Below are 56558 nucleotides of genomic sequence, written 5' to 3'. Positions count from 1 at the left end.
GCGAGGAGCAGCGCCGCGACGGCGGCGATCAGACGACGTCTCACGGGAGCGCCCCTATCGGATGAGTCGGAGGATCGATGCCCCGAGCTGCGGGGCGTCCGGGCTGTACGAGAAGGCGTCGTCGAGGTCGACGAACTCGGTGAAGTAGCCGCTCACGCACCGGTCGTCGCCCTTGCACGGCTTGGCGTCGGTGGAGAACTGGCCGCCGAAGTGGAACCCGGTGATGTGGAAGGCGGCGTAGCCGAACACGTGGTACCAGGCGTTGGTGCCGGAGTCGCCGGAGGAGTCGAACAGCGGCAGCAGCACCGTGTGCCCGACCCAGGAGTTCAGGTAGGCCGGCGTGCAGGTCGACGGCGGGGTGTTGCCCGTCGACGAGTACGACCGCTCGTTCCGGGCGCTGGCCGCCTCGCACTCCGCCGGCGGCGTGTCGAGGTACGCGAAGCCGCCGGGGACGACGAGGTTCGACGGGCCGGTGCAGCCCACGGTGTTCGAGCTCTTGGTGAAGTGGATGGTGTGCTCGATCTCGCTGGAGGGTTCTCCCCCGCCGGTCTGCTGGAGGAACTCGCACCACGAGAAGGTCAGCGGGAGCACCGCCGTCCCGCGGTCAGGAGCGCCCCACGCCACGGTGGCCGTCGCCGCCACCTCGGTGGCGTCGTGGCCGATCACCGGCGCGAACCAGTGCTCCTTGGGGGTGCTGCCCGCGACGGTGACGCTGGTCGGGTTGCTGGAGAGCACCGGCTGGCCCGCCGTGGCCTCACCGGCGTTGGCGACCACCAGGCTCTGCGCCGTCGTGAGCATGTCGCCGCAGTTCCCGCGGGCGCAGTCCTGGGCCACGGCCAGGGCTGCGGCGTCCGCTGCCACCTGGAGCCGGGCGCGCTCGGCGTACAGCGCACCGACGTCGACGGCGATCGCGGCGAAGCCGAGCATCGGCACGAGGAGGAGGGCCAGCAGGACCGCAGAGGCACCGTGCTCGTCGCGCCGGAGCCGGCGGCGGAAGGTCAGCCGTTGCACCGCATGACCCCCGTTCCGGTGAGGTCGACGCCCGCGCCGAAGAAGCCGGTGAGGAAGGGCATCGGGTAGGTGATCGTGACCCGCACGTTCGTGCTGCTGCCGCCGGTCGCCGGGCAGGACACCGGCGTGACGACGATCTGGTGCGGGGCGATGGCGGGCGTGAGGGCTGAGGTGGCATCGAGGACGGCGGCCCGGGCGAGGGTCGGGTCGTTCTGCAGCGCCATGGCGCGTGCGCCCTCGCGGGCGGCGGCCGACAGGGTGCCCTGGACCTGGAAGGCCCGCCCGAACTCGGCGATGCCGAGGACGAGCACGATCAGCAGCGGGACGATGAACGCGAACTCCACCGCCGAGGCGCCTCGTTCGTCGCGCAGTCGCTGGGTCATCCGTGCTCACCGCCTCTCCTGGTCTAGGGCTCCTGCCCCACGGCGCAGCGGCCGGGTGTCGGCCGCTGCGCCGTGAGGGCAGGGAGGGAACCGCAATCGGTCAGGCGACCGTGCCGCCGAGAGCGGTGACGATGGAGGTGAAGAGGGTGTTGAGGCGGCCGCCGAGCGCGATGACGGCGGTGATGATCACGACGGCGATCAGGCCGACCATGAGGCCGTACTCGACGGCGGTGGCGCCCTTCTCGTCGCGGTTGAGGCGGCCCTCGACGAAGGAGGTCAGGGTGGCGATGGCGGCGTAGACGTTGAGCACGGGAACTCCCTGGGGTGCGAGGCCAGCGGGTCCGGATCGGATGACCCGGCTTCGTGGCGACAGGGGTCCCATCGGGCCGGCACGGCGGTGGCTTGAGCGTCAGTCACCCGATCGGACGACAGGCCTCCCCCCATCGGGGGCGCGGCCGCCGTTCAGCTCACGGAGAGCGACGGGATCCGCACCGGTGCCGTCACCGGAAGACGTCGGCCCGACCGGTCGGCCTCTTGAGCGTCAGGCCGTGGCTGTGCTCCACAGCACGATGAGGGCGGCGCCGGCCAGCATCGCCGGGCCGAACGGCAGCTCGCTGCGCAGTCCGATCCGTCGCACGGCCAGCAGGGGCAGCACGACCAGGGCCTGCACCACGAACCCCAGGGCTCCCCCGAGCACGACCGCGGTCCAGCCCAGCCAGCCGAGGTAGAGGCCGAGCAAGGCGGCGAGCTTGACGTCGCCCATGCCCAGACCGCTCGGCGCGATCAAGGCGAGGACTAGGAAGGCCGCGAAGAGCACCCCCGAGCCCATGACCGCGCGCAGCAACGCGGGCCAGTTCCCCTCCACCGCCGCCGGGATGACCAGGAGCGCGACGCCGACGACGACGGAGGGGACGACGACGCGGTTGGGCAGCAGCCGGTGCTGCAGATCGACGAGGGCGAGCAGCAGACCGGCACCGGCCAGGAAGAGGAAGGCCGGCAGCTCGGCCACCGCGCCGAAGCGCAGGCCCACCAGGCCGAACAGGACCGCACCGACGAGCTCGAGCACCGGGGGCCGGACCGCGACAGGTCCGGGGCCGACCAGGTCCCGCACCCGGACCTCCGCCGGCCACGGGAAGCGGCCGGCGGCCCGGTTCACCAGGTGGCCGACCGGGATCCCGGCGATGGCCGCCACGAGGGCGACGGCGGTACCGCTCACCGGCGCACTGCTCCCATGCCGGCCACGATGACACGGCGCCGGCGCGGCGCCCTGCACCGCCGCGCCACTCCGGGCTCCTCCCCACCCCTTAGGGTCGCCGGCGTGCGCTGCGATCGCGGGCTCCGGTGAGCACCGGCCCCGGGCTCGCCCGCCGGCTGGGCACCACCGACGCCGTCGTCATCGGGCTGGGCTCGATGATCGGCGCCGGGATCTTCGCCGCCTTCACCCCGGCGGCCCGCGCCGCCGGAGCCGGGCTGCTGATCGGCCTGGCCCTGGCGGCGGTGGTGGCCTACTGCAACGCGACCGCCTCCGCGCAGCTGGCCGCGCAGTACCCGCAGGCCGGCGGCAGCTACCTCTACGGCCGGGAGCGGCTGGGGCCGTGGTGGGGGTTCCTCGCCGGCTGGGCGTTCGTCGTGGGCAAGACCGCCAGTTGCGCGGCCATGGCGCTGACCTTCGCCGCGTACGCCGTTCCGCAGCCCTGGGAGCGCCCGGTGGCGGTCGCCGCCGTCGTCGCGCTCGTGGCGGTCAACTACCACGGGGTGACGCGGACGGCCAGGCTCACCCGCGTCGTGGTCGCCGTCGTGCTGGCCGCGCTCGCCGTGGCGGTCCTCGCCGCGCTGGCCGCCGGCACCGCGGACCCGGCCCGGCTCACCGGCTGGGCCGACGGACCGTACGGCTGGTACGGGGTCCTGCAGTCCGCCGGGCTGCTCTTCTTCGCCTTCGCCGGCTACGCCCGGATCGCCACGATGGGCGAGGAGGTCCGGGAGCCGGCCCGCACCATCCCCCGCGCCATCCCCGTCGCGCTGGGCATCGCCGTCGCCGTCTACGCCTCCGTCGCGGTCACGCTGCTGTTCGTCCTCGGGCCCGCCGGGATCGCCGGCACGGCGACCCCGCTCGCCGACGCCGTCGCCGCCGGGAGCTGGGACTGGGCCTCGCCGGTCGTCCCGATCGGGGCGGCCGCCGCCGCGCTCGGGGCGCTGCTGGGGCTGGTCGCCGGGGTGGGCCGGACGACCCTGGCGATGGCGCGGACCGGAGACCTCCCCCGCCCGCTGGCCGCGGTGCACCCGCGGCACCGGGTGCCGCACCGGGCGGAGGTGGCGCTCGGGGCGGTGGTCTGCGTGCTCGTGCTGACGGTCGACCTGCGCGCGGTGATCGGGTTCTCGTCGTTCGGCGTGCTGCTGTACTACGTCGTCGCCAACCTCGCGGCCTTCACCCAGCCGGCCGAGCACCGGCGCTGGCCCCGGGCGCTCCAGGCAGCCGGGGTCGCCGGGTGCCTGGTGCTGGCGGCCACCCTGCCGTGGCCGTCGGTGGTGGCCGGCGCGGTGACCCTCGCCGTGGGGGCCGGGCTGCGCGCCCTCCGGCTCCGCCGCTCGCCTGCCGAGGGCGCGGCCGACCACCGTGCGTAGTGGCCGCCGGTGGCCCACACTGCCGAAGGTGACCGTCGACGAGCACACCGCCTCCCGCACCGCTGCGACGGGGTCCTACCAGGGGCACGGGGTGCACGCCGCCCCGGGGGTGCACGAGTACGCCGTCGAACTGGCCCGGCGCGTGCTGCCCGAGGGCGGCCGGATCCTCGAGGTCGGTGCCGGGTGCGGCGCGCTGGCCTGCCGGCTGCGGGACGCCGGCTTCGACGTCGTGCCGACCGACCTCGACCCGCCGCACGACTGGATCCACCGGCTCGACCTGGACCACCCGGAGTGGACCGACGAGACCCGGGGCCCCTTCGACCTCGTCGTGTGCGTGGAGACGCTGGAGCACGTGGAGAACCCCCGGCAGGTGCTGCGCTCGATCAGGTCGCTGCTCCGGCCCGGCGACCGGCTGCTGCTGAGCACGCCGAACATCACGCACCCGCACTCGCGGCTGAAGATGTTCCTGCGGGGGGCGCCGTTCATCTTCGGACCGGGGCACTACCACCAGCCCGGCCACATCTCGATCCTCCCCGACTGGATGCTGACCGAGCACGTCCGGCTGGCGGGGTTCGGGGACATCCGGGTGACGACCGGGGGCAGCACCTGGTTCGCGGGGCCGCGCCGCCTGGTCCACCGGGTCGAGATGGCGCTGCTGTGGGTGCTCGGGGTGCGGCTGCGGGCCGATTCGGGCGAGGGCATCTGCACCTTCGTCACCGCTGTCGCCGTCTGACCGCCGGCCAGCCCCGCGGAGACGGCTGAGCGCCCCCTGCCCGGACCCGGGCAGGGGGCGCTCGCCGTCAGCGGTGGGCTCGGTGGTCGGTCACCCGGCCGGCGCGAAGGCGACGTGCGGGTGGTCCATGTGGTTGGCCGTGGCCGAGCCGCGGTCCTCCATGGCCTGCCACGTCCAGCCCGTCCACGGACCGGCGATCCGCTGCTGCCAGATCACGTAGTCGACGCCGAACCGGCCCGCGTTGTCGATCGCGTACTGGGCAACGGCGTCGCCCTTGGCCGCGTCGGCGTAGACCATGAAGTCGGCCGCGCGGCCCGCCGTGGGGCTGTGGCCGGGGCGGGTGAGCACCGTCGAGACGCCGAACTGCTCGGCGACCTCCTGGACGGCGGGGCGGACGTGCGCGTCCCACTGCGCGTAGGCCTCCGAGGTCGGAGCCGGGACGGGCCGGTCCGATCGGCTGGCGCGCTCGGGAGCCGCCGCGCCGGCGCCGCCGATGGTGAGCACCTGACCGACGCGCAGGACGTTCGGGTCGGCGCCGATCGTGTCGAGGTTGGCCTCGTGGATGCTGCGCCACGTGGTGCCGTGGTCGGCCGCGAGCCGGCTGAGGGTGTCACCGGAGCGAACGGTGTGCTCGCCGGTGTGGGCCGCCGCGGGCCCGATGGCCCCCAGGGTGACGGCCGAGGCCGCCGCGAGGACGACGGCCGGGTAGGCCACGGCCCTCACGGCGCGGTTGCGGGTGGAGCGGGATCGACCCGTGGTGCGGGAGCTGATGCGCATGGCGTGGTGAGCCTCTCGCCGCCTGCGGAGTTAGCTGTCGGGTTCGGGCGAGAGCTGCCCGGCCGCAGGACGCGGCTTCACCCCGAGGTCCCGGAGGGCCGTCGAACGGTGGGTCCCCCGCGCCTGCCCGTCGTGTCGACGCCTCCGGTGGCCGTGGGCAGGTTCGGCGGGCGGCCATCCGGGCCCGCCGATCGGCGGACGGGAGGAACGGTATGCAGGCCGGACGCCCCCCAGGAGATCGTTCCCGACCTTTCTGCGGACCCTCCGCGCGGACGCACGCGGAGTCACGAACCGAAAGCACAGCGCCCGGTTTGACCCGATCGGGTGAGCGTGCCGCCGCACCACCGGCCGGCATCCGCGCCGCGAGCCTGCCCGGGGGACGACGGACGAGTCGGCCTGTACGCCGGGTTCTGTCCACGGGCGCCTTGCGGCCTCCCGATGGGCGGTCATCCATCTAGGCCTGCCGTTGCCGGCAGGCTCCAGCGGTCTACCCGCAGGCTCGGGCGGGCCGCCCTCGAACGCCTGCGCGAAACGGCGGCGGACCGCCGTTCCTTCTTGACCTAGCTCCGGGTGGGGTTTACCGAGCCACGCCGGTCACCCGGCGTGCTGGTGGTCTCTTACACCACCGTTTCACCCTTACCAGCGCACGCGCTGGCGGTCTGTTTTCTGTGGCACTGTCCCGCGGGTCACCCCGGGTCGCCGTTAACGACCACCCTGCCCTGTGGAGCCCGGACGTTCCTCGGCGACGGGATCTCCCCCGCCGACGCGACCGCCCAGCCGACTCGTCCGTCGTGCCCGCGAGTCTAGGGGGTGGTCATCCCCAGTAGAGCGTGAAGCCCACCCGGCGGCCGCCGTCCTCGGTCAGCGTCGCCATGTCGATCTGCTGCCGCGCCTGCTCCTCGACCGGCTCGTCCGACAGCGCCTCGAGGTACCGCCGGTGCTCGGTGAGCGAGGCGACCGCGGCCGCCACTCCCCCGCTGACGTCCATCGCGTGCGGGGGCTCGCCGCCCATGTGCTGGACCGCCACGTACTGCACGCCGGTCCACCGCTCCTCCGCGAGGTCCGGGAAGATCCACTCGTTCGCCGCGTCGGCGACCGCGTCGAGCACCGACCGGGTCAGCGCCCGGTGGTCGGGTGAGTTCAACGCGATCGGGCTGACGCCGGGCGCCGTCCAGCTGTCCCCGCCGTGCAGGGTGACCACCAGCTCGGGGCGGTGCCGCCGGATGCCGGCCGCCAGCTCGCGGCGCAGCTCCGGGCCGGCCACGAGCACGCCGTCGCGCTGGTCCAGGAACTCCACCTCGGTCACCCCGACGACGGCGGCCGACGCGCGCTCCTCCTCCTCGCGCAGCGGGCCGGCCTCGGCCGGCGGCATGCCGGCGATCCCCGCCTCGCCCCGGGTGGCCAGCAGGTAGTGCACCTCCTTGCCCGCCGACGTCCACACGGCGACGGCGGCGGCGAGGCCGTACTCGATGTCGTCGGGGTGGGCGGCGACGACCAGGGCGCGCTGCCAGTCGTCGGGCATCGGAGCTGTCGGCATGGCCCGAGTCTGCCGCGACCGCGGACCGCACGCTGCGGTCGCGGACCTCGCGACGCAGCGGGAGGCCGGCGACTCTCCGGCGAGGACGGCGGGTCAGCCGCCCCGGGCCACCCGGAGCGCGGCCCGCAGCATCGGCAACTGGAAGGGGATCCGCGCCGCCGCCACCGTCAGCCCGACGGGCGAGCGCCGGGTGGCCCGAAGGGTCTGCAGGTGCGCCGGCAGCACCCCGACCAGCAGCCCCACCGCCGCCCAGCCACCGGCACGCCGGGTCGCGGGCACCGCGAGCAGCGCCGCGGTCGCCAGCTCGACGACCCCGCTGCCGATCACCCACGGCCGGGCCGGTCCCAGCTCCGGCGGGATCATCCAGTCGTAGACCTGCGGCCGCACCAGGTGGAACACCCCGGCCCCGGTCATCCCGGCGGCCATTCCCAGTGCTCGCGCCTCTGCCCGCATGGGCTCACCGTAGGGTCACCCGTCGTGTCCGGTGCCGACCTGTTCATCGCGGCCGGCGTCGCGTTCCTGGCCGGCGTCGTGAACTCCATCGCCGGCGGTGGATCGCTGATCCTCTTCCCGACCCTCGTGGCGCTGGGGCTGGGCTCGGTGGCGGCCAACGTCACGAACTCGCTGGCCCAGTGGCCGGGCTACCTCGGCGGCGTGGCCGGCTTCCGCCCGGAGTACGCCGGCCAGCGCCGGCGGCTGATCCGGTTCTCGGCGGTCGCGGTCGCCGGCGGGCTGGTGGGCAGCGTCCTGCTCCTCACCACGCCGTCTGAGGCCTTCGACCTCGTCGTCCCGGTGCTCGTGCTCATGGCCAGCCTGCTGCTCGCGCTCCAGCCGCTGGTGACCCGGCGGCTGGCCGGCCAGGTCCCCGGCGGCCCCGGCCGCGACCCCGCCTGGCTGTACGTGGCGCTGTTCCTCGCCACCGTGTACGGCGGCTACTTCGGCGGTGCGCTCGGGGTGATCCTCGTCGGCGTGCTCGGCATCGGGCTGCACCGGCTGAAGCTGGCCAACGCCCTGAAGTCGGCGCTGTCGGCGGTCACCGCCACGGTGACGCTGGTGGTGTTCGGCATCTTCGGACCGGTCGCCTGGACCGTCGTCGCCGTCGCCGCCCCGGCCAGCCTCGTCGGCGGCTTCCTCGGTGCCCGGATCGCCACTCGCATCCCCGCCACGCCCCTGCGCGTGCTCATCGTGACCTTCGGCGTGGTGGTCTCCGGTTACCTCTTCGCCCGCGTCTGACCTGGCGAGCCGGCGTCAGCGCAGGTGCGCGGTGTCGTTGACCAGCCGGACCGAGGCCGTGCCCTCGGAGGTCCAGGCGACGGTGCACAGCGACGCCGCCTCCAGGAACACCCGGTGGACGACGCCGTCGCCGACCCCGAGGCCGGCCGCGAGCAGCAGCTTGATCGGCGTGACGTGGCTGACCACGAGGACGGTCCGGCCCGCGTGCCGGGTGAGGATGCGCCCGCGGGCACCGGCCAGCCGGGTGCTGACGTCGGCGATCGACTCCCCACCGGGCGCGGCCACCGTCACGTCGGCCATGAAGCGGCGCACCGCCAGCGGGTGCCGGGCGCGCGCCTCGTCGAAGGTCAGCCCCTCCAGGTCGCCGAAGTCCAGTTCGCGGAGGTCGTCGTCGAACTCGACGGGCAGCCCGAGCCGGGCGGCGACGATCTCGGCGGTCTCGCGGGTGCGGGCCAGTGGCGAGGCGACGACGACGTCGATGCCCAGCTGCGCGGCGCGCTCCGCCGCCGCCTCGGCCTCGGCCCGGCCGGTGCGCGACAGCGGCAGCTCGTTGCGGCCGCTGAAGCGGCGCTCGGGCGTGTGCTCGGTCTGGCCGTGGCGCAGCAGGTGCGTGACGGTGGTGACCAACGGCGCCGGCTCGCGCACCGGCTGGACGTCGTCCTCGGCGGCCGAGGGCTCGGCGACGGCGTCGCGGTGCACCGGCCGGCCGTCCATCGCGCTGTTGGCCAGCGCGTCGGCGGCGCCGTTCTGCGCCCGCGGCACCCAGGTGTAGCGGACCGCGCCGAGCTTCCGGGCGATCTGCTGCGCCTGGCGCGCCAGCTGCTGCATGTCGGGGTGCTTGATCTTCCAGCGGCCCGACATCTGCTCGACGACGAGCTTGGAGTCCATCCGCACCTCGACGGCGGCGGACGCGTCGAGATCGAGCGCCGCCTGCAGCCCGGCGACCAGCCCGCCGTACTCGGCGACGTTGTTGGTGGCTCGCCCGACGGATGCGGCCCGCTCGGCCAGCACCCGCCCGGTCTGCGCGTCCCGCACCAGCGCGCCGTAGCCGGCCGGCCCCGGGTTGCCCCGCGACCCGCCGTCCGCCTCGACGATGAAGCGCCGCGTCACAGCCCGGACTCGGCGGTGCGCACCAGGATCCGCCCGCAGTTCTCGCACCGGACGACCTCGTGCGGGTCGGCGTTGCGGACCGCGGCCAGCTCCCGGCCGTTCAGCTCGATCCGGCAGCCCTGGCACTGGCGGGCCCGGAGCATCGCCGCCCCGGTGGTGCCGGTCTGGGTGCGGATCCGGTCGTACAGGGTCAGCAGCGGCGCGGAGATCGCGCCGGCGACCGCGGCCCGGGCCGTCTCGTGCCGGGTGGTGCTCTCGGCGATGTCGGCGAGCGCGTCGTCGCGCTGCTGCTCGGCCCGCTCCAGCGCGGCGCGCGCCTCGTCGAGGCCGTCCTGGGCGGTGCGCAGGGTCGACTCGGCGGTCTCCAGGCGCTCCATGAGCTCGAGCTCCTGGTCCTCCAGGGTCGACTGCCGGCGGGCCAACGACTCCAGCTCCTGCTGCAGGCTGACGGCCTCCTTGGCACCCACCCCGCCGGCGTCCAGCCGCTGCTGGTCGCGGGCGGCGCGCTGCCGGACCGTGTCCACGTCGTTCTCGAGCCGCTTGACCTCGCGCTGCAGGTCCCGCGCCTCGGTCTCGGCGCGGACGACGTCGTCGGCCAGCGCCCGCTCCGCCTCCGCGGCGGCCTCGACGGCGGCGGTCTCCGGCAGCGTCCGCAGACGGTGCGCGAGCTGGGTCAGCGCGACGTCCTCCGCCGCGAGCTCCAGGAGCTTCTGCTGCTCGAAATGGTCGACCTTCACGCCGCTCAACCTACCTGCGGCTCCTCCGCCCGCCCCGCCGGTGAGCCGGCGGGCGGGCGAGCGCGCCCCAGGGCCAGCTCCGACTCCACCGCGGCCACCGCCGCAGCCGGGGCGGGCAGCCGGCCCGACGCCAGCACCGCCCCGTCCACGATCAGCGACTCCACGGCCATCCCCGCGCGGACCGAGCGCCGCAGGGCCGCACCGCGCAGGCCCCGGCGGCGGCCGTCGGTGACGAGCGCCGGCACCAGCCAGAGCCAGTTCGACGGCGAGACCACCTCCACCGCCACCCCTGTCGGCAGGGCGGCGCGCAGCGCCCGGTACACCGCCCCCACCGCGTCGTCGGGCGCGGCGTGCCGGTGCGAGCCGCCCTCGTCGAACGGCCGGACGTCCGCGCTGCAGCACCCGGCGGAGGCGCCGCCGGCGGTCCGCGTGCCCCGCACCAGCACGACCCGCGGGCTCACCGCCGGTCGTTCCCGGAGGGACCGCCGAGCGGCCGGTCGGAGGTGTCGGTCTCCGGGTTGGCCAGCGCCACCGCGTCGGGCTCCACGCCCTCGGTGGGCCCGACCGTGCCGCGGTCCCGGAAGGCCGCGCGCAGCGCCAGCGCCGCCTCGACCATCAGCCAGAGCGCCAGGACGAAGATCAGCGCGTCGAGCGGTGCCAGCACCCACTGCTCGTCCTCGACGAAGTTCCGCAGGTTGAGGATCAGCGCCCACGTCGTCATCACCAGCAGGAAGACCAGCGGGATCAGGACGGCGACCGGGTTGCGGCCGCGACGGGTGACCCAGACCGCGATGACCGAGAGGGCGAGACCCGCGGTGAGCTGGTTGGTGGTGCCGAACAGCTGCCACAGGACGCCGAACGTGTAGCCGGCCTCCCCGCCGCCGGGGAGCAGCGCCATGGCGAGCGGGATGAGCACCGCCAGCGTGGTGGCGACCGTCAGGTTGCGGGCCAGCACCCGCACCTTGATCAGCTCACCGATCTCCTGGATCACGTAGCGCTGCAGCCGGACGCCGGTGTCCATCGTCGTCGCCGCGAAGCTGATGACGACGACGGCGGCGAAGACGGCGGCGAGGTCCAGCGGGATGCCGATGTTGTTGGCGAACTGGGCGGTGCCGGCCACGAAGTTGCCGACCGCGCCCCCCGACGCCGTGGCGAAGTCGGGGTAGAGCGCCTCCCAGTCCGCCTGCGAGGCGGCCACCCCGGCCGTCGCGGCGAGCACCGCGCCGGTGGCCAACGATCCTTCGCCCACGGCGCCCATGTAGCCGACGTAGCGGGCGTCGGTCTCCTTGTCGAGCTGCTTGGAGGTCGTGCCCGACGACACCAGCGAGTGGAACCCGGAGATGGCCCCGCAGGCGATGGTGATGAACAGGAAGGGGAAGAAGCTCGGCGAGCCCTCCGGCACGTCGTTGATCACCGGCGCCTGGATCTGGTTGAGCCCGATGATCAGGCCCAGGCCGATGACGCCGAGGGCGATGAACAGCTGGTGGCTGTTGATGTAGTCGCGCGGCTGCAGCAGCACCCACACCGGGATGCGTGAGGCGATCCAGGTGTAGATGAACAGCAGCACCACCCAGACGTTGCGGGTCTGCTCGACCCCGAGCGCGTCGGCCAGCCCGTCCAGGGTGATCGGGTAGGCGTTGCCGACCAGGATCAGCGCGTACAGCACGATCACGCCGACGATCGACGGGATCAGCGCCGACGAACGGGTCCGGTAGATGTAGACGCCGATCGCGATGGCCAGCGGGATCTCGGCGACGATCGGGATCACCGCGCCCGGCTGGGCCACGAACAGGTTGCCGATGACGACGGCGAAGACCGCGTTCACCAGGGTCAGCAGGAAGAAGATGATCGCCAGGAACAGCATCCGCGCCCGGCCGTTGATGACGTCGCCGGCCAGCGTGCCGATGCTCCTGGCCTTGTGCCGGACCGAGACCGCCAGCGCCCCGAAGTCGTGCACGCCGGCGGCGAAGATGGTGCCGAGGACGATCCAGGTCAGCGCCGGCCCCCACCCCCAGAACACCGCGATCGCCGGGCCGACGATGGGCGCCGCCCCGGCCACCGAGGTGAAGTGGTGGCCGAAGAGCACGTGCTTGTTGGTCGGCACGAAGTCGACGCCGTCGTTGAACTCGTGCGCCGGGGTCCGGTAGGCGCCGTCGAGCGCGTAGACCTTCGTCGCGAGGTACGTGGAGTAGTAGCGGTAGCCGAGGAAGAAGAGCGCTCCCACCACGGCGGCCACGACGAACGCGGGCACGGCGACTCCCAGGTTCCGGGGCGGCAACGTCGCCGCCGTCCGCGAGGAGTAGACAGCGCATGTGATGGATGCCACAAGTACGCAGGCCGCGGTGCGTGCGGCCGGGGTGGCCGAGCTGCTGTGGCGCACCCCGGGCGGATCACCGGGCGCGGTCGGCGTCGTCCCGCTCCTGCTGGACGGCCGCCCGGCGGTCGCCCTGCCCTGGGCGCACGCCGCCACCGCCCGCGCCGCCGCGGCCGGCGACCGCGCGGCGCTGGTCCTCTCCGATCCGCGGCTGACCGGCTCGCGCTGGGTCCCGCTGGTGGCCACCGGCCGGCTCACCCTGATCGAGGACGGCACGGGCGAGCTGTTCACCGAGCACCTGCTGGATCAGGAGCTGCGCAAGCACCCGCCGGCGCGGGCCCTGGCGGACTCCCCGATGCTCCGCCGGGAGCACTGGTGGTACCTGCCGCGGCTCGTCCTCGCGCTGGACGCCGCCGACGTCGTCCCCGGCGAGCGCCGCGACGGCCCGCTGGACGCCGTGCTCGGCGTCGACGACGGCGACCTGCACGTGGCCACCGTCCGGGTGAGCGACTGGGCCGCCGATCCGCTGGCGCTGCGGGGCGCGCCCCCGGGGGTCTCCGGCGCCGCCGTCCTGGTCGGCCAGGAGGTGTCCGTGCCCGACGTCGAGCGCTGGACGGTGCACACGACCACCGGCCGGTACGCCGACGGCCGGATGACCGGGGTGCGCCCGGCCGCCACCCGCGAGCTGGAGCCGGTGCCGGGGCTGCTGGCCCGGATCCGGCGCCAGCGCGGCCTCGAGCGCGCGTGCGTCCGGGAGCTGCGGGCCGCCGGGCACGGCTGACGCGGCCGGGTCAGCCGGCGGCGCCCCGCGGGGCGTCGGCCCGGCAGCTCCACGGATCGGTCCGCACGGTGGAGACCGCGACCTCCACCCGGCCGCCCAGGTCGCGGCGCAGCGCGTCGGCGGCCACCGGGAGCCACGGCCACTCGGAGGCATAGTGCGCCACGTCGACCAGCGCCGGCCCGGGCACCTCGAGGGCGTCGGACACGGGGTGGTGCTTGAGGTCGCTGGTGACCAGCACGTCGGCCCCGGCCGCGGCGGCCGCCGCGAGCAGCGAGCCCCCGCTGCCGCCGCACACCGCCACCCTGCGGATCTCCCGGTCGGGGTCGCCGGCCGCCCGGGCGCCGGCGGCCGTGGCCGGCAGCACCGCGGCGACGTGCCGGGTGAAATCCCGCAGGGTCATCGGCCCGGGCAGCGTGCCCACGCGGCCCAGCCCGGCACGGGGATCGGGGCCGGCCGGCTCCAGCGGCACGGCGTCGGCCAGCCCCAGGACGGCGGCCAGCGCGGCGTTCACCCCTGAGCCGGGCGCCCGGTCGGCGTTGGTGTGCGCGACGAACAGCGCGGCACCGGCCCGGATCAGCCGGTGCACCAGCCGGCCCTTGGCGTCGTCGGCCGGCACGCCGTGCACCGGGGTCAGCAGCAGCGGGTGGTGGGTGACCAGCAGCTGCGCGCCGGTGGCGAGCACCTCGTCGACGACGGCGGCGGTGGGGTCGACGGCGAACAGCACCGACCGCACCTCCTCGGCCGGGTCGCCGCACACCAGGCCGACGGCGTCCCAGCTCTCGGCGAGCGCGGGGTCGTAGCGGGCATCCAGGGCGGCGAGCACCTCGCCGAGCTGCACGGTCACGGCTCCGCAGCGTAGGCGCCGGACACGCACGGCCGGACCGGCGGAATGACAAGCTCCTCCCGTGGCACGGGAGCGGGCGCTGCGCGCACCGGCGTGGCTCGAGGAGCTGGTGCGCACCACGCCGCCCCCGGTGCCGTGGCGCGACGTCGCCCGGTTCGCCGTCGCGATCCCCGCGCCACTGGCACTGGCCGTCACGGTCGGCGGCGGGCTGGACTCCGCCGCCGCGCTCGGCGCCGGGGTGTTCGGCACCATGGGGGCGCTGGCGGCCGCCCTGGCGCCCCAGCCGGGCCCGCTCCGGGACCGGCTCCGCCGGATCGGGGCGGCCACGCTGTTCGGCATGCTGGGGCTGCTCGCCGGCCAGCACGCCACGGGCGGCGGGTGGGAGCCGGTGGTGGTCATCGCCCTCCTGTCGGCGGTCGCCGCCTTCGTCAGCGCGGTCAACGCCGCGCTCTCCCTCGGCGCGCTGCAGCTGCTCGTCTACACGGCGCTCGCCTCGGGGCTGATGACCCCGCTGCCGGCCGCCGCGGAGGTCGGGTTCTTCCTCTGCGGCGCGGCCTGGGCGACGCTGACCACCCTCGTCCAGGCCCGCACCGAGCATGCCGATCCCGACCGCGCCGCCGTGGCCGCGGTGTTCACCCGGATCGGCGAGCTGCTCGCGGCGATCGGCAGCGAGAAGGCCCCCGACGCCCGGCGGGCCCTCACCACCGCCCTCAACGCCGGCTACGACCGGGTGATCCGCAGCCGCAGCCGGTCGGCCGGCCGCAGCCAGGAGCTCTCCGAGCTCGCCGGCGTCCTCAACGCGGCCGCGCCGCTGGTGGAGGGGGCGGTCGCCGCCGCGCGGGCCGGCGTCCCGGCCGATCCGCAGGACGTGACCGCGGTGCACGGACTGGCCGCGGCCGTCATCGGCAGCGGGGAGCTGACCGACCAGCGCCCGGCCCCGCTCGAGGCGGGCCACCCGGCGGTGCGGGCGGTGCGGCACGGTGTCCGGCTGGTGTGGAACGTGGTCGGCGACCCCGAGGAGCGGGCCGGCGCCGCGGCGGCGCGCGCCACGCCCGGCCTGGGGGTGCGGGCGCGGGAGCTGGTCGACCGGACCGTGGCCAGCGCCGACACCCGCGCCTTCGCCGTCCGCCTGTCGTTGTGCATGACCGTGGCCGAGATCGCCCGCCAGTACCTGCCGATCGAGCGCCCCTACTGGGTGCTGCTCACCGTCGCCATCGTGCTCAAGCCCGACTTCGGGTCGGTCTTCACCCGGGCCGTGCAGCGGGGCGCCGGCACGGTGCTGGGCGTCCTGCTCGGCTCCGCGCTGCTGGCGGCCCTCCCCCGCGACGGCTGGGTGCTGGTCGCGATCGCCTGCTCGGCGGCCGTGCTGCCGTGGGCCCGCAACGCCAACTTCGGGCTGTTCTCCGTCTTCCAGACGCCGCTGATCATCCTGCTGCTCGACCTCGCCGTCCCCGGGGGCCCGGGGCTGGTCGGCGCCCGGCTGCTGGACACGCTGGTCGGCTGCGCCATCGTGCTGGTCTTCGGCTACCTGCTGTGGCCGCAGACGTGGCGGGCTCCGCTGGACGCGGCCCTGCGGGACGCCGCCGTCGCCCTGGACGCCTTCGTCGAGGCCGCCTTCACCGGCAGCCCGGCCGAGCGCCGCCGCGCCCGCCGGCGCAACTACCGCGCGCTCACCGAGCTGCAGACCCAGCTCCAGCGGCGGCTCGCCGAGCCGCCGCCGATCAGCACGCGGGCGGCCGCCTGGTGGCCGGTGATCGTGCAGCTGGAGCGCACCTCCGACGCGGTCACCGAGGCGGTCATCGCCACCCGCGGTGGCGAGCCGGCGCCCGACCTCGCCCAGGTGGCGGTGCTGCGCCGGGCGATCCGCTCCCTGGAGGACGACGTCCGGGCGCCCCGCACCACCGACGACGCCGAGCTGCACGCCGAGGGCGTGCTGGCCCCGGTGGCCCGCGAGGTGGACGCCGCCCGCCGGCTGGTGCGGGAGGCCGCGCCGGGCCGGCGCACCGGGCACTGACCACCGGGGCGTCCGCCCCCGGTTGCGGGACCGGCCGCCGGGCCCTGGGATGGCCCCGTGCCCAGCGACCCGCCGCTGCTGTCCCTCCCCCCGCTCGACGGCCCTCCGCCGCCGGGCTCCCGGACGGTGACCACCGACGACGGCGTGGACCTGCACGTGGAGGTGGACGAGCCGGCCGGCGGCACCGGCGCACCGGTCACCGTCGTCCTCTCGCACGGCTTCACCGCCCGGCTGGCCGAGTGGCAGCTCCAGCGCGAGGCGCTGCGCGGCCGGGTCCGGCTGGTGCTGTGGGACCAGCGCGGGCACGGCCGGTCCGGCTGGACGCCGCTGACGAAGGCCACCATCGACCGCACCGGCCGCGACCTCGGCCAGGTGCTCGACGCCGTCGCCCCGACGGGCCCGGTGGTGCTGGCCGGTCACTCGATGGGCGGGATGAGCATCCTCGCGCTGGCCCGGCAGCGGCCGGACCTGTTCGGCACCCGCGTCGTCGGGGCGTTCCTGCTGGCCACCTCGGCGGGCGGGCTGGTCGACACCGGCCCGCTCGGGTTCCTCGTCAAGATGGGCCGCCGGCTGGGCCTGCTGCCGCTGTACCTGTGGCTGCTCCAGCGGCTGGCCCCGCTGCTGGACCGGCTGCCGTGGCGGGGGCGGTTCGTCGGCCGCCGGGCGATCCGCCGGCTGCTGTTCGGCCGGGACGACGCCGACCGGCGCTCGGTGCGACTGGTCCAGCAACTGCTGGAGGCGACCCCGCTGACGGTGACCCTGGCCTTCTACGCCACGTTCCTCGACCACGACGAGACCGCCGCGCTGGCGGTGCTACGGCGGATGCCGGTGACCGTGGTGGCCGCGACCCACGACCGGCTCACCCCTGCGGCGCACGGCCGGCGGATCGCCGAGGAGATCGGCCCCGGCGCCGAGCTGGTCGTCGTCCCGGGTGCCGGGCACAGCGTCAACCTCACCCGCACGGCGGTGGTCGACCGCGCGTTCGCCGACCTGCTCGACCGCGTCGAGGCCGACCTGCGACAGGCCGGTTGACCGGGCGCATACCGGGCACCCCAGGATGTGGCCGCCACCACAAGATCAGGTTGCGTCTACCGGGGGACACACATAACTTCGGCGGCCATCCGGGACGTGCGATGGCCCGGTCCTAGCAGCGGGGCCGGGCGGCGAGGAGTCAAGACGTGGACCGCATGAGCGCCCTCGACAGCGGGTTCTACTTCGCGGAGAGCGAGAACACCCCGATGCACGTGGGCTCGGTGGCCGTGTTCGACGGCCCGGCGCCCAGCTACGGCGACGTGGTGCGCCTGCTGCTCAGCAAGCTCCCGCTCGTGCCGCGCTACCGCCAGCGGGTCCGGGAGGTGCCGCTGCAGCTGGGCCGGCCGATGTGGGTCGACGACCCGCACTTCCAGATCCTGTACCACGTGCGGCACACCGCGGTGCCCGCCCCGGGCAACGACGAGCAGCTGCGCAACCTGGCCGGCCGGGTGCTGGGGCACCGGCTGGACATGGCCAAGCCGCTGTGGGAGCTGTGGCTCGTGGAAGGCCTCGCCGACGGCCGCTGGGCGCTCATCTCGAAGGTCCACCACTGCATGGTCGACGGCGTCGCCGGCACCGACCTCATGCAGCTGATGTTCGACCTCGACCCCGACGCCACGCACGACGACCCGCGGGACTGGACGCCGCGCCGCGACCCCTCGTCCCTGGCGCTCGTGGCGGGCGCCGTCACCGAGGCGGCGACCCAGCCGCTGCGCACGCTCACCAGCCTGCCGAGCGTGGGCAACGCCGTCCGCAGCGCGCGCAGCCTGACCGAGGCCGGGCGCACCCTCGCCACCACCGTGCCCTCACTGGCCAAGCAGGCGGCGACCCCCACCGCGCGCTCGCTCAACGGGCACATCGGGCCGCACCGGCGCTGGGCCTGGACGGCGGGCAGGTTCGAGGAGTTCAAGGCCGTCCGGACCGCGCTGGGCGGCACGGTGAACGACGTCGTGCTGACCGCCATCACCCGGGGCTTCCGCGACCTGCTCCAGGGCCGTGGCGAGCTGTCCTCGGACAAGCTGGTGGTCCGCTCGATGGTGCCGGTGTCGGTGCGCTCGGAGAAGCAGCGCGGATCGCTGGACAACCAGGTGTCGGCCGTCTTCGTCGACCTGCCCGTCGGCGACCCCGACCCGGCCTCCCGGCTGGAGACCATCCGCGGCCAGATGGACGAGTACAAGCGGGCCATGCAGGCCGTCGACGTCCCGTCGATCATCTCGATGGGCGACTTCGTGGCCCCGAGCCTGCTCTCGCTGGGCGTGCGGGCCGCCATGCAGGCCGGCCAGATGTGGTGCCAGGCGGTGACCACCAACGTGCCGGGGCCGCGGGTGCCGCTCTACGTGCTCGGCAAGCGGATGTGCTCCGCGCACGCCTACGTGCCGATCGCCGGTGGCACGCGGTGCTCCATCGGGATCTTCAGCTACCTCAACACCATGACCTTCGGCATCAACGCCGACTTCGACGCCTTCCCCGACGTCGACGTCCTCTCCGGCGGCATCCGGCGGGGCATCGAGGAGCTGCTCGAGTACGCGCGGGCCGACGAGGCCACCCCGGAGGTCGCGCAGCCCACCGGCACGAAGCCCACCGCCCGGGCCGGCGCCCGGTGAGCCCTGCGAAGAAGCGCAGCTCCGGCACCCGGGCACCGGGCGGGGAACGCGGGCTCACCGTCGCGGTCACCGGCCCCACCGGCACCTTCGGCGCCGGGCTGGTGCCCCTGCTGCAGGCCGACGACCGCGTCGACCGGGTCATCGGCATCGCGCGCCGGCCGTTCGACCCGGCCGAGCGGGGCTGGACGAAGATGGAGTACCGGCAGGGCGACGTCCGCGATCCGGATGCGCTGCGGGAGGCCTTCCGCGCCGCCGACGTGGTCGTGCACCTGGCCTTCCTGATCACCGGGAACGCCTCCCGGGAGACGACCCGCGCCATCAACGTCGACGGCACGCTGAACGTCTTCCGCGCGGCCGCCGCCGTCGGCGCCCGGCGGTTCGTCTACTCCTCCTCGGTCGCCGCCTACGGCTTCCACCGCGACAACCCCGACCGGATCACGGAGGAGTGGCCGGTGCGCCCGGCGTCGCGGCTGTTCTACGCGCAGGAGAAGGCCGAGCTCGAGCACCTGCTGCAGGGCGAGGCCGCGACGGCGCCCGACCTGGCGCTGTACCTGCTCCGCCCGCCGGTGGTGCTCGGCCCGCAGGCCATCGGCGCCAAGGACGTGCTGCCCGGCCCGCTCGCCCCGCTCGGGCGACGGCTGTTCGGCCGGCCCCGGCGGCTGCTGTTCCCCGTGCCGCTGCTGGTGCCCGAGCACCCGGTGCAGTTCATCCACCAGGACGACGTCGGGCAGGCGCTGCTGCTGTGCGTCCTGGGCGCCGGCCCGCCCGGCGCCTACAACATCGCCGGCGACGGCGTGCTGACCGCGGCCGACGTCGCCCGGGAGTTCGGCGCGATCCCGATCCCGCTGCCCGCCGCCCCGGCGCAGGCGGCCGCGCGGGCGGTGGCCCGGCTGCCGTTCCTGCCGCCGGTGGCCGAGTGGATCGAGGCGGCCGGCCGGCCGGCGATCATGGACACCACCCGGGCGCGCGAGGACCTGGGGTGGCGGCCCCGCTACACCGGCCTGGAGGCGCTGCGGGACACCCTCCGCACCGGCTCCTGACCGCCGCGGGCCGCGGGGTCGTCGGTCCCCGCGGCCGCGCGGGTCAGGCCGGTGAGCTGGTGAGCGCGGTGTCGCGCATCCAGTCCAGCATCTCGGTGACCAACCGCGCCGGCTCCTGCAGCTGCGGGACGTGACCGACGTCGGACCACTCCGCGTAGCGCCAGGTGGGGTGGTGCTCGGCGATGTCGCGGGCGGCCTGCACCGGGACCAGCCGGTCGCGGTCGCCGTGCACCAGCAGCACGGGGACGTCGATGGAGGCCATCGCGGCGCGGTACCGGCGGGGGTCGGCCAGCACCCGCAACACCGAGCGGGCGGCGGCGAGGAAAGCCCGGTCCATCCCCTGGACGTCCCGGCGCTCCTCGATCAGCGTGACCGACCGGTCGATGACGTCGCCGGGCACCCGCTCCGGGTCGACGCCCACCAGTTCCAGCATGTCGTGCACGCGGACCAGCGCCGACGTGCGCTGCCGCCGCCACCACAGGAAGCGCTCCCCGACGAACGGGATCGCGTAGAGCGCGAACGTCACCGCCACCAGCGGGTCCATCGCGCGCCGCGGGCCGGGCACGGCCGGGTCCAGCAGCACCAGGCCGCGCACCGCCGCCGGGTGCTCACCCGTCTCGAGGATCGAGATCATGCCGCCCATCGAGTTCCCCACCAGGACGGCGGGCTCGCCGACGACCTCGGTGAGGAAGCGGTGCAGCACCGCGACGTTGGCCGGCACGCTGGCCGTGCGGCCACCGGGCTCGCTGCGGCCGAAGCCGGGCAGGTCGAGGGCCAGCACGCGCGCGTGCTCCGCCAGCCCCGGGGCGACCAGATCCCAGTTCAGGTGCGACCCGCCCAGGCCGTGCACGAGCACGACCACCGGCCCGTCGTCCGGGCCGCCGAAGTCCAGGTAGTGCACCGGGCCGTCCAGGTCCACGGTGCGGCTGCGGCCCGGTGTCTCGTCCTCGCTCATCGCTGCTCCTCTGCCCCGTCGAGTCGTCCGTACCGTGGCACGTACCGGCAGCGGGCGCAGCGGCGCCCCCCGTCCACGGGTGCGTGGAACACGAAGGTCCGCTATGACACAGGACACAATTCGGCAACATGCGCCCGCGCGTATGTGACCGGCAGGTGTGAGCCAGACCGCATCTTGGTAAAGCCCTTCCACCGATGGACGGCAGCCTGGAGGACGACGTGGCACGACAGCAGGGTGACGGTCCGGCACTCCCGCTCTACCTCAGCGAGCCCGGCCGGGCGGTCGCGGACTTCGGCCTCTACCTGGCCGCCCGCCCGCTCGCGCCGCGGCTGCCCAAAGGCGACGGGCACCCGGTGCTGGTCCTCCCCGGGCTGCTCGCCGACGACTCCTCCACCCGGGTGCTGCGCGCGACGCTCCGCCGGCTGGGCTACCGGGTGCACGGCTGGGGGCTCGGCCGCAACATCGGGCCGACCGCCACCTGCGTCAACGGCCTGCGCGACAAGCTCGACTACCTGCACGGCCGCTACCGGCGCGAGGTGACGGTCATCGGCTGGAGCCTGGGCGGCATCTTCGCCCGCGACCTCGCCCGGCAGAGCCCCGACCAGGTGCGCCAGGTGATCACCCTCGGCAGCCCGTTCCGCATCGAGCGGCACACCCAGACCCGGGCCACCAAGGCGTTCGACCGCTACGCGCACCTGCACGTGGAGCAGCGCCAGTTCCCGCTGGAGTCCGAGGGCTGCCCGCTGCCGGTGCCCGCGACGTCGATCTACTCGCACTACGACGGCATCGTGCACTGGCAGACCTGCCTGAACCTGCCCGGCGAGCGCTGCGAGAACATCGCGGTCACCGCCAGCCACCTCGGCATCGGCCACCACCCGGCCGCCCTCTGGGCGGTCGCCGACCGGCTGGCCCAGCCGGAGGGCGAGTGGGCGCCGTTCAAGGCACCGGCGTTCCTGCGCCCGGCCTTCCCGAAGCCCGCCGAGCCCCGCACCGCTGCCACCGCGGACGTCGCCGCCGCCTGACGCCGTCGCCCGCCTGACGCCGGGTCGCTTGACGCCGGGCCGCCGGCTCGCTGTCGCCTCGATCCACCGGGACGACGACAAGCCGGCGCTCGGCGTGCCCGCACCCGGTGGGCAGGCGGTGCCGCCCGGTTGCGCCGGGATGCGCATCATGGCGGTCGTGACGGCGCGGATGACCGCCGTCGTGCGCAGCAGCGTGCACACCGCGACGGGTGCAGGTGGGCGCGACAGGGTTCGAACCTGCGACCGCTCGCTTGTAAGGCGAGAGCTCTACCGCTGAGCTACGCGCCCCGCGCGTCCAGGGTATGGCCCCGGACGCCCGCGCTTCAGGAAGCCAGCGCGGCGACGGCGTCCTTCCAGCCGGACTGCTGACGGGCGTCGCCCGGCTGGTTGACCTCGGTGAAGGCGATGACGCCCTCGGCGTCGACCAGGAAGGTGCCGCGCACGGCCATGCCGGCCTTCTCGTTGAACACGCCGTAGGCCTGGGCGACCGTGCCGTGCGGCCAGAAGTCCGAGAGCAGCGGGAACTCGAGGTTCTCCTGCGCCTTGAACGCCTTGAGGCTGAAGACCGGGTCGGTGCTGATCGCCAGCACCTTCACCCCGGCGTCGGTGTAGGCGGCCAGCTCGTCGCGCAGCTGGCAGAGCTCACCGGTGCAGATGCCGGAGAAGGCGAAGGGGTAGAAGACCAGCAGCACGGGCGTGCCGCGCAGGTCCGCGAGGGAGACGACCTGCTTGTCCTGGTCGGGAAGGCTGAACTCGGGCGCGCGGTCACCGACGGAGAGGCTCATGCCCCGATGGTGCCTCAGCGGCGGCTGCGCGCTGCCTTGGGGGTGACCAGGCGGATGCCCGACCAGTCCTTGGCCGCGGAGATGCTGCTGGTCTGGGAGAGCCCGGCCGTCGGGGCCACCTCGGTGACGTCGCCCGGCTCGACGTGCCCGGGCCGGCCCGACTTCGGCACCAGCAGCCACACGACGCCCTCGTCGGCCAGCGAGGTGAGCGCGTCGGTGAGGGCGTCGAACAGGTCGCCGTCGTCCTCCCGCCACCACAGGACGACGACGTCGGCCACCTCGTCGGTGTCCTCGTCCACCATCTCGCTGCCCGAGGCCTCGATGATGGAGTCGCGCAGGTCCTCGTCGGCGTCCTCGCTCCAGCCGAGCTCCTGCACGACCATGCCCGGCTTGATGCCCAGCCGGGCCGCCATGCCGGCGCTGTCGACGCTCATCCCTGCTGATCCTCCATGTGTTGACCTTCTGCTGACCTGGGGTGGGGTGGATGCTGCCCTGTCGGGCCGGTGAGCGCGCGGGGAGGCGTCACAGGAGGACCGAGCGGGCGGCGGCTGCCGGGCGGGCGGAGGACGGGCACGAGGCGGCGATCGACACGACCAGCGGGAGAACCACCCGCAGCCTGGTCATGTCACCCCTCTCGCTGTCGCCGACACGCCCTCCGGCGGTCGCCCCCCGGAGCGGCGCCGTCCGTACGAGGCACCGCAGGCGGAAGCGTAGGGCATGACGGGCACGACGCAAGCCTGCGAGCGCCGACGCGGGGGCGCCGTCCCGGTGGACATGCGGACACGACTTGGCCCGGACATCGGACGGGGACGTGACGAGGGCTACGTCGGCGGTGGACGATGGGGGCATGAGCGCATCGCAGCAGCCGGACGGCGACCCCGCCCGGGTAGGACAGGCCCCCGCGGTCATCACCGACGGGCTCCCCAGCCAGCTGGTCGACACCGACCCCGACGAGACCCAGGAGTGGCTGGAGTCCCTCGACGCCGTCGTCGACCACGCCGGCCGCGGCCGGGCCCGCTACCTCATGCTCCGCATGCTGCAGCGCAGCCGCGAGCAGCAGGTCGGCGTGCCCGCCCTGCGCAGCACCGACTACATCAACACGATCCCGCCGGAGCGCGAGCCGTGGTTCCCCGGCGACGAGCACGCCGAGCGCCGGATCCGCGCCTACATCCGGTGGAACGCCGCGATCATGGTGCACCGCGCCCAGCGGCCCGGGATCGGCGTCGGCGGGCACATCTCCTCCTACGCCTCCTCGGCCTCCCTCTACGAGGTCGGCTTCAACCACTTCTTCCGCGGCAAGGACCACCCCGGGGGCGGCGACCAGCTCTACTTCCAGGGCCACGCCTCCCCGGGCATCTACGCCCGCGCCTTCCTCGAGGGCCGGCTGACCGAGGACCAGCTCGACGGCTTCCGCCAGGAGGTCAGCCACCCGGGCGGCGGGCTGTCGTCCTACCCGCACCCGCGGCTGATGCCGGACTTCTGGGAATTCCCCACCGTCTCCATGGGCCTCGGCCCGCTGAACGCGATCTACCAGGCGCGGTTCAACCGCTACCTGCACGCCCGCGGCGTCAAGGACACCTCCGACCAGCACGTGTGGGCGTTCCTCGGCGACGGCGAGATGGACGAACCCGAGTCGCTGGGCGTGATCGGGCTGGCGGCCCGCGAGGAGCTGGACAACCTCACCTTCGTCGTCAACTGCAACCTGCAGCGGCTGGACGGCCCGGTCCGCGGCAACGGCAAGGTGATCCAGGAGCTGGAGTCGTTCTTCCGCGGCGCCGGCTGGAACGTCATCAAGGTGATCTGGGGCCGCGGCTGGGACAAGCTGCTGGCCGCCGACCGCGACGGCGCGCTGGTCAACCTGATGAACACCACGCCCGACGGCGACTACCAGACCTACAAGTCCGAGGACGGCGCCTTCGTCCGCGAGCACTTCTTCGGCCGCGACCCGCGCACCCGCAAGCTGGTCGAGGGGATGAGCGACAAGGAGGTCTGGGACCTCGCCCGCGGTGGCCACGACTACCGCAAGGTCTACGCCGCCTACAAGGCCGCGATGGAGCACAAGGGCCAGCCGACGGTCATCCTCGCCAAGACCATCAAGGGCTGGACCCTGGGCAGCCACTTCGAGGGCCGCAACTCCACGCACCAGATGAAGAAGCTGACCGCCGAGGACCTCGCCGGTTTCCGCGACCGGCTCTACCTGGACATCCCCGACGAGGCGCTGGACAAGACCCTGCCGCCCTACTACAAGCCCGACCCGGACTCCGACGAGATGCAGTACATGCACGAGCGGCGCCGGGCGCTCGGCGGCGCGGTGCCGCGCCGGCGGTCGGAGTTCAAGACCCTCAAGGCGCCCGACGACAAGGCCCTCGACGTCCTGCGCCGCGGCTCGGGCAAGCAGGAGGTGGCGACGACGATGGCGTTCGTCCGCCTGCTCAAGGAGCTGCTCAAGGACTCCGAGCTCGGCCCCCGCTTCGTGCCCATCATCCCGGACGAGGCCCGCACGTTCGGGATGGACAGCCTCTTCCCGACGCAGAAGATCTACAACCCGGCGGGTCAGCGCTACACCTCGGTCGACCGCGAGCTGATGCTCACCTACAAGGAGTCCGAGCAGGGCGTGATCCTGCACGAGGGGATCAACGAGGCCGGGTCGGTGGCCTCGTTCACCGCCGTCGGCACCTCGTACGCCACGCACGGCGAGCCGATGATCCCCATCTACATCTTCTACTCGATGTTCGGCTTCCAGCGGACCGGCGACTCGATCTGGGCCGCCGGTGACCAGATGGCACGCGGCTTCCTGCTGGGTGCCACGGCCGGGCGGACGACGCTGAACGGCGAGGGGCTGCAGCACGAGGACGGGCACTCGCTGCTCCTGGCGCACACCAACCCGGCGGTGGTGTCCTACGACCCGGCGTTCTCCTACGAGGTCGCGCACATCACCCGGGACGCCCTGGTGCGCATGTACGGCGAGGACCCGGGCGCCCCGCTGGGTGGCTCCCGCTCCCCCGACGTCATGTACTACCTGACGGTCTACAACGAGCCGTTCACCCAGCCGGCCGAGCCCGAGGGCCTGGACGTGCAGGGGGTGCTGGCCGGCATGTACCGCTACGCCGAGGGCCCCCGGGCCGACGACGGCGAGCCCGGCGAGGTCAAGGCACAGCTGCTGGCCTCCGGCGTCGCGGTGCCGTGGGCGTTGCGCGCGCAGGAGCTGCTGGCCCAGGACTGGGGCGTCTCGGCCGACGTGTGGTCGGTGACGTCCTGGACCGAGCTGCGCCGCCAGGCCGACGCGTGCGATGAGTGGAACCTCCTGCACCCGGAGGAGGAGCCGCGCACGCCCTACGTCACCGCGCGGCTGCAGGAGACCACGGGCCCGGTCGTGGCGGTCTCGGACTGGATGCGCGCCGTCCCGGACCTGATCGCGCCGTACGTGCCCGGCGGCATGTCCACGCTCGGCACGGACGGGTTCGGCCTCTCCGACACCCGCCCGGCGCTGCGCCGGCACTTCCACGTCGACGCCGAGTCGATCGTGGTGCGCACGCTGGCGTCGCTGGCCGACGAGGGCCAGGTGGACCGCGCGAAGGTCCGGGAGGCCGTGGAGAAGTACCAGGTGCGCGACGTGCAGGCGGCACCCGCCGAGGACCGGTCGGACCCGAGCCCGGCGACCTGAGACACGGCGGCCGGCGGCGCAGACCCCCCTGCGCCGCCGGCCGCCGCTCAGCCCTCCGGAGCCTGCCGGTGGCGCCGGAGGAGCCCGACGTAGGCGCGCCCGCTGTCCTCCACGGTGCGCCGCTGCGTCTCGTGGTCCACGTGCACGCTCCCGAAGCGCTGGGCGTAGCCGCGGGCCCACTCGTAGTTGTCCAGCAGCGACCAGGCGAAGTAGCCGCGGACGTCGGCGCCGTCGTCCATGGCCGCCCGCACCGCGGCCAGGTGCCGGAGCCCCCGCGTCGGCCTGGGAACTCCTCAGCCGGTGAGCGCCTGCAGCGCCATCTGCGCGTAGAGGGCCACCCCGGCCGGCAGCGGCTCCTCGTCGAACACCACCAGGTTGGAGTGGTTGGGCGGGGCCGTGGCGGCGTCCACGCCCGGCGGGCGGGCGCCGAGCCAGGCCATGACGCCGGGCACCCGCTGGAGCACGTAGGAGAAGTCCTCGGCGCCCATGAGCGGCGCGGGCATGAGCACGCTGGCCTGCCGGCCCAGCAGCTCGGCGGCGGTCTCCAGCACCTGGGCGGCCACGTCCGGGTCGTTCATCGTGACCGGATAGCCCTCGATGTGCTCCCAGTGCAGCTCCAGCTCGTGCGCGGCGGCGACGTGGGTGGCCACCCGCTCCACCGAGGCGACGACGTCGGCGCGCCGCTGCGGCGACAGCGTCCGGATCGTGCCCTCCAGGTAGGCGGTGTCGGGGATGACGTTGTTGGTCGAGCCCGCCTCGATGTGCGCCACCGTCACCACGGCGGGGTCGAAGACGTCGACCCGCCGGGTGACCATCGCCTGCAGCGCGAGCACGATCTCCGCCGCCACCGGGATCGGGTCGGCGGCCGCGTGCGGCTCGGAGGCGTGCCCGCCGCGGCCGCGCAGGGTCATCCGCCACTGGTCGGCGGCGGCCATCATCGGCCCGGGCCGGACGTTGACGCTGCCGCTGGGCAGCGTCGAGGAGATGTGCAGGGCGAACGCCCCGCTCACCGGCGCCTCCGGGACGACCTCGAGCAGCCCCTCGTCCAGCATGTAGCGGGCGCCGTGGAAGCCCTCCTCCCCCGGTTGCACCATGAAGACCACCTGCCCGGCCAGCTGGTCCTGCCGGGCCGCGAGCAGCCGGGCGGCGCCGACCAGCATCGCGACGTGGGTGTCGTGCCCGCAGGCGTGCATCGCCCCCGGCACCTGGGAGGCGAACGGCAGGCCGCTGTCCTCGTGCACCGGCAGCGCGTCCATGTCGCCGCGCAGCAGGTAGGTCGGCCCCGGGCGGGCGCCGCGCAGCACCGCGACGACCGAGCTGGTCGTCGTGCCGGTGGTGACCTCCAGCGGCAGCTCGGCGAACGCCTCCAGCACCGCGGCCTGGGTGCGCGGCAGGTGCAGCCCGATCTCCGGGTGGCGGTGCAGCTGCCGGCGCAGGTCGATGGTGCGGTCGGCGTCGGAGTACGCGGCGGCGAGCAGGTCGGAGGGGCGGGTCGGCATGCCTCCACTCTCGCCCACCCGGTGGGCACCGCGCCCGTCGCGGGTCAGCCGGCCCAGCTGGGGCGCCCCGCGTCCACCTGCCACACCACGACGGTCGCGGCCTCGTCGGTGCGCACCGGACCGCCCTCGTGCCGGCGCGCGCCTGCGGCCCCGGCCACCAAAACCACGCCCGCCGGCGGGGCCAGCTCCTCCCCCGGCTCCGCGCGGCCCAGCCACAGCCGGGCGTCGGCGCGGCCGAGGTCGAGCCATCCGCCGGCCGCCCGGTGCACCTCGTGCGTCGCGGGGACGTCCGGCGTCGCGCTGCGGAGGTAGCACTGCAGCACCCGCGCACCCCGGTTCCCGGCCACCTCGTCGTGGGCCAGCCCCGCGCCGGCGCGCAGCACCGCCACGTCGCCGGCGGCCAGCGCGGCGCCGGCCTCCCAGCGGTGGGTCAGCGCCCCGGCCAGGACGACGGCGACGACGTCGACCGCCCGGTGCTCGTGCCGGCCGTAGCCGGCGCCCGGGGCCAGCCGGTCGTCGGCGACCCGCAGCAGCGGGCCCAAGGACCCGTCGTCGGGGGCGAGCACCACCCGGGAATCCGGCCCGGTCATCGGGGCAGGCGGGCGGAGGGGCAACCGACCGGGTGGACGTTCACGGCTCCACTCTCCCCGACCTCGGCCGACGTGACACGCTGACCGGGTGAGCCGGGTGACCAACCGCCCGCCGAGCGACGCGACGCTGCGGCGGCTGGAGCGTGCGTCCGGGTCGTTGGCCACCCAGGCCGTGGCCCGGATGGACGACGACCTGCCCTGGTTCCGGGCCATGCCGGCCGACCAGCGCTCCTGGGTCACCCTGGTCGCCCAGGCCGGCATCGCCTCCCTGGTCGAGTGGTGCCGCAACCCCGGCCGCCCCCCGCGGCTCACCGGCGAGGTGTTCGGCGCCGCACCGCGGGAGCTGGTGCGGGCCGTGGCCCTCAAGCAGACCGTGGACCTGATCAAGGTCACCGTCGAGGTGGTGGAGGAGCGCGTCGCCGCCGTGGCCGCGCCGGGCGACGAGGACACCCTGCGCCTGGCGGTCCTGCAGTACAGCCGCGAGGTCGCCTTCGCCACCGCCCACGTCTACGCCAGCTTCGCGGAGAACCGTGGGGCCTGGGACGCGCGGCTGGAGGCGCTCGTCGTCGACGCCCTGGTGCGCGGCGAGCGGTCCGAGGAGCTGTCCGGCCGCGCCGCGGCGCTGGGCTGGGCCGCCGGCACCCCGGCCGTCGTGGTCGTCGGCGGCGCCCCGACGGGCGTGGACGACCCGCACGGCGCCGTCCGCCGGGCCGCCCGGGGCCTGCGCTGCGACGTGCTGGTCGGCGTGCACGCCGACCAGCTGGTGGTCGTGCTGGGCGGCGCCGAGGACCTCGAGGGTGCGGCGGACCGGCTCAGCGACGAGTTCGGCGACGGGCCGGTGGTGACCGGCCCGGTGGTCGACGGCCTCGGGCGGGCGGCCGTCTCCGCGGCGGCGGCGCTCGCCGGGCTGCGGGCGGCGCGCGCCTGGCCGGAGGCGCCGCGCCCGGTGCCGGCCGACGCCCTCCTGGCCGAGCGGGCGCTCGACGGCGACCCGCTGGCCCGGGCCGCGCTGCAGGAGCAGGTCGCCGCCCCCCTGCGCGCCGCGGGCGGTGGCGTGCTCGAGACCGTCCGTGCGGTGCTCAGCAGCGGCGGCAACCTGGAGGCCAGCGCCCGGGCGATCTTCGTCCACCCCAACACCGTCCGGTACCGGCTCAAGCGGGCCGCGGAGCTCACCGGCATGTCCGCCACCGACCCGAGGGGCAGCTGGACGCTGCAGGTCGCCCTCGCCCTCGCCGAGCTGGACCGCGACCGGTCGCTCTGGCACTGAGCCGGGCCCGGCGGTCACCAGGCGTCCGGTTTCCACCACGAACCGGCCCCGGAACGCCTCTGGATCATGTAGGTGTTGGAGGTTTCCCACAAAGATCACCGGTGTGCTTTCGTTTGCCCGCGCCGCGCGCGCACCGATGATCACTGGCACGGTGGTGAGGTGCTCGCCGTCCTCGCCCCGGGTCAGGGTGCGCAGAAGCCCGGGATGCTGACCGACTGGCTCGACCTGCCCGGCGCGGAGCCCTTCTTCCGCTGGGCCGGTGCGATCGCCGGTGCCGACCTCCTCACGCTCGGCACGACCGGTGACGCGGAGGCCATCAAGGACACCGCCGTCACCCAGCCGCTCGTCGTCGCGATGAGCCTCTTCGTCGCCCGCGAGCTCGGCGGGCTGCCGGGGCCGGTCACCCACACCCCGCACACCGGCCGCGACGTCGTCATCACCGGGCACAGCGTCGGCGAGCTCACCGCCGCGGCGCTCGCCGGCGTCCTCTCCGTCGAGGCGGCGATCGCGCTCACCGCCGTCCGCGGCCGCGCCATGGCCGCCGCTTGCGCACAGACGCCCACCGGGATGTCCGCGGTGCTGGGCGGTGACCCCGACGAGGTGCTGGCCACCCTCGAGGCGCACGGCCTCAGCCCCGCCAACATGAACGGCGCCGGCCAGATCGTCGCCGCCGGGCCGCTCGACGGGCTGGCCGCACTCAAGGCCGAGCCGCCGGCCAAGGCCCGCGTGATGCCGCTGCCGGTGGCCGGCGCCTTCCACACCGCGTACATGGCGCCGGCCCGGGAGGAGCTCGAGGGCCTGGTGGGCGGGCTGCGGCCGGTCGACCCCAGCCGGCTGCTGCTGTCCAACGCCGACGGCGCCGCCGTCGACTCCGGCGCCGAGGCGCTCACCCGGCTGGTCAGCCAGGTCACCAGCCCGGTGCGCTTCGACTCCTGCCTGGCGACGATGCGCCAGCTCGGGGTCACCGCCGTCATCGAGCTGCCGCCGGCCGGTGCGCTGGCCGGGCTCGCCAAGCGCGAGTGGAAGGGCGCGGGCATCGAGGTGCTGGCCGTGAGCACCCCGGCCGACCTCGACCGCGCCCGTGCGCTCATCGCCGCCGAGCGCGGCCGCGCGGAGGCCGAGCACCTGCCCGACTGGCGCATGGTCGTGGCTCCCGCCCGGGGCACGGTCATCCCCGCGGAGGTCGCCGAGGGCACGCACCTGCCGGCCGGCACGCCGCTGGGCTGCATCCGCGGCCGGCGCGAGGAGGTCAACGTGTCCGCCGCCTACGACGGCGTGCTGGCCGAGTGGCTCGTGCACGAGGGCGACCTCGTCGACGCCGGCGACCCGATCGCCCGGCTCTACCCGGAGGTGTCCGCGTGACCCGGCTCCAGCTACCGTCCGGCGCCCCCGGCGCCCGCATCCTCGGGCTCGGCAGCTACCGCCCCCGCCGGCGGGTGACCAACGACGACCTCGCCCAGCGGATGGACACCAACGACGAGTGGGTCCAGAGCCGGGTCGGCATCGCCGAGCGCCGCTGGGCCGAGCCCGACGAGACCCTCGTCGAGATGTCGGTCGCGGCCGGCGGCAAGGCGCTCGCGGCCAGCGGCCTCGACGCCGGTGACATCGACCTGGTGCTGCTCGCGACCACCAGCCCGCCGAAGGCCATCCCCGGGCTCGCGCCGCGGATCGCCCACCAGCTCGGGGTGCCCCGCCCAGGCGCCTTCGACGTCAACGCCGGCTGCGCCGGCTGGTGCTACGCGCTCAGCGCCGCCGCCGACGCGATCCGCAGCGGGACCGCGCGCAACGCCCTCGTCATCGGCGGGGAGCGGCTCACCGACTACACGAACCTCGAGGACCGGGCGACGGCGGTGATCTTCGCCGACGGCGCGGGGGCCGCGGTCGTCAGCGCCTCCGACGAGCCGGCCATCGGGCCCGCGGTGTGGGGCAGCGACGGCGACCTGCACGAGGCCATCGCCATCCCCCCGGGCGAGGAGGGCATGAGCATGGCCGGCCAGGCCGTGTACCGGTGGGCGACGACCAAGCTCACCGACACCCTCGTCGAGGCCATGCACCGGGCCGGCGTCGGGCCCGACGACATCGACGTGTTCGCGCCGCACCAGGCGAACCTGCGGATCATCGAGCTGATGGCCAAGCGGCTGAAGCTGCCGGAGCGGACCGTCATCGCCCGCGACATCGTGCGCTCGGGCAACACGTCGTCGGCGTCGGTGCCCCTGGCGCTGTCCGCCCTGATGGAGAGCGGCGAGGCGAAGAGCGGCGACGTCGCCCTGCTGCTCGGGTACGGAGCCGGCCTGACGTTCGCCGGCCAGGTCGTCGTCCTGCCGTGACCGCCACCACCTCCGTGGGCGACCTTTCCCCGAACAGCCCCACCACGAATTGCCGGGACAGCGAGTCCCGGACGTCGGCGGGCACCGCCCGCCCCATCCGAGAGAGAGGACCCGCCGCGTGAGCAGCACCCAGGAGATCCAGACCGGTCTGGCCGAGATCCTGGAGGAGGTCGCCGGGGTGTCGCCCGCCGACGCCACCCCGGAGAAGTCCTTCACCGAGGACCTCGACGTCGACTCGCTGTCGATGGTCGAGATCGCCACCGCCGTCGAGGACAAGTTCGGCGTCGCCATCCCCGACGACCAGCTCGCCAACATCAAGACCGTCGGCGACGCGATCAGCTTCATCGAGAAGAACCAGGGCTGACCCCCGCGGGTCCCGCCGGCCGACCGCCGGCGGGACCCGGTCCCCCGATCCGGCCCACCCGGCCGTCGTCCGCACGAGGAGATCCCATGACCCCGTCCACCACCGACGTCGTCGTCACCGGCCTGGGTGCCACCACGCCGCTCGGCGGCGACGTGGCCAGCACCTGGGACGCCCTGCTCGCCGGGCGCTCGGGCGTCAGCCGGATCACCGACGAGTGGGTGCAGGAGTACCCCGCCCAGCTCGTCGCCCGCCTGGCGGCCGACCCCACCGAGCAGATCGACCGGGTCCGCGCCCGCCGGCTCGACCGCAGCCAGCAGGTAGCGGTCGTCGCCGCCGAGCAGGCCTGGGCCGAGTCCGGCGCCGCCGACGCCGGCGTCGCCCCCGAACGGATCGCGGTCGTGTTCGGCACCGGCATCGGTGGCGCGCTGACGCTGCTCGGGCAGGACGACGTGCTGGAGGCGAAGGGCCCCAAGCGGGTCTCGCCGTTCACCATCCCGATGCTCATGCCCAACGGCCCCGCCGCCGCCGTCGGCCTGGCCATCGGCGCCAAGGGCGGCGTGCACGCGCCGGTCAGCGCCTGCGCCTCCGGCGCCGAGGCGATCCGCTGGGGCCTGGACCTGCTGCGCTTCGACCGGGCCGACATCGTGCTGGTCGGCGGCGCGGAGGCCTGCGTCCACCCGCTGCCGATGGCCGGCTTCGCCGCCATGCGGGCCATGTCCACCCGCAACGACGAGCCCGAGCGCGCGTCCCGCCCGTTCGACAAGGCCCGGGACGGCTTCGTGCTCGGTGAGGGCGCGGCCGCACTGGTGCTCGAGCGGGCCGACTCCGCCGCCGCCCGCGGGGCCCGCGTCCACGCGAAGGTGGCCGGCGCCGGCGCCACCGCCGACGGATACGACCTCGTCGCCCCGCACCCGGAGGGCGAGGGCGCCGGCCGGGCGATCGCCGCCGCCCTGCGCGACGCCGGCCTCTCCCCCGGCGACATCGGGCACGTCAACGCGCACGCCACCTCCACCCCGGTCGGCGACACCGCCGAGGCGGCCGCGATCCGCTCGTCGCTGGGCGAGCACGTGCTGGTGAGCGCCACCAAGAGCCAGACCGGCCACCTGCTCGGCGCCGCCGGGGCGCTGGAGTCGGTGTTCACCATCCTCGCGCTGCGCGAGCAGATCGTCCCCGCGACGGCGAACCTCGACGACCCCGACGACGACGCCGCCGTCCAGGCCCTCGACATCGTCCGGCACGAACCACGCCGGGCCACGCTCACCGCCGCGGTCAACGACTCCTTCGGCTTCGGCGGGCACAACATCGCGCTGGTCTTCACCACCGCCTGAGCACCCACCCCGCACCCCCTCCTGGAGACGCCGTGACGACCGCTCAGGCCACCCCGACGCTGCCCGCGCCGGACCCCCGCGACCCCGAGGACCGGCTGCGGCGGTTCTTCGACGACGGGTCGATGCAGCAGCTCGGCGCCCGGGACACCTCCGGGGTGCTGGCGGCCCGCGGCACGGTGTCCGGGAGCCCGGCCATCGCCTTCTGCACCGACGCCACCGTGATGGGTGGCGCCATGGGCGTCGACGGCTGCCGGCACATCGTCGACGCGATCGACGCCGCGCTGCGCGAGCGGGTGCCGGTGGTCGGCATCTGGCACTCCGGCGGTGCCCGGCTGGCCGAGGGCGTGACCGCGCTGCACGCCGTCGGCGAGGTCTTCGCGGCCATGGTGCGGGCGTCGGGACGCATCCCGCAGGTCTCGGTGGTGCTCGGCCCGGCCGCCGGTGGCGCGGCCTACGGCCCGGCCCTCACCGACCTGGTGATCATGGGGCCGGCCGGCCGGGTGTTCGTCACCGGCCCGGAGGTCGTCCGCTCGGTCACCGGCGAGAACGTGGACATGGAGAGCCTCGGCGGCCCGGACACCCACGGCCGGCGCAGCGGCGTCGTGCACGTCGTCACCGATTCCGAGCCGGCCGCGCTGGAGACCGCCCGGCTCGCCGTCGACCTCCTCGCCGCGCAGGGCACCTTCGGCCCGGCCGCGGCCGAGCCGGCCGCCGATCTCGGGGCGCTGCTGCCCGAGCAGACCAACCGGGCCTACGACGTGAAGCCGCTGGTGTCCTCGGTGCTCGACGAGCCGGGCCTGGAGCTGCACCCGCGGTTCGCGCCCAACGTCGTCACCACCCTGGGCCGGCTCGCCGGGCGCACGGTCGGGGTTATCGCCAACAACCCGCTGCGCCTGGGTGGCTGCCTGGACTCGGCGTCCGCCGAGAAGGCGGCCCGGTTCGTCCGGATGTGCGACGCCTTCGGCGTCCCGCTGGTGGTGCTGGTCGACGTCCCCGGCTACCTGCCCGGCGTGGGCCAGGAGTGGGACGGCGTCGTGCGCCGCGGGGCGAAGCTGCTGCATGCCTTCGCCGAGGCCGTCGTGCCCCGGGTGACGCTGGTGACCCGCAAGTCCTACGGCGGCGCCTACATCGCGATGAACTCGCGGTCGCTGGGCGCCACCGCCGTCTTCGCCTGGCCGGGCGCGGAGGTCGCCGTGATGGGCGCGAAGGCGGCCGTCGGCATCCTGCACCGGAAGAAGCTGGCCGCAGCCCCTCCCGGCGAGCGGGAGGCGCTGCACGCGCAGCTGGCCGAGGAGCACGAGCGGATCGCCGGCGGCGTGAACCGGGCGCTGCAGATCGGCGTCGTCGACGAGGTCGTGGAGCCCGCGCAGACGCGTAGGCGGCTGATCGAGGCGCTCGCCGGTGCACCACTCGGTCGCGGGGCCCACGGCAACATCCCGCTCTGACCCCGCGGGCCCGGCGGCGGGCAGGGCCCGGCGCCCCGGAGAAGCAGTAGGTCGCCCGGGCGCCGCTTCCCCGACGGCGCCCGGACGACCGGCTACCAGGCTACGACGACTCCCGGGCCGGCCCGGGAGTGTCGTGCTCGGATCGTGATGAAGGAGCCCTGCAGCAGGACCCCTCGCCGGACGACCCGGCCCGGCCGGCTCTGCTCAGACGACCTGGTGGAGCCAGGTCACCGGGCTGCCGTCGCCGGCGTGCCGGTAGACCTCGAGGTCGGCGTCCCAGGCCGCACCCAGCAGCTGGTCGACACCGTGCCGGAAGGCCTCGATGGACGTCGTGGTGGCGGCCAGGTGGCGCAGCTGCTGCTCGGTGACGATGAGGTCGCCGTTGGCGCTGGTCGGCGCGCGGAAGACCCCGTGCCCGGGCACGTAGGACATGCGCTCGCCGTCGTTGCCGTGGCTGGCCTCCTCGGTGACCTCGAAGCGCAGCATCGGCCACGCGCGCAGCGCAGCGACGAGCTTGGCGCCGGTGCCGGGCGAACCCGTCCACGCCACTTCGGCACGGTAGGAACCGTGCGCTGCGGGCTGCTCAGCCCACGACAGGGAGACCGGCGCGCCGACGACGCGTTCCAGCGCCCACTCGACGTGCTGGCAGAGCGCCTTCGGGCACGCGTGCACGAAGACGACACCCTGGGTTGACCGTCGCTGCACGGCGCACCTCCATCGACTCGATCGGTCTCGTCTTCCCCTACGGACCCATCGAATTCGGTGACGTGCTGTTATCGGCAGTGGCGGAGCAGGGCTCCCTGCCACAAGTCTGCACGATGGTGACCCGATCGCGCCAGCCCGGGTGCGACGGATGGGACCAAAGTGGTCATCAGTCCTGCGTCCACCGCCTTGTCGCTGGTCAGCGCGCCAATACCACGCCCGCCGGGCGGCGTCCAGCCGCTCCAGGCTATTCACAGGCCCACGCCCGGAGGGGGCGGCCTGAAGCGCATCACAGCCGAGCAACCATGCGGCCGAGCGGAGGCTCCGATCACACACGGTCACCGTCAAGCGCAGCACTCAGCGCAGCGACAGCTCGGGCCGGTAACTCTGGGTAGCGCATGGGCCACGAGGTGTGCGCTTCGCTACAGCGTCAGGCGCCCAGGACGCGAACCCGGTCGCCGCCGACGCCCTTGGCCCGGTACATCACGACGTCGGCCCGGTGCATCAGGTCCTCGACGCCGTCACCCGGTTCGATCTCGGCCACACCCACGCTCGCCGTCACCCCGTAGCGGGCGCCCGTGAGCGCGACGGCGTTCCGCAGCCGCTCGGCGAGCGACGCCGCGGAGCACCCGACGGTCACGTCGGCCAGCACGGCGAACTCGTCGCCGCCGAGCCTGGCGACGGTGTCGGTCTCGCGGACCGCTGCCCCGAGGGCCGTGCCGACGGCGGAGAGCAACGCGTCCCCGGCCGCATGGCCGTCGGCGTCGCGGACGGCTTTGAAACCGTCCAGGTCCACCAGGCAGATGACGGACCGGTGTCCCCAGGCGGCGGCGTCGACCGCGCGGGCCACGCGCTCGAGGAAGAGCCGCCGGTTCGGGATGCCGGTGAGGACGTCGGTGGAGGCGAGCATCTCCTGCCTGCGGATCAGCAGCACCTGCCGGTCGTAGGCGGCCCACGAGTTGGCCGAGGCCATCGCGCAGACGATCGTGAAGATGCCGAGGACCGCGGCGAAGAAGAGTCCGGGCGCGGTGAGGTCGGGCAGCTCGAGGAAGATCAGGTAGCCCGCCGTCATCAGGCTCCCCATCGCCACGACACCCGCCGGCGGGTAGGCCACCGCCATGAAGGTCAGCGTGAAGAGCAGCAGTGCGTCCAGCGGGCTGGCGACACCGCCGTCGAGCCGGGTTCCGGCGATGACCACCACGGCGGTGCCGAGCGTCCAGGCGTAGAAGAGGGTGGGCCCACGCCAGTCGCGCATCATGGCCCGCAGCGGCAGCAGCAGGATGCCGAGCGCTCCCAGGGCGACGAGCCCGAACAGGCCGAGGAGAACGCCTCGGCGGGAACCGGACCCGTCGGTCAGCAGGGTGTAGCCGATGACGGCGAGGGCGCACAGCTCGGTGACCAGCACGCCGATCCGGACGTGCCGCACCCAGTAGGCCACCCGGGAATCGTCCTCGGCCAGCGGCCGGTACAGGCCGTCGCGCAGGGCCGCCAGGACGCGCCGCGGGGACGGCGCTTCGATCGGCGGGAGGCTGCCCGTGCGGCGGTCACGTGCCGGTCTGTCGCTCACAGGTAGCCGATCGGCCCGTGACCAGGACTTCTTGACGGCCTCCTCCCCCTCCGGGTGACCCTGGCCACCCACCGGCCGCGGTTCCCATGCCTGCCCGGGCGGACCGCCGGGTAGGGGCACCGCCGTGGGTGGACACCAGGGGATGGCGGAGGCGGGACGGGCCGAGGTCGCGGGGATGGTGCTCGGCGCGTGGGACGCGTTCCTGGCGCAGGCGGAGACGGTCGACCTGGACCGCTCCTCACGCCTGCGGGGGTGGCGTGCGCACGAGATCTGCGTGCACCTGGGCTGCTGGGACGACCACACCGCGCTGCCCGACCTGATCGCCTCGGCACGGGCAGGCGCACCCGGAACGCCGCCGGATCCCGACGCGGTGAACGCCCGGGTCACGGCCGCCCACCGCGACGCCTCCCGCGAGGAGGTGCTGGCCGCGCTGCGCCGCAACCGCGAGGCGACCGCACGCTACCTGGCCGACGAGCCGGAGGAGCTCGACACCGCACCGACCGTCTCCGTCGTGGGGCGGGTGCCGCTGCTGAGCGTCGTCCTCGGGCAGGCCTACGAGCTCGCCGTCCACGGGCTGGACCTCGTCTCGTGCGGAGCCGAGCCGCCGCCGGCGGCCGTGCTGCAGTCCGGCCTGGCGGCACTGACCGACGTGACCGGAGCGCTGGCGGCCGCCACCGGCATCTCCGGGCGGGTCAGCCTGGTCACCCCCGACGGCGGATGGGGCTTCACCGCGGACGGAGGTGGCTGGCAGGTGCGGCGGGTGCCCGCCGGGGTCGTCGACGGGCCGGCCGTGGAGGCCGCGGCCGACCTCCTGCTCGACGCCGCCTCCGGCCGGGTCAACCCGGTGCCGGCCGTGGCCCGCCGCGCGCTGAAGGTGCACGACGTCGGAGGGCTGCTCCAGCTGGCGCCGATCGTGCAGCAGGTTCCGGGCATCCCCGGCGGGCCGATCCTGCAGCTGGCCGCGCGCACCGTGGGCGGCGCCGGCGGCATGCTGGGCCGGCTCTTCGGCCGGGGCTAGACCGCTTCCCCCGGCTGCGCCCGCCGCCGGTACCACCAGGCCGCCCCGGCGACGAGTGCTCCGAGCCCGAGGACGACGAGCGGAACGGCGGCCAGGGCGCCGAAGCGGGCGACGGCGACGCCGGTGGAGGCGCCGATGCCCACCTGGACGACCGTGCTGGGGACGATCCCGACGGCGGTGGCGGCGAGGAAGGACCCGAACCGGACGCCGCTCAGCCCGGCGCCGTAGCTGACCACGACGAACGGCATGACGGGGATCAGCCGGCCGACCAGCACGGAGACGAAACCGCGCTCGGTGACCAGCCGGTCGGCGCGCCGGAGCCGGGGCCCGGCGAGCCGCTCGGCGGCCGGGCGGCCCAGCCCGCGGCTGAGGCCGAACGCCGCCACGGCGGAGAGGAGCCCGCCGGTGAGCGCCACGGCCAGGCCCGGGCCGAAGCCGAGGACGACGCCCGCGACCACCGACAGGACCGACCGCGGAACCGGGGCGAGCAGCAGCACCACCAGGCCGCCGACCAGGAGCACCCAGATCCCCGCACCCCCGCCGTCCAGCCAGGCGCGCACCTGCGCCACGGACGGCAGGTCGACGCTCAGCGCCGCGAGCGCCCCGGCCAGCAGCAGCGCGCCGAGGAGCCCGGCGCGCAGCCAGATCCGGTCCGCCGCCACGCCGTCATCCTGCCGGACCGGGTGCCCGACCCCTGCGCGGTCAGCCGCAGCTGCCGCCGAGGGAGATGCCGCGCTGGGCCAGCCACGGCACCGGGTTGGTCCGGTCGGCGTACAGGCCGCCGCGGTGGACCTCGAAGTGCAGGTGCGGTCCGGTGGACTGGCCGCGGTTGCCGACCTCGGCGATCTGCTGACCGCCCTCCACGACCTGGCCCGGCGACACGAAGAACTGGTTGACGTGGCCGTAGACGGTGATCGCGCCGTCGTGGTGCTGGATGGCGACCGCGAGACCGAATCCGCTGGCCGGCCCGGCCTGCAGGACGACGCCCGGCTCCGGCGTGAAGACCGGGGTGCCGATCGGCGCGGCGATGTCCACGCCGAGGTGCATGGTCCCCCAGCGGGCGCCGTAGCAGGAGGTGACCCGTCCCTGGGTGAGCGCGGCGCCACCGCCGGTCGCAGCGACCGCCCCGACGGCCTGCTCGGCGGCCTGCAGCTGGTTCCAGGTCGCCGCCGGGTCGGCGGTGCCCTGCATGCTGAGCATCCGGATCTCCGCCTCGCGCAGCTGCTCGTCGAGCGTGGCCTTCTCCGCGCTGAGCGAGTCGAACTCTGCCTGCGCCTCCACGAGGAGGGCGTCGACGGCCACCTGGGCCTCCTGGGCGGTGCGGGCGGCGGCGTCGCGCTCGGCGACGGCGGCTCGCGCCTCCTGGTCCAGGCGCGCCTCGCGGGCCTCGACCACGCGCAGCTCCTCGAGCACCTCGGCCCGGTCCTGGCCGAGGATCTCGAGGGTGGCGGCCTGCTGGAGCAGCTCCCCCGGTCCGTCGGCGTGCAGCACCATCTCCACCTCGCTGAACGTCTCGTCCCCGCCCATGTAGGCCTCCCGGCCGAGGGTCGCGACGTCGTCCTGGGTGCGCCCCACGACCGCGCGGACGGCAGCCAGCTCGGCCGCGACGGCGTCGGCGTGCTGCTGGGCGGTCGCCAGTTGGGCCTCCGCCTGGAGCACGGCGCCGCTGGCCTCCTCGGCGCGCAGCGTCATCTGCTCCAGCCGGGCCTCGGCGTCCTTGACCCGCTGCTCGATGGAGGCGACCTCCTGGGCCACGCGGTCGTGCTCGCTCTTCGCGTCGCCGGGTGCGGCCGTCGCGGCCGTCGTCCCCAGCAGGGAGAGGGCCAGCAGAGCGGTGAGGGCGGTGGCCGCCCGGCCGATCCGGCGGAGGCCCCCGCGGGTGGGCACGGTGGAGTGGTGCGGGTGGTGCGAGGTCGCCAAGGCGACTGTCTCCGTTCCTCGGTCCGCCTACCAGGTCAGCTGACGGGTTCGGGCCGGAACGTGCCCTACCTGCCTGCCCGTGGAGGCGCAGGCGGGATTCACCCCAGAGAACATGGGTCCCCGGTCCGTCCGGCCAGGTGGCCGCACGGTTCGGCGGGGTCCGCCCGAGCCCCCGGGTTCGGGAGCGAGGTCGGGTGGACCGCGGGCGACGGTACAAGCGGATCGCCCAGATGTCACAACCCGGTAACGAGACGCCCCTCCTGACGCTGGCGCGTCCGAGCGGTGCGTCGCCGACATCTGGCAGGCTGTCAGCACCGGGGCGGTAGCTCAGCCGGTCAGAGCATGGGACTCATAATCCCTGGGTCGTGGGTTCGAGCCCCACCCGCCCCACCGGTCTTGACCAGGGGTCTCGCCCTTCGGGGCGGAGCCGCCGACGGGCACATCGGCCCTGGGTGGGCACGTGGTGAGCACACGGTGGGCACGCGGCACCAGCGCCGCGGCGGACTCGGCGGACTCGCGCTCCACGTCCTCGAACACGGACGTGTAGACCTGCTCGGTGATCGCCGTTGACGAGTGCCCGAGCATCTGGCTGGTGAACTTCAGATCCTTGGTGGCCCGGTAGGTCAGCGACGCAGCGAGGTGACGAAGGTCATGCAGTCCCACCAGCGGCAGACCGGCCCGGATCACCAGCCTGGTCGCCAGGTCGCTGGATGCCCTTGTCCGATGGGCAACAGCCGCTCAGCGCAGGTCGGCACGCGCCCGCGCGCGTGGGGACCTGTACCGAAACCCGCGAATTCCCCTGAGGACGTTGGACCTACCGCCTCCCTGATCAGTGAATATCCGAGTGCGGCCTACGACGCAGCACCTCTGTGGCGTAATACACCGGCTGCTGCCAGCGGAGGTCACACGACGGCGCGGAGCGCGTTCGCGGCCGATGGCGCCCAACAACGGACTCAACCCACGAGTGCGGGGAGCACGTCGCGTCGCGGGCCTGCGCGGCGGGCCGGCTCGAGCTCACGCCGCGACCGCGGGGAACAAGCGGCCACGATCCCTCGTCGGCTGACACCGCTCGCCGCGTACGCCGCCCGTGCGGTGGACCGCTCACCGTCCACCGGGGTCCGACCCTCTGTCCCGCACGGAACGGTCATGACAGTCACTCGCACCCAACCCAGGCCGGACCAGCGTCAGCACCGCGCTCCTCCTCTCGGCGGCGCTCGCGGTCGGCCTCATGTTGCCGATGCCAGCCTGCGTCAAACGCAGGGGCCGCGGCGGGCCCGCGATCAACACCTCTAGCCCTGGTGCGACGAACGGTGCCGCGGGATGCCGACGGCCCCGACGACCACTCATGCCCCGCCCACCGGGTGCACATCAACGGTCCCTATGCAGCCCGGTTGCGGATACCCCCGGGGGTATATATGGTTGAGCACGTGGACATCCCCCAGGGCGAACTTGCTGACGTCGTCAAGCGGCTGCGACGCATCGAGGGCCAGATCGGCGGCATCGTGAAGATGATCGAGGACGGCCGGGACTGCACGGCCGTGGTCACCCAGCTGGCTGCGGCGTCGAAGGCGCTGAGCAAGGCCGGTTTCGCCGTCATCTCGACCGGGATGCGCTACTGCTCGATCACTGAGGACGGGGAGACCCGCGAGGTCGACCTGCGCGAACTCGAGCGCCTGTTCCTCAGCCTGGCTTGACCCATCCGGGCGGACCCCGCCCTCGCCGCATCACCTCAGGAGAACCCATGAGCACCGTGCCCCAGCTGACCCCTGCCCAGCTAGCGCTCCGAGCGCGACTCCGTACGCCTCGTCGACGTCCGCGAGCCCGCTGAGGTCGCGACAGGCCGGATCGCCGGCGCCGTCAACATCCCGCTCGGCCAGCTCGCGGACCGACTCGACGAGTTGGCGGCCGACGCCCCGATCGTGACCGTCTGCCAGAGCGGGGGGCGCGGCCAGCGCGCCGCCGACGCCCTGGCCGCCGCCAGCTACACGGTCTCGAACCTCGACGGCGGCATGAACGCGTGGACCGCCGACGGCCGGCCCGTCGAGCTCAACTGATCCCGTCATTTACCTAGTGGTACCCCTACCGGGTAGGGCGAGGAGCTGGTCATGCAAATCGACGTCATCGAGACCACCAGCCTGGGCGACCGGAGCTACCTCGTCTCCGCCGACGGCGTGGCCGCCGTCATCGACCCACAGCGCGACATCGACCGGGTGGTCGACCTCGCGGCCGACCGGGGCGTCAAGGTCCGGCTGGTGCTGGAGACACACCTCCACAACGACTACGTCACCGGCGGCGTCGAGCTGGCCCACTGGGCCGGCGCCGACTACGCCGTGCCGGCCGGGGACAAGGTGGCGTACGAGCGGCTGCCGGCCGCCGACGGCGACGTCCTCGCCGCCGGGCCGATGCGGTTCCGCGTGTTGCACACCCCCGGGCACACCCACCACCACGTCAGCTACGTCCTCTCCGACGACGCGGGCGCGGTGCAGGCGGTGTTCACCGGCGGCTCCATGCTCTTCGGCGCGACCGGCCGCACCGACCTGGTCGGGCCCGAGCACACTGACGAGCTCACCCACGCCCAGTACCACTCCGTGCGGCGGCTGGCTCAGGAGCTGCCGGCTGGCACCCCGGTGTTCCCCACCCACGGCTTCGGCAGCTTCTGCTCGGCCACCCCCACCAGCGGCACCTCCTCCACCGTCGGCCAGCAGGTCGAGGTCAACCCGGCGCTGACCCAGGACGAGCAGACCTTCGTCGACCAGCTCATCGCCGGCCTCACCGCGATCCCGGCCTGGTACGCGCACATGGGCCCGACCAACGCTGCCGGCCCGCCCCCGGTCGACCTGTCCCCGCCGCGGGAGGTGGACCCTACCGAGCTCACCGACCGGCTGGCCGCCGGGGAATGGGTCGTCGACCTGCGCACCCGTACCGCGTTCGCCGCCGGTCACCTGCCCGGCGCGCTGAACTTCGAGCTGTCCACCAACTTCCTCACCTACGTGGGATGGCTGGTGCCGTGGGGTGCGCCGTTGACCCTGATCGGCGAGACGTCCGAGCAGGTCGCCGAGGCCCGCCGCGTGCTGGTCCGCATCGGCATCGACCGGCTCGCCGGCGCTGCTATCGGCACCCCGGAGGAGCTCGCCGCCGACCGGGCCCTGGAGTCCTACCCGGTCAGCGACTTCGCCGGTCTGGCCGCCGCGATGGCCACCGACACCAACCTGGTCGTCCTCGACGCCCGCCGCGACGACGAGCGCAGGAGCGGGGGTGTGCGCGGCTCGCAGCACATCCCCATCCACCAGCTCTCCGAGCGCATCGACGAGGTCCCGGACGACGAGGTCTGGGTGTACTGCGGCTCGGGCTACCGCGCCTCGATCGCCGCCTCGCTGCTCGCCCGCGCCGGCCGCCGCCCGGTCCTGGTCGACGGCGGCTACGCCGATCCCGGCACCGGCGCAGCCGCCGCCGGCCTGCACGTACAGCCCGCCGCTACCTGACCCCCCAGACCCCGGCGGGCACCGGGCGCCCCCCAACCCCGGTGCCCGCCGGCCCACCTCCCCCGACCTGCCCAGCATCCGAGGACGACGGATCCCGTGGATTCCCGCACCACCCCCACCATCACCCCGGCCGACCTCTCCGGCCGACTGAGTGGTCCTCAGCCGCCGACCGTCATCGACGTGCGCACACCGGCCGAGCACGAGACCGCGCACATCCCCGGCTCGATCAACATCCCCCTACCGCTCCTGCAGGCCCACGCCGACCAGTTCGCCGGCGAACTCCACGGCTCCGTCGTGCTTGTCTGCCAAGCCGGCACCCGAGCACGCAGCGCCTACGACGCGCTGAGCGCGGCTGGCGCAGACCAGCTGGCGGTCCTAGACGGCGGCGTCACCAGGCACGCCAACTCCGGGCAGCCGGTCCGCCGAGGCCGCAGCCGCTGGGCTCTGGAGCGCCAGGTCCGCCTGGTAACCGGAAGCATCGTCGCCGGCAGTATCGTGGCCAGCCTGCGCTTCCCGCGGGCCCGCTTTCTCGCCGGCGACATCGGCGCCGGGCTGGTCACCGCTGCGGTCACCGAAACCTGCGCGATGGGCGCGGCCCTGACCAGGCTCCCCTACAACCGTGGCGGACGCCCTATGTCCCTCGACGACGCGCGACGATCGCTGCAGTCGTGATCGTCGCCGCCGCCGCCGGGCTGGCCATCGGCGCACTCGTCGGTCTGCTCGGCGGCGGCGGTTCCATCCTGGCCGTCCCGGCGTTGGTCTACGCCGCCGGCCAGGACCTGCCCCAGGCTGTGGCCACCTCATTGCTGGTCGTCGGCATCACCGCCGTCGTCGCGCTGCTTCCGAGGCTGCGCGCCAGCCAGATCGCCTGGCGGATCGCACTGATGTTCGGCGCCGCGGGCGCAGCCACCGCCTCCGCCGGGGCCGCGGTCAACCGGCGGCTCCCAGAGGAGGTCACGCTCGCACTGTTCGCCGCCCTCATGGCGACCGCGGGCATGCGGATGCTTCAGGAGAAGCCCACGACCGGCGCGGCCTGCGCGGTCGACGGCGGCCGGGTCAACTGGCGCCGCTGCCTGCCCCGCACCCTCGCCGGCGGGCTGGTCGTCGGGTTCCTCACCGGCCTGCTCGGCGTCGGCGGCGGATTCCTGATCATCCCCGTGCTGGTGATGGTGCTCGGCCTGCCCATGAGCACCGCCATCGGGACCTCATTGGTCATCATCGCGGCCAACGCTGCAGCCGGGTTTGCCGCACACGCCGGCGAGGTGACACTCGACGTGCCGGTCACCGTCGCATTCACGGCCGCGGCCGTCATCGCCGCGCTGGCCGCCGGCGGGCTCGGCAGTCGCCTGGACACCGCCCGGCTGCGCCGCTGGTTCGCCTATCTCGTGCTCCTCGTCGCCGCCGCCATCCTCGTGCAGATCGCCGCCGGCCTGCTCCGATGACCGCCTCCACCACTGCCCCGAGCGGCGCCCCTCGGCAGGGACCGGACAGGCCGGCGGTCCGCATTTCGCCTTCCTCTACGCATCTCACCTTCCGACCGCCCGCTGCTGTCCGAGCGGGTCGACGGGCCCCGGACGATGCCTCCCATGGCGACATCAGCTACGACCACGCAGGCTGGGTGGCCGTCAACGGAGACCAGGCACCCGGCCGATCGTCCGCCCGCGTCCGACGTGCCCTCGCGCTGATCAGGGGTCTCCCGATGCAGGCCCGTTCGCAGCACCGTTGACGCAGCAAGGCTGCTGCCAGGAGGGCGGGCTGCCACGTCCACGTGACTCCTGTGGCTGGTGCGGCCGGAGTAGCCGCGCCGGGACCGGCGGAGGAGGATTCGTCCTCGGGGACGGAGGGGGGACGAATGCAACGTCGCGAACGGGTCCGGGAGGAAAAGCCGCGGAGCGTGCCCTGGACGGTGCCGGACGAACCGGATGTCGTCGCGGTGGACACCACGTGGGGCGAGATGCAGCGTCTCGAGGCGGCTCCGGGCGTCCGCACGGTCGGGGAACTCGAACTCACGGAGATGGTCGAGCAGGGGGCTCTCGTCATCGACTGCCGAACGGCCGGCTCGTTCGGTGGGCGCACCATCCCGGGATCGGTGCACATCCCGCACGACGAGATGGTCGGCCGCATGGAGGAGCTCGACCGGAACCGGGTGTCGATCCTGTTCTGCAACGGTCCGCAGTGTCCCCAGTCGCCTCGGGCGATCCGGCAACTGCTCGACGCGGGATATCCGGCTCAGGCGCTGGCGTACTACCGGGGCGGCATGCACGACTGGGTGACGCTGGCGATGCCGACCGAGCGGCGCGACGACTGACCGGCTGGCACCGTGCCCGGCACTGGGGGAATCCCCACCACAGCGAGGATGGACGATCGGGCGTGCGAGTCGCATCATCTCCCGGTCATCTGGCGGCGGCGGGCCTCACGGCCATCGCGGTGTCCTTCGCCTTCGCCCGGTACGGGTACGGGCTGTTCCTGCCACAGTTCCGCGAGTCCTTCGGCCTGTCCACCGAGACCGCGGGGTTGCTCGCCGCCGGCGGGTACGCCGGCTACCTGCTGGCGTTGCTCGTCACCGGAGCGACGGTCGCCCGGACAGGGCCACGCCTGCCCGTCCTGATCGGCACGTCGGCGGCGACCGTCGGCACGGCCATGGTCGCCGCGGCGCCGAACACGGTGGTGTTCGCGATCGGGGTCTTCATCGCCGCGACGAGCCCCGGTTGGTGCTGGGCGCCCTTCTCCGACGCCGTCGCCAGGCGGGTGCCCCGGGACCGGCGAGACCGCACCCTGTCGGTGATCACGTCCGGTACGACGTTCGGCGTGCTCGTCTCCGCCCCGGCCGCCTGGCTGGCCAGCGAGGGATCCGTCTGGCGCCTGGCGTGGGCCGGCTTCGCCGTCCTCGCCCTGGGCTCGGTGGTCTGGAACGCACTACTACTGCCCAGCGGGCCCGATCCGCAGCGCGCGGACATCCTCGCGGGCACATCGCCGTGGCATTGGCTGCGGCGCATCGGCAGTGCGCCCCTCCTTCTCGGCAGCGCCGGGTTCGGTCTCACCAGCACCGTGTACTGGACCTATGCGGTCGACCGCATCGCGGGCGCACCGGGCCTATCCGACATCGCGGCACCGGTGTTCTGGGTGCTCGTAGGCGGCAGCGGGATCGCGGGCACAGCCACCGGCTACCTGGTAGCTACAGGCGGGCTGCGGCGGACGCTGGTCGCCACCTCGATCGCCCTGGGCCTGTCCTCCGCGCTCCTCGTCCTAACGCCGTCCTGGCCGCTGCTGACGACCTCCGCAGTGCTCTTCGGCTCGAGCTTCATGGTTCTCTCCGCACTGCTGGTCATCTGGTCCGGCGAGGTGTTCCCGGAACGACCGGCCACCGGCTTCAGCGTCGCGCTGGGCGCCCTGGCCCTCGGCGCGATCGCCGGACTCCCTCTGCTCGGCGGCTACGCCGAGGCCCGCGGACTGCCCTTCATGTTCGCCGTCAACGCGGCGCTGGTCATCCCGATGCTGCTGCTACAGCCCCGATTCGCCCAGCCAGCGGCCTGACGCCATCCCCCCGGACCAGGCTGCGCCGTGAGTCCGCGCAACGATGCATGAGCACGCGCTGCCGGTGATTCAACCGTGACGTGCGTGGACTCGGGAGCTCGATTCCTCGACGCTTACGCTTACGCCGCCACGTGGCGGCACTCGAGTCCCCCTGGGACACGGTGGCCGGCCACTGACGGTGCTTGGTCGGTAGAGCGCCACTCCCTGCGAGTACTGCGGGGCCGCGCGGACGCTGCCATGGCCGTAGGGCTGCTCGAGTGGGCACAAGGTGGGCACGGTCGCGCGTAGCCGTCATGCACCGGACCGAACGCGGCCGCACTACGTCGAGCCGTTGACCTGCGGAGGCGAGCAGGAGTGGTCACGGCCGTTCACCGCCGACACCGGGCCGACCGGTCTCATAATCCCTGGGTCGTGGGTTCGAGCCCCACCCGCCCCACCGGTGCTGACCTGCGGTTTCGTCCGCAGAAGAGAGTGCCGCGCGGCGCCTCCGCCGGCACCGGAGCTGCGCCCGACCGCACCGCTCCACGTCGCCCGTCACCCTGCTCGCTGATCGTCGGGGATGCGTGGCGAGGCACACGGCCGCAGAGTTCGACGTTCTCTGTCACCCGGTCGGTGGACGACGCACACAGGTGACGAAGGTCATGCCGTCGCACGGGCGGTAGGCGGCCGGCTCACGAGGCCCGACGTCGCTGCTGGTGCGGGCGCCGGTGTCGAGGCAGACGTGCAGCCGGGCCGCGGGTGCGTCGGCACGGCTAGGACAGGTCGATCGGCGCGCCTCTGTGTCACCGTCGCGATAACGTGGCGCAATCGAACCGTGACAGTAAGTGCAGAGATCGCCGGTCGGACCGGCGGTCTCGCCGGCGCCGGACCGGAGGCCAGGTGGCCGCGGCCGGGGCAGGCCCCTGACCAGCCGGTGGCGCCGAACAGCCCCGGGTGCCCGGCCCACCGGCTCAGCGCCGCTCCCGGCGGCGCCGCCGTGCCGCAGGCCGTCTCCTCCCTGCCGTGCCCGACCTGACGTGAGGACCGACGCCATGAACAAGCGCAACCTGGCCACCCTGGCGGCCCTGACCCTGATCGGCGGTGCGGGGCTCACCGGTGCCGTGGTCGCGGTCCCTCGGCCCGTCGCGTCGCAGACCCAGGCCGCCTCCGTCCTGGTCGCCCCGGCGGATGTCACCGGCGAGGCCGTCGATCAGCGGGCGGTCCTGAACTGGTCCGCGGTGCCCGGCGCCCGCGACTACCTCGTCATCGACGTCACCTCCGGCGCCGCCGGCCGCATCGTGGGCTCCACCAGCGCCACCGGCTGGAGGTCGCCGCGCCTGCCGCTGTCCATCCCGAGCTACGCGTTCGTGGTGGTGGCGCGGGACCACACCAAGGTGCAGGGCGAGCGGAGCGAGCCGGTGCAGATCTACCCCGCCGGCCGGCCGGCCGAGCCGACCACCCCGGAAGTGGAGGCCCCGACGACCCCTCCGTCCGAGCCCACGGTGCCCAGCGAGCCGCCGACGCCTCCCGCGGAGCCCACGACCCCTCCGACGACGCCGACGACCCCTCCGACGACGCCGACGACTCCTCCCACGACCGACCCCCGGCCCGAGCCCGAACAGCCCTCCGTCCAGCCCACGAGGGTCTGGGGCTACGACGCCACGACGCTGGCCCCCGACCCCTGGCCCGAGATCCACGCCCTCCGGCCGGACCAGTACGGCACCACGACGGCCAACCCCTACCCCGGCTCCGAGCGCACCGCCTTCTTCACCGTGAAGCCCGGCGACACCGGCTGGAACGGCACGCACGGCACCCTCCGCTCCGAGGTCCGCGACTCCATCGCGGACTCCGGCGACGTCCAGCCCGGCGACGAGCAGTGGTGGGCGTGGTCCACGTTCTTCCCGGCCGACTTCGACTGGGACGAGCGCGGCCAGTTCCTGATCTACACCCAGTGGCACCAGACGGTGAACTCCGGCAACCCGAACGTGCACTTCTGGTCCGACGTGGACGAGCACCTCATGGTCGACGTCCGCGGTGGCACCGGCGGGAGGGTCGCCGGTGACGCGCAGTACGTCCGGACGTTCGACCTCGGCACCATCGCCAAGGGCTCGTGGAACGACCACACGGTCCGCTTCGTCTGGTCCCCGGACCCGGAGAAGGGCCTCATCGAGGTCTGGCACCAGGGTGAGCAGGTCCTCTCCGAGCGCGTCGCCAACCTGTACGAGGGCCAGTCGGTCTACATCAAGCAGGGCATCTACTCGGCGGCCGGGACGCACCGGACGCACTACCTCCAGCACGCGCCGATCGGCTTCGGCCCGACGCGCGAGTCCGTCTCGTCACTGAACGCGTTGGACTGAACCGCTCCGCCGGCCCTGGTCCGGGGAACCCGCACGGCTGACGCGGCTCGGCACCGGCGGACGGACGGGCCGGCGGCTAGGCCGCGGCCTCCGCCACCAGCCGGGCCAGCTCGCGAGCCCCTGCAGGCAGGGGGTGGACGCCGTCGCGGGTCAGGCGGCGGTCGCCGAGCACCCCGGCGAAGTCCACCAGCTCGACGCCCGTCTCGGCGGCCAGCCGGCGGACCGCGTCGTTGAGCTCCGTGGCGTCCGTGCCGTGCCACGGCTGCACCGTTGCCAGCAGCACCGTGTCGGCAGCGTCCTGTCCGAGCCGGACCGCCTGCCGCAGGTTCGCCACCGTCTCCTCCGTCGGCACCCCGAGGCGGAGGTCGTTCGTGCCCGCCTGGACGACCAGGACGTCGACCTCCGGCGCGTCCGCCGCCAGGCGCGCCAGGATCTCCGCCGACGTCTCCCCCGGAACGGCCGCGTTGCCGCCGTCGGTGAACCGGTCGCCGCAGACGAGGGCGGAGTACCAGGAACGCGTGCCGTGGAGCCCGAACCGGGGCTCGCTGTCGCCGTGGCTGATCGAGTCCCCGTAGACGGCCAGGGAGCGGTTCCCCCCGTCCCCCACCCACGTGTGGCACTCCGCGTGCACGACGCCCCGGACGAACGCCCGTGTCGGGCTGCCCGGGATCAGGACCGTCAGGGCGGTGACGAGCACGACGACGCTCCCGACGACCGCGACCGTGCGACCTCGCGACATGGCGCCGAACGCTACGGGGTCGCGCCGGTCGGCTGTCGGGCGGAAGCGGCTCGGGCGGTGGCCGGGCCCCGGCCGTCGCGGGGCGCTACGCCGCGTCCTCGTCCCGCGGATCGAGCCACTCGTCCGCGCGGTCGCGGCGCAGGTCGCGCCGGTCCGCGGTGCGGATCGCCATGCCGACCACGATGCTGCCGGCCACCGAGGCGATCGCCCAGCCGACCAGCAGCCAGCCCCACCACGACACGTCGCCCTCCCCCGAGCCCCCGAGCGTCAGCAGTGACGCCTCGACGTCCTCAGGCTACGGAGAGTCATCGGTGCCCGCAGAACCAAGACGGCCGTGAATCCGCCGACGTGCCGCACGTCACCCGGAGGGAGGTGCCCGGGTCATCTCCTGCCGATCTCGTAGACGTGCGCGACCACTGTCGCCTCCTCCTCGCCGGGCCCGACCAGGAAGGGCGCGGCGCCGGCCCGGAAGGCGACCAGCGACGGGTCGTCGCTCGCGTCGACGGCGCGGGCGGCCGACCGGTACGCCGTCCCGAGGCCGTGGTTGGCGCCGATGCCGCCGTGCCGGCCCGCGAACGTCACCGTGGTGACGTTCGGGCTGTCGTCGTTGGCCCGGCTGTCCAGCTGCGGGACGACGTCGTACACGTTCTCCAGCGCCAGCACCTGCACCGACGGCGGCACCGCGGCGCGCGCGATGGGCGAACCGGCGGTGACCACGCTGCGCACGTCGAAGTCGAAGTCGGGGGTGCCGGCGTCGGCGGCCGCCTGGGCGGCGACCATGCCGCCCTGGCTGTAGCCGACCAGCATCACCGGGTCCGCGGGGCTGGCCCCCGCCCGCCGGAGCGCGTCGGCGACCGCCTGCTGGCGGGTGGTGGCCTCGCCACCGAGCACCCGGAGGTTGGTGCCGAGGTCGTGCGTCTGCGGGTTCAGCGGCCCGAACGGCGCGTTCCACTCCGCGGTGCCCGGGATGTCGACGACGTAGGCGGCGCTGCCGTCCGCGTGGGTGATCACCCGGACGGCGATCGTGTCCTGCCCGGAGCCGGAGTGCAGCGCACGGACCTCCAGCGCCGCCAGCAGGTCGTCGATCCCCCGCGGCGCAACGGTCCCGGGACCGGAGACGTCGTCGGGCAGCCGCCTGACCACCGGGCTCCCGTCCGGCCACAGCCGGCCCAGCCGGCGGGCCGCGACCGCGACGTCACCCCCGCCCAGCCACCCTCCGGTCAGCCCGGAGCTCAGCACACCGAGGTGGCTGCCGATCCCGGGCAGGGCCCCCATGACGTGGTCGACCAGGCCCGGGTGCTCGGTCAGCCAGCGCCCGGGGTCGTCGAGCAGGACGGCGACGTCGACGGCGGCACCGGCGGGACCGGTCATCACCCGGCCCGCTCCGCCGAGCAGCAGCGCCCCGGCGGTGACCGGCCAGAAGAACCCCGCGGCCCACTCCAGGTCGTCGGCCAGCTCGGCCAGTGCGCGGTCGGCGGCCTCGTAGGCGCCGGCGGCTCCCTGCAGGGCCACGGCCCGGGCGGCGAACCGCGCGGCGAGCACCGTCAGCCCGTCCGGGCCGTCCAGCGCCTCGAGCAGGGCGGCCTCGAACCGCGCCACGCCCGCCGGATCGAGCAGGGCGGAGGCCAGCAGATCCGGATCGGCGAGCACCGGGTGGCAGCGGGCACTGGTCAGGGCGAGCGCCTCGGCCAGGCCGGTGCTGCCGCGGGCGAGGGCGGCCAGGTCGGCCAGGTCGGCCTCGACGCCCCCGGCGCCGCCGCTGACCGAGATCGCCGGCGTGGTCACGACCCGGCCGCCAGCAGCGCCGCCACCGTCGGCGCGACCCAGGCGCCGAGATCGGCCGGCCGCACCGGCACCACGTCGACGACCCGGTGCGCCTCCCCTGGACGGGGCCGCAGGCCGGCCCAGCCACCGTCGGTGGCCAGCCAGCACACCTGCCCGGCCCCGACCGAGGTCCCGGCGCGGCCCAGCACCAGGCACCCGAGCGACCCGGCCGTGCGCCGCAGGAGCTCATCGGCCAGCGCCCGCTCCCCCGCGGTCGCCGCCGGCCCCCCACCTCCCGCCGGTGAGGCGTCCAGCAGGTCCAGCGGCAGCGCCCCGGCCGGCGGGGCGCCGTTCCCCGGGGGCGCCCCGGTGACGGCGGCGGCGTCCGGAACCGCCCGGAACAGCTCGCGGCCCAGGCCGGCACCGGGCGCCAACGACAGGTCGACCCCGCCGTGCGGCAGGCTCAGCACGACCACCACTCCCCCGGACCCGAGGGCGAACCAGCCTTGCCGCGCACCGCCCCGGCCGGCGACCTCCAGCCGCACCGCCAGCAGCGGGGAGCGCAGCACCGCCAGGTCGGCCGCGACCGCGGGAGCCGGCTCGACCGGGCCGCCGGCCGGTGCGCGCAGCACCCCGCGCCCGGCCAGGGCGGCGACGGCGGCGTCCCGCTCCCCGCGACCGACCGGGGCGGGCCGGAACGCCGGCGGCGACGCGCTCAGCCGGCCGCCGACGAGCACGGCCCACTCCGCGGCGGTCAGCAGCAGGCGCCGGGCGGACGCGTCCGGGGCCGACGTCGCCGTCCCGGGGCGCACGGTGCTGCGGACCTCCCCGCCGGGGCCGGTCACCACAGGCCCAGCCGGCTCAGCCGGGACGACGCCTGGCGCCACGCGTCCGCACCGGTCTCCGGCAGCCGGCCGAGGACGCTGCCCACGTCCCCGAGTAGCTCCCCGCCGCGGTCGGCCTGCTCGGCCAGCCAGGCGCGGACCTCGCGTTCGGCGCGGGCGATCGCCGCCAGCCGGTCGCGGATCTCGTCGGCGTGCCGGCGCAGCAGCTCGGCAGCGCTCTCCATCCCGTCGGCCGCGGCGTCGACCGCGGCGCAGTCGGCCGCCAGCTGCCGGCGGTAGGCCGTGGCCGCGTCCGACACCCAGCGGGCCCGCTCCCCCTCGCGCCGGTGCTCGTCGGCGGCGACGCGGACCTGCCGGGCGCGCCCGCACAGCTCGTCGGCCAGCGCGTCCAGCGCAGCGGGATCCCCGTACACGCCCACCACCGCCCCTCCGCGTCCCCCGGACCGGCGGCAGCGTATGGCGGCGCGGGCACCCGCCGGGAGCTGCGCAGAGGGGCTTGTGGACGATCGGAGGTCTCCACAACCTCGCCGTGGGCCTCCGGGTCCCGGCGGCTAGCCTGCCCCGCCCCACCCCGAGGAGTTCCGCCCGTGCTGTCCGAGAGCGTTCGCGATCCCCGCATCCAGGCGGTGCTCGACATCCCCCTGCACCGGTTCCTCGGGGTGGAGCTGCGCGACGAGTCCGATCCCTCCGCCGGCATCCGGTTCCCCGTCGGCCCGGCCGCGCAGAACCAGGCCGGGCTGCTGCACGGCGGCATCGTCTACGCGCTGCTCGACGTCGCCTCGTTCGTGGCCCTGCTGCCCGGCCTCGGCGAGGGCGAGCACGCGGTCACCCACGACGTCGCCGCCTCGCTGCTCCGGCCGGTCGCCGCCGGAGCCACCGTCGAGGTCGTCGGCACCGTGCTGCGCCGGGGCCGGGCCGTGGCGTTCATGCGGGCCGAGGCGACCGTCGACGGCCGGCTGGTCGCGACCGGTCAGGTCACGAAGACGGTCATCCCGCCCCGCTGATCCCGCTCACCAGAGGGCCATCGACCGCTGGAAGATCCCGGCGAGGTCGTCCTCGGTGACCGCGCGCGGGCAGGTGGCCAGCAGCCGCTGCTGCTTCATCGCGCCGTCGACGAGGTCGGGGATGTCCCCCTCGCCGAAGCCGACGGCGCCCACCCCGTTGGGGATGTCGATGTCGCGCATCAGGTCGGCGAGCACGGTCGGCAGGAACTCCGAGAGGTCCGACGGGCGGTCGGCGCCCGGGGCGAGCAGCTCGGCCGCGCGGAGGTGCCGCTCCGGGGACGCCTCGAAGGTGAACCGGAAGGCCTCCGGCGCGGTCAGCGCGACGGACATCCCGTGCGGGACCATCGCCTCGCCGCCCGGGTAGTCCTTCGGGTGGAAGTCCTTCACCTGCCCGGCGATCGGATAGGCGTTCGCGTGCGGGATGTGCACGCCGGCGTTGCCGAACCCCATGCCGGCGAAGGTGGCCGCGATCGCCATGTCCGACCGCGCCCCGGCGTCGTCGCCGTTGCGGACGGCGGTGCGGAAGGACCCGGCCAGCAGGGTGAGCGCCTTCTCCGACCACATGTCCGAGATCGGGTTGGAGCCGCAGTAGGGCACCCGCTCCTCGGGCGACTTGTGCTCGTAGGTGGTGTACCAGCGGGCGGTGTAGCTCTCCAGCGCGTGGCACAGGATGTCCATGCCGGAGGCCGCCGTGACGCCGGCGGGCTGGCTGAGCGTGAGGTCGGGGTCGATGACGGCGAGCGTGGGCCGCAGCCGCGCGTGGCTGATGCCGGTCTTCACCCGGGCCGAGATCACGTCCATGACGCAGATCGTCGTGCTCTCCGACCCGGTGCCCGTCGTCGTCGGCACCGCGACCAGCGGCTTCAGCGGCTCCGACGGCGCCTGCCCCTTGCCGACCGGCACGTTCACGTAGTCCATCAGCTCACCGGGGTTGGTGGTGAGCAGGTTGATCGCCTTGGCGGTGTCGATGCTCGACCCGCCACCCACGGCGACGAACGCGTCCCAGGGGCCGGAGGCGCGCGCCTCGTCGATGGCCGCGACCAGGCTGACGTCGGTGGGCTCGACGTGCACGCCGTCGTAGACGCGCGCCTCGATGCCGAACTGCGCCATCTGCTCGGCGACCCGCTGGGGATGGCCGGTGGCCGCGACACCGGCGTCGGTGACCACCAGCACCCGGCGCACGCCGTAGCGGCTGAGGTCGTAGCCGATCTCGTCGGAGGCGCCGTTGCCGAACTTCAGCTGCGGTGCACCGTAGGTGAACACCGACTCCGGGTTGCCGGGAACGGTGCTGGTCATGGGATCTCCCTGGGCTGCTCGGGCGGTGGCGTGCGGTGGTCGGTTGCACCGAATGTTGCACGGCGGTTGTGGTCGGCACCACACCGGCGAATAGTCCAGGTCACTGCCCCGCCCGTCGCCGAACGGGCCGCCGCCCAGCCCTGGAGGCCTCTGTGACCGACACCCCCACGACCGCGCCCTACCTCGGTGAGCTGCTCAAGGACGCTCCGACCAACTGGGGCAAGTGGGGGCCCGACGACGAGGTCGGCGCCCTGAACTACCTCGGCCCGGAGCAGGTGCTCGCCGCGGTGAAGCTGGTCAGCTCGGGCAAGGTCTTCACGCTGCAGCGCCTCATCGGCGACCCGAAGGGTGACCCGGTGTGGCCCGGCCGCACCCCCGCCGTCCGCACCCAGGTGCTGGACGAGAGCGACTGGGACGAGGGCGGCAAGGGGGCGGAGTACCCCGGCGGCCTGCACTACGCCGACGACAAGATCGACGCCTACCTGCAGGGCTCGACGCAGTACGACGCCCTCGGCCACCTCTGGTACGACGGCAAGATCTACAACGGCTACGACGCCCGCACCACCGTCGGCGGGCTGGAGAAGGCCAGCGTCGAGCCGATCGCGCAGCGCGGCGTCGTCGGCCGTGCGGTGCTGCTGGACATGGCCCGCTTCCGCGGCAAGGCCACCCTCGACAAGGGCGAGACCTTCACCCACGAGGACCTCGTCGCCTGCGCGGAGGCCCAGGGGACGCCGATCCAGAAGCGGGACATCCTGGTCATCCGCACGAACTTCCTGCAGCTGTTCCACGAGCAGGGCGAGGCCTTCTACGAGGGCTTCAACGAGCCGGGGCTGGTCTACTCCCCCGAGCTCGTGCAGTGGTTCCAGGACATGGAGATCCCCAACCTGGTCACCGACACGATCGCCAACGAGGTCACCTTCGACCCGAACAACGGCGTGGCCCTGGTGCTGCACAACGCGCTGATGCGCAACCTCGGGGTCACCCTGACCGAGATCGCCGACCTCGAGCCGCTGGCCGCCGACTGCGCCGAGGACGGCCGGTACGCCTTCCTCTACGTCGCCGCGCCGCTCAAGGTGGCGAAGGCGGCGGGCACGCCGGTCAACCCCGTCGTCATCAAGTAGCGGTCGGCATGAGCGCCTACGACGAGCGTCCCTGGCTGGCCCTCTACGGCGACCAGCCGGCCGACTACCCCATCGAGTTCGAGAGCGCCCTGGACATGTTCCGGGCCGGGGGGGGGGGGGGGGGGGGGGGGGGGGGGGGGGGGGGGGGGGGGGGGGGGGGGGGGCCCCACGGGCTCCGCCTGCTGTACGACCCGCTCGCCGGCCGGCGGCTG

55 protein-coding genes, 2 tRNA genes, 1 other RNA gene, 2 pseudogenes and 2 riboswitches (1 of these 62 running past the window's edge) are annotated in these 56558 nt (G+C 74.5%); of the genes and pseudogenes, 28 read left to right on the top strand and 32 right to left on the bottom strand.

What is annotated here, in order from left to right; genetic code table 11:
- The 5 genes from cpaB to ACI790_RS11565 form a co-directional block, all read right to left on the bottom strand.
- On the bottom strand, nucleotides 1-44 hold the 5' end (the start) of the coding sequence (gene cpaB, locus ACI790_RS11585) for a Flp pilus assembly protein CpaB (protein WP_456569921.1). The gene continues 706 nt to the left of window position 1, outside the view; the window shows 44 of its 750 coding nt (coding positions 1-44); it begins with the start codon at nucleotides 42-44; the stop codon falls past the left edge of the window.
- Nucleotides 45-54: 10 nt separating this feature from the next.
- Nucleotides 55-1011, bottom strand: coding sequence for a pilus assembly protein TadG-related protein (locus ACI790_RS11580; protein WP_456569920.1), 957 nt, complete (start codon nucleotides 1009-1011; stop codon nucleotides 55-57).
- Nucleotides 999-1394, bottom strand: coding sequence for a TadE/TadG family type IV pilus assembly protein (locus ACI790_RS11575; protein WP_456569919.1), 396 nt, complete (start codon nucleotides 1392-1394; stop codon nucleotides 999-1001). Before ACI790_RS11575 ends, ACI790_RS11580 begins: the two co-directional genes overlap by 13 nt.
- Before the next feature lie 100 nt (nucleotides 1395-1494).
- Entirely contained in the window at nucleotides 1495-1704 is a 210-nt protein-coding gene (locus tag ACI790_RS11570; protein ID WP_456569918.1) for a Flp family type IVb pilin, read from the bottom strand.
- A gap of 231 nt (nucleotides 1705-1935) precedes the next feature.
- Nucleotides 1936-2610, bottom strand: a complete 675-nt coding sequence (locus ACI790_RS11565) for a prepilin peptidase (RefSeq protein ID WP_456569917.1) — start codon at nucleotides 2608-2610, stop codon at nucleotides 1936-1938.
- 125 nt (nucleotides 2611-2735) lie between these two features.
- Between ACI790_RS11565 and ACI790_RS11560 the strand changes: the two genes are divergently transcribed.
- Nucleotides 2736-4016 (top strand): APC family permease, encoded by a 1281-nt coding sequence (locus ACI790_RS11560; RefSeq protein WP_456569916.1) that lies wholly within the window; start codon nucleotides 2736-2738, stop codon nucleotides 4014-4016.
- A gap of 28 nt (nucleotides 4017-4044) precedes the next feature.
- Nucleotides 4045-4749, top strand: a complete 705-nt coding sequence (locus tag ACI790_RS11555; RefSeq protein WP_456569915.1) for a class I SAM-dependent methyltransferase — start codon at nucleotides 4045-4047, stop codon at nucleotides 4747-4749.
- 90 nt (nucleotides 4750-4839) lie between these two features.
- Here the strand turns inward: ACI790_RS11555 and ACI790_RS11550 are convergent, their stop codons facing one another.
- The 4 genes from ACI790_RS11550 to ACI790_RS11535 form a co-directional block, all read right to left on the bottom strand.
- Nucleotides 4840-5463 carry a LysM peptidoglycan-binding domain-containing protein gene (locus tag ACI790_RS11550; protein ID WP_456569914.1) on the bottom strand — a complete coding sequence of 208 codons (624 nt, stop codon included), beginning with the start codon at nucleotides 5461-5463 and terminating at the stop codon, nucleotides 4840-4842.
- An 87-nt stretch (nucleotides 5464-5550) separates the two neighbouring features.
- Nucleotides 5551-5647: riboswitch (cyclic di-AMP (ydaO/yuaA leader) on the bottom strand.
- A gap of 262 nt (nucleotides 5648-5909) precedes the next feature.
- Nucleotides 5910-6311, bottom strand: an RNA gene (rnpB, locus tag ACI790_RS11545) — RNase P RNA component class A.
- Between the two features lie 29 nt (nucleotides 6312-6340).
- Nucleotides 6341-7063 (bottom strand): PIG-L deacetylase family protein, encoded by a 723-nt coding sequence (locus tag ACI790_RS11540; RefSeq protein ID WP_456569913.1) that lies wholly within the window; start codon nucleotides 7061-7063, stop codon nucleotides 6341-6343.
- Nucleotides 7064-7156: 93 nt separating this feature from the next.
- Nucleotides 7157-7516: a DoxX family protein gene (locus tag ACI790_RS11535; RefSeq protein WP_456569912.1), complete on the bottom strand. Its 360-nt coding sequence runs from the start codon at nucleotides 7514-7516 to the stop codon at nucleotides 7157-7159.
- Nucleotides 7517-7540: 24 nt separating this feature from the next.
- On the opposite strand from ACI790_RS11535, the gene ACI790_RS11530 reads away from it, so the two are divergent.
- Entirely contained in the window at nucleotides 7541-8296 is a 756-nt protein-coding gene (locus ACI790_RS11530) for a sulfite exporter TauE/SafE family protein (protein WP_456569911.1), read from the top strand.
- 15 nt (nucleotides 8297-8311) lie between these two features.
- Here the strand turns inward: ACI790_RS11530 and ACI790_RS11525 are convergent, their stop codons facing one another.
- From ACI790_RS11525 to ACI790_RS11510, 4 genes are read right to left on the bottom strand one after another with little or no spacing between them, the layout of a single operon-like run.
- Complete coding sequence (locus ACI790_RS11525; protein WP_456569910.1) at nucleotides 8312-9406, bottom strand: bifunctional RNase H/acid phosphatase; 1095 nt, start codon at nucleotides 9404-9406, stop codon at nucleotides 8312-8314.
- Nucleotides 9403-10143 carry a zinc ribbon domain-containing protein gene (locus tag ACI790_RS11520; RefSeq protein ID WP_456569909.1) on the bottom strand — a complete coding sequence of 247 codons (741 nt, stop codon included), beginning with the start codon at nucleotides 10141-10143 and terminating at the stop codon, nucleotides 9403-9405. The genes ACI790_RS11525 and ACI790_RS11520 overlap by 4 nt, the downstream gene beginning before the upstream one ends.
- A gap of 5 nt (nucleotides 10144-10148) precedes the next feature.
- Nucleotides 10149-10604, bottom strand: coding sequence for a hypothetical protein (locus ACI790_RS11515; protein WP_456569908.1), 456 nt, complete (start codon nucleotides 10602-10604; stop codon nucleotides 10149-10151).
- Nucleotides 10601-12394, bottom strand: a complete 1794-nt coding sequence (locus ACI790_RS11510) for a carbon starvation CstA family protein (protein WP_456569907.1) — start codon at nucleotides 12392-12394, stop codon at nucleotides 10601-10603. Before ACI790_RS11510 ends, ACI790_RS11515 begins: the two co-directional genes overlap by 4 nt.
- Before the next feature lie 64 nt (nucleotides 12395-12458).
- On the opposite strand from ACI790_RS11510, the gene ACI790_RS11505 reads away from it, so the two are divergent.
- Entirely contained in the window at nucleotides 12459-13238 is a 780-nt protein-coding gene (locus ACI790_RS11505; RefSeq protein WP_456569906.1) for a hypothetical protein, read from the top strand.
- 10 nt (nucleotides 13239-13248) lie between these two features.
- On the opposite strand, the gene ACI790_RS11500 is transcribed toward ACI790_RS11505, so the two are convergent.
- Entirely contained in the window at nucleotides 13249-14082 is an 834-nt protein-coding gene (locus ACI790_RS11500; RefSeq protein ID WP_456569905.1) for a Nif3-like dinuclear metal center hexameric protein, read from the bottom strand.
- Between the two features lie 61 nt (nucleotides 14083-14143).
- On the opposite strand from ACI790_RS11500, the gene ACI790_RS11495 reads away from it, so the two are divergent.
- The 4 genes from ACI790_RS11495 (at nucleotide 14144) to ACI790_RS11480 (ending at nucleotide 19772) form a co-directional block, all read left to right on the top strand.
- A complete protein-coding gene (locus tag ACI790_RS11495; protein WP_456569904.1) occupies nucleotides 14144-16096 on the top strand; it encodes an FUSC family protein in 1953 nt (650 codons plus the stop codon).
- A 57-nt stretch (nucleotides 16097-16153) separates the two neighbouring features.
- Nucleotides 16154-17128 (top strand): alpha/beta fold hydrolase, encoded by a 975-nt coding sequence (locus ACI790_RS11490; protein WP_456569903.1) that lies wholly within the window; start codon nucleotides 16154-16156, stop codon nucleotides 17126-17128.
- A gap of 155 nt (nucleotides 17129-17283) precedes the next feature.
- Nucleotides 17284-18732 (top strand): WS/DGAT/MGAT family O-acyltransferase, encoded by a 1449-nt coding sequence (locus ACI790_RS11485; RefSeq protein ID WP_456570058.1) that lies wholly within the window; start codon nucleotides 17284-17286, stop codon nucleotides 18730-18732.
- Nucleotides 18729-19772 (top strand): NAD-dependent epimerase/dehydratase family protein, encoded by a 1044-nt coding sequence (locus ACI790_RS11480; RefSeq protein ID WP_456569902.1) that lies wholly within the window; start codon nucleotides 18729-18731, stop codon nucleotides 19770-19772. Before ACI790_RS11485 ends, ACI790_RS11480 begins: the two co-directional genes overlap by 4 nt.
- A gap of 43 nt (nucleotides 19773-19815) precedes the next feature.
- Here the strand turns inward: ACI790_RS11480 and ACI790_RS11475 are convergent, their stop codons facing one another.
- Nucleotides 19816-20727, bottom strand: coding sequence for an alpha/beta fold hydrolase (locus ACI790_RS11475; RefSeq protein ID WP_456569901.1), 912 nt, complete (start codon nucleotides 20725-20727; stop codon nucleotides 19816-19818).
- 218 nt (nucleotides 20728-20945) lie between these two features.
- On the opposite strand from ACI790_RS11475, the gene ACI790_RS11470 reads away from it, so the two are divergent.
- Nucleotides 20946-21749, top strand: a complete 804-nt coding sequence (locus ACI790_RS11470) for an esterase/lipase family protein (protein ID WP_456569900.1) — start codon at nucleotides 20946-20948, stop codon at nucleotides 21747-21749.
- 216 nt (nucleotides 21750-21965) lie between these two features.
- Here ACI790_RS11470 and ACI790_RS11465 read toward each other — a convergent pair.
- The 3 genes from ACI790_RS11465 to ACI790_RS11455 form a co-directional block, all read right to left on the bottom strand.
- Nucleotides 21966-22037 (bottom strand) — tRNA-Val (locus ACI790_RS11465).
- Nucleotides 22038-22072: 35 nt separating this feature from the next.
- Nucleotides 22073-22534 carry a peroxiredoxin gene (locus tag ACI790_RS11460; RefSeq protein ID WP_456569899.1) on the bottom strand — a complete coding sequence of 154 codons (462 nt, stop codon included), beginning with the start codon at nucleotides 22532-22534 and terminating at the stop codon, nucleotides 22073-22075.
- Between the two features lie 14 nt (nucleotides 22535-22548).
- A complete protein-coding gene (locus ACI790_RS11455; RefSeq protein WP_135145054.1) occupies nucleotides 22549-22968 on the bottom strand; it encodes a DUF3052 domain-containing protein in 420 nt (139 codons plus the stop codon).
- Nucleotides 22969-23381: 413 nt separating this feature from the next.
- On the opposite strand from ACI790_RS11455, the gene aceE reads away from it, so the two are divergent.
- On the top strand, nucleotides 23382-26198 hold the full coding sequence (gene aceE / locus ACI790_RS11450) for a pyruvate dehydrogenase (acetyl-transferring), homodimeric type (RefSeq protein ID WP_456569898.1): 2817 nt from the start codon (nucleotides 23382-23384) through the stop codon (nucleotides 26196-26198).
- Between the two features lie 47 nt (nucleotides 26199-26245).
- Here aceE and ACI790_RS11445 read toward each other — a convergent pair whose 3' ends face one another.
- The 3 genes from ACI790_RS11445 to ACI790_RS11435 are packed head-to-tail and all read right to left on the bottom strand — an operon-like array spanning nucleotide 26246 to nucleotide 28287.
- Entirely contained in the window at nucleotides 26246-26458 is a 213-nt protein-coding gene (locus ACI790_RS11445) for a family 1 glycosylhydrolase (protein ID WP_456570057.1), read from the bottom strand.
- Between the two features lie 33 nt (nucleotides 26459-26491).
- On the bottom strand, nucleotides 26492-27697 hold the full coding sequence (locus ACI790_RS11440) for a M20 metallopeptidase family protein (protein ID WP_456569897.1): 1206 nt from the start codon (nucleotides 27695-27697) through the stop codon (nucleotides 26492-26494).
- 44 nt (nucleotides 27698-27741) lie between these two features.
- Nucleotides 27742-28287 carry a pirin family protein gene (locus tag ACI790_RS11435; protein WP_456569896.1) on the bottom strand — a complete coding sequence of 182 codons (546 nt, stop codon included), beginning with the start codon at nucleotides 28285-28287 and terminating at the stop codon, nucleotides 27742-27744.
- A gap of 88 nt (nucleotides 28288-28375) precedes the next feature.
- Between ACI790_RS11435 and ACI790_RS11430 the strand changes: the two genes are divergently transcribed.
- The 6 genes from ACI790_RS11430 (at nucleotide 28376) to ACI790_RS11405 (ending at nucleotide 35018) form a co-directional block, all read left to right on the top strand.
- Nucleotides 28376-29554, top strand: coding sequence for a PucR family transcriptional regulator (locus tag ACI790_RS11430; protein WP_456569895.1), 1179 nt, complete (start codon nucleotides 28376-28378; stop codon nucleotides 29552-29554).
- Nucleotides 29555-29713: 159 nt separating this feature from the next.
- Nucleotides 29714-30916 (top strand): acyltransferase domain-containing protein, encoded by a 1203-nt coding sequence (locus tag ACI790_RS11425; protein WP_456569894.1) that lies wholly within the window; start codon nucleotides 29714-29716, stop codon nucleotides 30914-30916.
- Nucleotides 30913-31881, top strand: coding sequence for a beta-ketoacyl-ACP synthase III (locus ACI790_RS11420; RefSeq protein WP_456569893.1), 969 nt, complete (start codon nucleotides 30913-30915; stop codon nucleotides 31879-31881). Before ACI790_RS11425 ends, ACI790_RS11420 begins: the two co-directional genes overlap by 4 nt.
- Before the next feature lie 118 nt (nucleotides 31882-31999).
- The gene (locus ACI790_RS11415) at nucleotides 32000-32245 is read left to right on the top strand and encodes an acyl carrier protein (RefSeq protein WP_456569892.1); all 246 of its coding nucleotides are present in this window, start codon (nucleotides 32000-32002) and stop codon (nucleotides 32243-32245) included.
- 86 nt (nucleotides 32246-32331) lie between these two features.
- Nucleotides 32332-33573 (top strand): beta-ketoacyl-[acyl-carrier-protein] synthase family protein, encoded by a 1242-nt coding sequence (locus tag ACI790_RS11410; protein ID WP_456569891.1) that lies wholly within the window; start codon nucleotides 32332-32334, stop codon nucleotides 33571-33573.
- A gap of 32 nt (nucleotides 33574-33605) precedes the next feature.
- Nucleotides 33606-35018: an acyl-CoA carboxylase subunit beta gene (locus ACI790_RS11405; protein ID WP_456569890.1), complete on the top strand. Its 1413-nt coding sequence runs from the start codon at nucleotides 33606-33608 to the stop codon at nucleotides 35016-35018.
- A 204-nt stretch (nucleotides 35019-35222) separates the two neighbouring features.
- Here the strand turns inward: ACI790_RS11405 and ACI790_RS11400 are convergent, their stop codons facing one another.
- Nucleotides 35223-35723, bottom strand: a complete 501-nt coding sequence (locus ACI790_RS11400; RefSeq protein ID WP_269190671.1) for a DUF3145 domain-containing protein — start codon at nucleotides 35721-35723, stop codon at nucleotides 35223-35225.
- Between the two features lie 427 nt (nucleotides 35724-36150).
- Complete coding sequence (locus ACI790_RS11395) at nucleotides 36151-37287, bottom strand: diguanylate cyclase domain-containing protein (RefSeq protein ID WP_456569889.1); 1137 nt, start codon at nucleotides 37285-37287, stop codon at nucleotides 36151-36153.
- Nucleotides 37288-37429: 142 nt separating this feature from the next.
- Here ACI790_RS11395 and ACI790_RS11390 point away from each other — a divergent pair, with 142 nt between their 5' ends.
- A complete protein-coding gene (locus ACI790_RS11390) occupies nucleotides 37430-38305 on the top strand; it encodes a maleylpyruvate isomerase N-terminal domain-containing protein (RefSeq protein ID WP_456569888.1) in 876 nt (291 codons plus the stop codon).
- Here the strand turns inward: ACI790_RS11390 and ACI790_RS11385 are convergent.
- Entirely contained in the window at nucleotides 38302-38967 is a 666-nt protein-coding gene (locus ACI790_RS11385; RefSeq protein WP_456569887.1) for a TVP38/TMEM64 family protein, read from the bottom strand. The two genes, ACI790_RS11390 and ACI790_RS11385, sit on opposite strands and share 4 nt — an antisense overlap.
- 40 nt (nucleotides 38968-39007) lie before the next feature.
- Nucleotides 39008-40225 (bottom strand): murein hydrolase activator EnvC family protein, encoded by a 1218-nt coding sequence (locus ACI790_RS11380; RefSeq protein WP_456569886.1) that lies wholly within the window; start codon nucleotides 40223-40225, stop codon nucleotides 39008-39010.
- Nucleotides 40226-40235: 10 nt separating this feature from the next.
- A riboswitch (cyclic di-AMP (ydaO/yuaA leader) is annotated at nucleotides 40236-40391 on the bottom strand.
- Between the two features lie 150 nt (nucleotides 40392-40541).
- On the opposite strand from ACI790_RS11380, the gene ACI790_RS11375 reads away from it, so the two are divergent.
- Nucleotides 40542-40615 (top strand) — tRNA-Ile (locus ACI790_RS11375).
- Nucleotides 40616-40768: 153 nt separating this feature from the next.
- On the opposite strand, the pseudogene ACI790_RS11370 reads toward ACI790_RS11375, so the two are convergent.
- A pseudogene (locus tag ACI790_RS11370) lies at nucleotides 40769-40927 on the bottom strand (tyrosine-type recombinase/integrase); the annotation flags it as partial.
- Nucleotides 40928-41652: 725 nt separating this feature from the next.
- On the opposite strand from ACI790_RS11370, the gene ACI790_RS11365 reads away from it, so the two are divergent.
- The 8 genes and pseudogenes from ACI790_RS11365 (at nucleotide 41653) to ACI790_RS11330 (ending at nucleotide 49577) form a co-directional block, all read left to right on the top strand.
- A complete protein-coding gene (locus tag ACI790_RS11365) occupies nucleotides 41653-41919 on the top strand; it encodes a metal-sensitive transcriptional regulator (RefSeq protein ID WP_456569885.1) in 267 nt (88 codons plus the stop codon).
- A 102-nt stretch (nucleotides 41920-42021) separates the two neighbouring features.
- Nucleotides 42022-42279: pseudogene (locus tag ACI790_RS11360) on the top strand (rhodanese-like domain-containing protein); the annotation flags it as partial.
- A gap of 51 nt (nucleotides 42280-42330) precedes the next feature.
- Nucleotides 42331-43707, top strand: coding sequence for an MBL fold metallo-hydrolase (locus ACI790_RS11355; protein ID WP_456569884.1), 1377 nt, complete (start codon nucleotides 42331-42333; stop codon nucleotides 43705-43707).
- A 96-nt stretch (nucleotides 43708-43803) separates the two neighbouring features.
- On the top strand, nucleotides 43804-44379 hold the full coding sequence (locus ACI790_RS11350; protein WP_456569883.1) for a rhodanese-like domain-containing protein: 576 nt from the start codon (nucleotides 43804-43806) through the stop codon (nucleotides 44377-44379).
- On the top strand, nucleotides 44376-45149 hold the full coding sequence (locus tag ACI790_RS11345) for a TSUP family transporter (protein WP_456569882.1): 774 nt from the start codon (nucleotides 44376-44378) through the stop codon (nucleotides 45147-45149). The genes ACI790_RS11350 and ACI790_RS11345 overlap by 4 nt, the downstream gene beginning before the upstream one ends.
- 335 nt (nucleotides 45150-45484) lie before the next feature.
- Nucleotides 45485-46015, top strand: coding sequence for a rhodanese-like domain-containing protein (locus ACI790_RS11340; protein ID WP_456569881.1), 531 nt, complete (start codon nucleotides 45485-45487; stop codon nucleotides 46013-46015).
- A 119-nt stretch (nucleotides 46016-46134) separates the two neighbouring features.
- The gene (locus ACI790_RS11335) at nucleotides 46135-47241 is read left to right on the top strand and encodes an MFS transporter (RefSeq protein WP_456569880.1); all 1107 of its coding nucleotides are present in this window, start codon (nucleotides 46135-46137) and stop codon (nucleotides 47239-47241) included.
- A 1031-nt stretch (nucleotides 47242-48272) separates the two neighbouring features.
- On the top strand, nucleotides 48273-49577 hold the full coding sequence (locus ACI790_RS11330; RefSeq protein WP_456569879.1) for a heparin lyase I family protein: 1305 nt from the start codon (nucleotides 48273-48275) through the stop codon (nucleotides 49575-49577).
- Between the two features lie 76 nt (nucleotides 49578-49653).
- Here ACI790_RS11330 and ACI790_RS11325 read toward each other — a convergent pair whose 3' ends face one another.
- The 5 genes from ACI790_RS11325 to ACI790_RS11305 all read right to left on the bottom strand — a co-directional run bounded on the left by ACI790_RS11325 (nucleotide 49654) and on the right by ACI790_RS11305 (nucleotide 53338).
- The gene (locus tag ACI790_RS11325) at nucleotides 49654-50316 is read right to left on the bottom strand and encodes an SGNH/GDSL hydrolase family protein (RefSeq protein WP_456569878.1); all 663 of its coding nucleotides are present in this window, start codon (nucleotides 50314-50316) and stop codon (nucleotides 49654-49656) included.
- An 85-nt stretch (nucleotides 50317-50401) separates the two neighbouring features.
- The gene (locus ACI790_RS11320; RefSeq protein ID WP_456569877.1) at nucleotides 50402-50557 is read right to left on the bottom strand and encodes a hypothetical protein; all 156 of its coding nucleotides are present in this window, start codon (nucleotides 50555-50557) and stop codon (nucleotides 50402-50404) included.
- Between the two features lie 140 nt (nucleotides 50558-50697).
- Nucleotides 50698-52101, bottom strand: a complete 1404-nt coding sequence (locus tag ACI790_RS11315; RefSeq protein ID WP_456569876.1) for a hypothetical protein — start codon at nucleotides 52099-52101, stop codon at nucleotides 50698-50700.
- Entirely contained in the window at nucleotides 52098-52925 is an 828-nt protein-coding gene (locus ACI790_RS11310) for a hypothetical protein (protein ID WP_456569875.1), read from the bottom strand. Before ACI790_RS11310 ends, ACI790_RS11315 begins: the two co-directional genes overlap by 4 nt.
- Nucleotides 52922-53338 (bottom strand): hypothetical protein, encoded by a 417-nt coding sequence (locus tag ACI790_RS11305; RefSeq protein ID WP_456569874.1) that lies wholly within the window; start codon nucleotides 53336-53338, stop codon nucleotides 52922-52924. The genes ACI790_RS11310 and ACI790_RS11305 overlap by 4 nt, the downstream gene beginning before the upstream one ends.
- Before the next feature lie 174 nt (nucleotides 53339-53512).
- Here ACI790_RS11305 and ACI790_RS11300 point away from each other — a divergent pair, with 174 nt between their 5' ends.
- On the top strand, nucleotides 53513-53929 hold the full coding sequence (locus tag ACI790_RS11300) for a PaaI family thioesterase (protein ID WP_456569873.1): 417 nt from the start codon (nucleotides 53513-53515) through the stop codon (nucleotides 53927-53929).
- A 6-nt stretch (nucleotides 53930-53935) separates the two neighbouring features.
- Here the strand turns inward: ACI790_RS11300 and ACI790_RS11295 are convergent, their stop codons facing one another.
- Nucleotides 53936-55225: a hydroxyacid-oxoacid transhydrogenase gene (locus ACI790_RS11295; RefSeq protein ID WP_456569872.1), complete on the bottom strand. Its 1290-nt coding sequence runs from the start codon at nucleotides 55223-55225 to the stop codon at nucleotides 53936-53938.
- Nucleotides 55226-55377: 152 nt separating this feature from the next.
- On the opposite strand from ACI790_RS11295, the gene ACI790_RS11290 reads away from it, so the two are divergent.
- Entirely contained in the window at nucleotides 55378-56346 is a 969-nt protein-coding gene (locus ACI790_RS11290; protein ID WP_456569871.1) for a cyclase family protein, read from the top strand.
- Nucleotides 56347-56558 lie beyond the last annotated feature (212 nt).

It is taken from the genome of Blastococcus sp. SYSU DS0539, assembly GCF_054050855.1.
The sequence above is the reverse complement of the archived record's forward strand: the minus strand, read 5'-3'. Positions and strand labels throughout refer to the sequence as shown.

Coding starts and splice junctions, on each gene's coding strand:
- ACI790_RS11435 (WP_456569896.1), bottom strand. CDS start 28,287: ATGACCGGGCCGGATTCCCGGGTGGTGCTCGCCCCCGACGACGGGTCC.
- ACI790_RS11540 (WP_456569913.1), bottom strand. CDS start 7,063: ATGCCGACAGCTCCGATGCCCGACGACTGGCAGCGCGCCCTGGTCGTC.
- ACI790_RS11355 (WP_456569884.1), top strand. CDS start 42,331: ATGCAAATCGACGTCATCGAGACCACCAGCCTGGGCGACCGGAGCTAC.
- ACI790_RS11460 (WP_456569899.1), bottom strand. CDS start 22,534: ATGAGCCTCTCCGTCGGTGACCGCGCGCCCGAGTTCAGCCTTCCCGAC.
- ACI790_RS11440 (WP_456569897.1), bottom strand. CDS start 27,697: ATGCCGACCCGCCCCTCCGACCTGCTCGCCGCCGCGTACTCCGACGCC.
- ACI790_RS11475 (WP_456569901.1), bottom strand. CDS start 20,727: ATGAGCGAGGACGAGACACCGGGCCGCAGCCGCACCGTGGACCTGGAC.
- ACI790_RS11575 (WP_456569919.1), bottom strand. CDS start 1,394: ATGACCCAGCGACTGCGCGACGAACGAGGCGCCTCGGCGGTGGAGTTC.
- aceE (WP_456569898.1), top strand. CDS start 23,382: ATGAGCGCATCGCAGCAGCCGGACGGCGACCCCGCCCGGGTAGGACAG.
- ACI790_RS11485 (WP_456570058.1), top strand. CDS start 17,284: ATGAGCGCCCTCGACAGCGGGTTCTACTTCGCGGAGAGCGAGAACACC.
- ACI790_RS11505 (WP_456569906.1), top strand. CDS start 12,459: ATGGATGCCACAAGTACGCAGGCCGCGGTGCGTGCGGCCGGGGTGGCC.
- ACI790_RS11330 (WP_456569879.1), top strand. CDS start 48,273: ATGAACAAGCGCAACCTGGCCACCCTGGCGGCCCTGACCCTGATCGGC.
- ACI790_RS11295 (WP_456569872.1), bottom strand. CDS start 55,225: ATGACCAGCACCGTTCCCGGCAACCCGGAGTCGGTGTTCACCTACGGT.
- ACI790_RS11535 (WP_456569912.1), bottom strand. CDS start 7,516: ATGCGGGCAGAGGCGCGAGCACTGGGAATGGCCGCCGGGATGACCGGG.
- ACI790_RS11390 (WP_456569888.1), top strand. CDS start 37,430: ATGGCGGAGGCGGGACGGGCCGAGGTCGCGGGGATGGTGCTCGGCGCG.
- ACI790_RS11410 (WP_456569891.1), top strand. CDS start 32,332: ATGACCCCGTCCACCACCGACGTCGTCGTCACCGGCCTGGGTGCCACC.
- ACI790_RS11455 (WP_135145054.1), bottom strand. CDS start 22,968: ATGAGCGTCGACAGCGCCGGCATGGCGGCCCGGCTGGGCATCAAGCCG.
- ACI790_RS11325 (WP_456569878.1), bottom strand. CDS start 50,316: ATGTCGCGAGGTCGCACGGTCGCGGTCGTCGGGAGCGTCGTCGTGCTC.